The organism is Thiorhodococcus mannitoliphagus (assembly GCF_010915725.1).
GTDB classification, from domain to species: Bacteria; Pseudomonadota; Gammaproteobacteria; order Chromatiales; family Chromatiaceae; genus Thiorhodococcus; species Thiorhodococcus mannitoliphagus.
Window position 1 is genome coordinate 1 of record NZ_JAAIJR010000032.1, and the last position, 49833, is coordinate 49833.

General features: G+C 62.5%; 37 protein-coding genes. 21 read left to right on the top strand and 16 right to left on the bottom strand.

Going from position 1 to position 49833, the window contains the following annotated elements; genetic code table 11:
* Positions 1–342 precede the first annotated feature (342 nt).
* The 9 genes from G3480_RS09810 to G3480_RS09850 all read right to left on the bottom strand — a co-directional run bounded on the left by G3480_RS09810 (position 343) and on the right by G3480_RS09850 (position 12200).
* The gene (locus G3480_RS09810; protein WP_164653708.1) at positions 343–1560 is read right to left on the bottom strand and encodes a porin family protein; all 1218 of its coding nucleotides are present in this window, start codon (positions 1558–1560) and stop codon (positions 343–345) included.
* A gap of 358 nt (positions 1561–1918) precedes the next feature.
* Entirely contained in the window at positions 1919–2524 is a 606-nt protein-coding gene (locus tag G3480_RS09815; protein WP_164653709.1) for a polysaccharide biosynthesis/export family protein, read from the bottom strand.
* Between the two features lie 316 nt (positions 2525–2840).
* A complete protein-coding gene (locus G3480_RS09820) occupies positions 2841–3761 on the bottom strand; it encodes a 5'-nucleotidase (RefSeq protein ID WP_164653710.1) in 921 nt (306 codons plus the stop codon).
* Between the two features lie 74 nt (positions 3762–3835).
* Positions 3836–4366 carry a hypothetical protein gene (locus tag G3480_RS09825; protein WP_164653711.1) on the bottom strand — a complete coding sequence of 177 codons (531 nt, stop codon included), beginning with the start codon at positions 4364–4366 and terminating at the stop codon, positions 3836–3838.
* A 184-nt stretch (positions 4367–4550) separates the two neighbouring features.
* Positions 4551–5183 (bottom strand): nucleotide-binding protein, encoded by a 633-nt coding sequence (locus G3480_RS09830; RefSeq protein ID WP_164653712.1) that lies wholly within the window; start codon positions 5181–5183, stop codon positions 4551–4553.
* A 184-nt stretch (positions 5184–5367) separates the two neighbouring features.
* A complete protein-coding gene (locus G3480_RS09835) occupies positions 5368–6135 on the bottom strand; it encodes a hypothetical protein (RefSeq protein WP_164653713.1) in 768 nt (255 codons plus the stop codon).
* 118 nt (positions 6136–6253) lie between these two features.
* On the bottom strand, positions 6254–6955 hold the full coding sequence (locus G3480_RS09840) for a hypothetical protein (protein WP_164653714.1): 702 nt from the start codon (positions 6953–6955) through the stop codon (positions 6254–6256).
* A gap of 158 nt (positions 6956–7113) precedes the next feature.
* The gene (locus G3480_RS09845) at positions 7114–11007 is read right to left on the bottom strand and encodes an efflux RND transporter permease subunit (RefSeq protein ID WP_164653715.1); all 3894 of its coding nucleotides are present in this window, start codon (positions 11005–11007) and stop codon (positions 7114–7116) included.
* Positions 11008–11078: 71 nt separating this feature from the next.
* Entirely contained in the window at positions 11079–12200 is a 1122-nt protein-coding gene (locus tag G3480_RS09850) for an efflux RND transporter periplasmic adaptor subunit (RefSeq protein WP_420824617.1), read from the bottom strand.
* A gap of 645 nt (positions 12201–12845) precedes the next feature.
* Between G3480_RS09850 and G3480_RS09855 the strand changes: the two genes are divergently transcribed.
* From G3480_RS09855 to G3480_RS09885, 7 genes are all read left to right on the top strand, one after another.
* Positions 12846–14378, top strand: a complete 1533-nt coding sequence (locus G3480_RS09855) for a dynamin family protein (protein WP_164653717.1) — start codon at positions 12846–12848, stop codon at positions 14376–14378.
* Between the two features lie 179 nt (positions 14379–14557).
* Entirely contained in the window at positions 14558–15637 is a 1080-nt protein-coding gene (nadA, locus tag G3480_RS09860) for a quinolinate synthase NadA (protein WP_164653718.1), read from the top strand.
* A gap of 167 nt (positions 15638–15804) precedes the next feature.
* Complete coding sequence (locus G3480_RS09865; RefSeq protein ID WP_164653719.1) at positions 15805–16104, top strand: hypothetical protein; 300 nt, start codon at positions 15805–15807, stop codon at positions 16102–16104.
* A gap of 41 nt (positions 16105–16145) precedes the next feature.
* Entirely contained in the window at positions 16146–16901 is a 756-nt protein-coding gene (locus tag G3480_RS09870) for a protein-L-isoaspartate(D-aspartate) O-methyltransferase (RefSeq protein ID WP_240905730.1), read from the top strand.
* A gap of 44 nt (positions 16902–16945) precedes the next feature.
* The gene (locus G3480_RS09875) at positions 16946–19282 is read left to right on the top strand and encodes a tRNA(Met) cytidine acetyltransferase TmcA (RefSeq protein WP_164653720.1); all 2337 of its coding nucleotides are present in this window, start codon (positions 16946–16948) and stop codon (positions 19280–19282) included.
* A gap of 91 nt (positions 19283–19373) precedes the next feature.
* Positions 19374–20054 (top strand): YceH family protein, encoded by a 681-nt coding sequence (locus G3480_RS09880; RefSeq protein ID WP_164653721.1) that lies wholly within the window; start codon positions 19374–19376, stop codon positions 20052–20054.
* 268 nt (positions 20055–20322) lie between these two features.
* Positions 20323–23940: an EAL domain-containing protein gene (locus tag G3480_RS09885; RefSeq protein WP_164653722.1), complete on the top strand. Its 3618-nt coding sequence runs from the start codon at positions 20323–20325 to the stop codon at positions 23938–23940.
* A gap of 157 nt (positions 23941–24097) precedes the next feature.
* Here G3480_RS09885 and G3480_RS09890 read toward each other — a convergent pair whose 3' ends face one another.
* Together G3480_RS09890 and parE are read right to left on the bottom strand one after the other, a co-directional pair.
* Entirely contained in the window at positions 24098–25216 is a 1119-nt protein-coding gene (locus tag G3480_RS09890) for an FIST signal transduction protein (RefSeq protein ID WP_164653723.1), read from the bottom strand.
* A 335-nt stretch (positions 25217–25551) separates the two neighbouring features.
* A complete protein-coding gene (parE, locus tag G3480_RS09895; protein ID WP_164653724.1) occupies positions 25552–27438 on the bottom strand; it encodes a DNA topoisomerase IV subunit B in 1887 nt (628 codons plus the stop codon).
* Between the two features lie 122 nt (positions 27439–27560).
* Here parE and G3480_RS09900 point away from each other — a divergent pair, with 122 nt between their 5' ends.
* From G3480_RS09900 to cysZ, 5 genes are all read left to right on the top strand, one after another.
* Positions 27561–27800: an exodeoxyribonuclease VII small subunit gene (locus tag G3480_RS09900; RefSeq protein WP_164653725.1), complete on the top strand. Its 240-nt coding sequence runs from the start codon at positions 27561–27563 to the stop codon at positions 27798–27800.
* Positions 27797–28690: a (2E,6E)-farnesyl diphosphate synthase gene (gene ispA, locus G3480_RS09905; RefSeq protein WP_164653726.1), complete on the top strand. Its 894-nt coding sequence runs from the start codon at positions 27797–27799 to the stop codon at positions 28688–28690. The genes G3480_RS09900 and ispA overlap by 4 nt, the downstream gene beginning before the upstream one ends.
* A gap of 594 nt (positions 28691–29284) precedes the next feature.
* Positions 29285–30139 carry a GTP cyclohydrolase FolE2 gene (gene folE2 / locus G3480_RS09910; RefSeq protein ID WP_164653727.1) on the top strand — a complete coding sequence of 285 codons (855 nt, stop codon included), beginning with the start codon at positions 29285–29287 and terminating at the stop codon, positions 30137–30139.
* A 26-nt stretch (positions 30140–30165) separates the two neighbouring features.
* On the top strand, positions 30166–30906 hold the full coding sequence (locus tag G3480_RS09915) for an alpha/beta fold hydrolase (protein ID WP_164653743.1): 741 nt from the start codon (positions 30166–30168) through the stop codon (positions 30904–30906).
* 429 nt (positions 30907–31335) lie between these two features.
* Positions 31336–32571 carry a sulfate transporter CysZ gene (gene cysZ, locus G3480_RS09920; RefSeq protein ID WP_164653728.1) on the top strand — a complete coding sequence of 412 codons (1236 nt, stop codon included), beginning with the start codon at positions 31336–31338 and terminating at the stop codon, positions 32569–32571.
* Between the two features lie 253 nt (positions 32572–32824).
* On the opposite strand, the gene G3480_RS09925 is transcribed toward cysZ, so the two are convergent.
* Positions 32825–33547 carry a class I SAM-dependent methyltransferase gene (locus tag G3480_RS09925; protein ID WP_164653729.1) on the bottom strand — a complete coding sequence of 241 codons (723 nt, stop codon included), beginning with the start codon at positions 33545–33547 and terminating at the stop codon, positions 32825–32827.
* Positions 33548–34106: 559 nt separating this feature from the next.
* Here G3480_RS09925 and G3480_RS09930 point away from each other — a divergent pair.
* The 5 genes from G3480_RS09930 to G3480_RS09950 all read left to right on the top strand — a co-directional run bounded on the left by G3480_RS09930 (position 34107) and on the right by G3480_RS09950 (position 39792).
* On the top strand, positions 34107–34541 hold the full coding sequence (locus G3480_RS09930; protein WP_164653730.1) for a phosphate-starvation-inducible protein PsiE: 435 nt from the start codon (positions 34107–34109) through the stop codon (positions 34539–34541).
* Between the two features lie 297 nt (positions 34542–34838).
* Positions 34839–35312, top strand: a complete 474-nt coding sequence (locus G3480_RS09935) for a DUF29 domain-containing protein (RefSeq protein ID WP_164653731.1) — start codon at positions 34839–34841, stop codon at positions 35310–35312.
* A 383-nt stretch (positions 35313–35695) separates the two neighbouring features.
* Complete coding sequence (locus G3480_RS09940; protein ID WP_164653732.1) at positions 35696–36760, top strand: helix-turn-helix transcriptional regulator; 1065 nt, start codon at positions 35696–35698, stop codon at positions 36758–36760.
* Positions 36761–37292: 532 nt separating this feature from the next.
* Positions 37293–38093, top strand: coding sequence for a sulfite exporter TauE/SafE family protein (locus G3480_RS09945; protein ID WP_164653733.1), 801 nt, complete (start codon positions 37293–37295; stop codon positions 38091–38093).
* A gap of 421 nt (positions 38094–38514) precedes the next feature.
* Complete coding sequence (locus tag G3480_RS09950) at positions 38515–39792, top strand: TPM domain-containing protein (RefSeq protein ID WP_164653734.1); 1278 nt, start codon at positions 38515–38517, stop codon at positions 39790–39792.
* Between the two features lie 19 nt (positions 39793–39811).
* On the opposite strand, the gene G3480_RS09955 is transcribed toward G3480_RS09950, so the two are convergent.
* Positions 39812–40396 (bottom strand): hypothetical protein, encoded by a 585-nt coding sequence (locus tag G3480_RS09955; protein WP_164653735.1) that lies wholly within the window; start codon positions 40394–40396, stop codon positions 39812–39814.
* Positions 40397–40601: 205 nt separating this feature from the next.
* Positions 40602–42539 carry a transglycosylase SLT domain-containing protein gene (locus tag G3480_RS09960; protein ID WP_164653736.1) on the bottom strand — a complete coding sequence of 646 codons (1938 nt, stop codon included), beginning with the start codon at positions 42537–42539 and terminating at the stop codon, positions 40602–40604.
* A gap of 46 nt (positions 42540–42585) precedes the next feature.
* On the opposite strand from G3480_RS09960, the gene G3480_RS09965 reads away from it, so the two are divergent.
* The 4 genes from G3480_RS09965 to G3480_RS09980 all read left to right on the top strand — a co-directional run bounded on the left by G3480_RS09965 (position 42586) and on the right by G3480_RS09980 (position 45651).
* Positions 42586–42921 (top strand): hypothetical protein, encoded by a 336-nt coding sequence (locus G3480_RS09965; RefSeq protein ID WP_164653737.1) that lies wholly within the window; start codon positions 42586–42588, stop codon positions 42919–42921.
* Between the two features lie 309 nt (positions 42922–43230).
* Positions 43231–44016 carry an AmmeMemoRadiSam system protein B gene (gene amrB / locus G3480_RS09970; protein ID WP_164653738.1) on the top strand — a complete coding sequence of 262 codons (786 nt, stop codon included), beginning with the start codon at positions 43231–43233 and terminating at the stop codon, positions 44014–44016.
* On the top strand, positions 44003–44611 hold the full coding sequence (gene amrA / locus G3480_RS09975; RefSeq protein WP_338114108.1) for an AmmeMemoRadiSam system protein A: 609 nt from the start codon (positions 44003–44005) through the stop codon (positions 44609–44611). The genes amrB and amrA overlap by 14 nt, the downstream gene beginning before the upstream one ends.
* A gap of 14 nt (positions 44612–44625) precedes the next feature.
* Positions 44626–45651, top strand: coding sequence for an alpha/beta hydrolase (locus tag G3480_RS09980; RefSeq protein WP_240905731.1), 1026 nt, complete (start codon positions 44626–44628; stop codon positions 45649–45651).
* 16 nt (positions 45652–45667) lie between these two features.
* Here G3480_RS09980 and amrS read toward each other — a convergent pair whose 3' ends face one another.
* Entirely contained in the window at positions 45668–46756 is a 1089-nt protein-coding gene (amrS, locus tag G3480_RS09985) for an AmmeMemoRadiSam system radical SAM enzyme (RefSeq protein WP_164653740.1), read from the bottom strand.
* A 35-nt stretch (positions 46757–46791) separates the two neighbouring features.
* Entirely contained in the window at positions 46792–49599 is a 2808-nt protein-coding gene (locus tag G3480_RS09990) for a 1-acylglycerol-3-phosphate O-acyltransferase (RefSeq protein ID WP_164653741.1), read from the bottom strand.
* Between the last annotated feature and the right edge of the window lie 234 nt (positions 49600–49833).

The window sequence follows — 49833 nt, forward strand, 5'->3', positions numbered from 1 at the left end:
CATGCGTTTTCGTATTAAAGGAACCGGATCGTGAAACCGCGCCTGGTTGATCTCCGCTTTATCCTGCTCAGAAAATTGACAATGATACATAATATGAAATAGGCTCTTGACTTTTATAAATACCGGTTATAGCCATTTAATATAACTTCAGACAGAGATTGCTCTTGCCTCCGCACAACCAAAGCTTTGACTGTACAAGGATGCCTAGTTATCAAATAAGATGACTGCAAGCGATCGGCAATATAGTAATTATAAAAATCGCATTTTATTGCTATAGCGAGTATACCAAGAAATAAAGAACTCGCATTATTGACTCTTCAAGCACTATTGACTCTTCACGCACTATTGACTCTTCAAACTAGACCAGCGCGAGAGTGGGTCGCGAGGCATTGAATAGCGCAGACTGAGATAGACCGCATTTGAAGCCGCACCCTTTTCGCGATCATCGTATTTCTGCCAGCGATAGCGATAGCTCAAATCGACTGACAAAGCCTCAGTCAGTTTGTGGCGAAGCCTAGGGATGAGTGACAGGTAGTCACGGTCATAGCCAGAGGACTCACCATCAGGCGCTCTATTCCGATAGCCTCTCGCACTGAACAGAAAACTCCATCTTGGAGCAAGCTCATAGTCGATCGAAGCCTCCAATGCGGTCGTATCCAGCAAGGTTCCGCTACTGCTCGGCACAAGCGACCGATCGGCACCTAGCCGAAGCAGTCCTCGATCGAACGACTTCTTCAACTCCAGTTGGAAAAGCGGCCCGGAGTTCTCCGTTTCCTCAATTCCGAATAGAGTCGGCGTCTCTGCGTTCGTATTACGCAAACCAGCCAAAGTACTGAGCGACATGCTTTCAGAGAGCAAATAGTCGGCACCAATCTCGACACCGAGGCTATTCGATGCCGTATCAACTTGGTCCGCATCGTATTTCGCATAGCTAGCGCGCCCAAAGGTCGTCGCCCGCTCGCTCCAGGCATAGATCAGCGTCAGATCCGCAGTCGTGAAGCTATAGTTGAATAGCGGAATGAGTTCGACATCTTCATAGCTGACCTCTTGATAGCTCAGGCCAGCCCGCGCGTCCAGCCTAGAGGTCATCTTGTAACTCCAAGAGGGCCTAACCGAAACGCGTTCACGCCTCTTATTGACCTGCACCAGACCTGAGGTCGCGACCTCACTGGTCAAGGTCGAATCATAGTCGAAGCTCGCATCCAGCCCGAGACGACTTAGGCCCCACTGATATGCGCTGGTGAAACCCAGCGCTGCGTCCGTCTGATCGAGATCGGACGCCTCCGCGTAGCTGCGCGCAACAACCTCCCCACGCAGGCCGATCTCGGAGACCTCGGATCGACGACCGGCCTCGACTTCGGCGGTCGCGATCCCACTCGAAGAGCTGATGGGATCCACAACGCTCAAGCGCACATTGTCATCGTAACGGACTTCCAGCGAGGCCTGCGGCTCCAGGTACCATTGCTCGGCGTAGACCAGGGTCGACATCGGCATCAAGAAGCCGAGCATCGAGCACCAGCGCAGGCACCCCTTAGGAGTTACTACAGCATTCATTCCCATGACTGACTCGCCAATATCCTCTTGTTACGGCGCTAGCGCCTCCCTTAGCCTGGGCAACGCGAATGTCTTCTAGGCCCCTCACCGCGTCACCCAAACTGAACAATGGTCTCGCAAAGCCGACCCTGCCGAGACTGAAAGGAACTCGGCAGGCTGCTTTGCAAGCCGATTGGTCCCACGCGGCATGCGAGCGCTGCCTCCCTAGAATCCTTGAGGCCGCAAAATGCTTGCAGATGAGTCAAATTTCGATGAAGCGTCCGACCATACAAGGCCGTCGGCATGGGTATCGAACCGACGATAGCGATCCCGATTCCGATAGCGATCCCGATGGCATGACTCGTCGGTCTGAGGCGAAGCCTCGCTAGGGGACGACAATGACATCCCCGGCTTGGAGCTCGATGTTCTGCTCCAGTGCTTGGCCCCTATGCACCTTTTTGTAATCGAAAGGTATCGAGCGCTCCTTACCATCGACCTTCCGCAATATCTTGATCTCGCTCGCATCTGCAAAGGGGGTCAGCCCACCCGCCACCGCAAGCGCCTGCATGACCGTGACACCTCGCGTCACAAGGGGGAAGTCTCCGGGCTTGCTGACCCGACCGATGACATAGATGCGGTTTCCCGGTATCTCTTGAAGCGTCACGGTGACGACGGGATCGGAGATGTATTTCTTGAGCCGATCCCTCAAGGTGCCGGAGAGTTCACCAACCGTGAGTCCAGCAGCGTTCAAATCGCCCGCCAAGGGAAAGGAAATGCCGCCGTCTGGACGCACCAGGACAAGCTGCTCCAAGCCCGGCTCCTGCCAGACCGACACGGCGACAACGTCCCCCGGCCTCAGCCGGTAGCTTTCGGGAGCGACACCCTCGCCCATACCGACATTGGTCGTCGCGACTGGACTTGCGACAACCTCGGACTGCCCCGGATTGGCTTCGCCGCTGTCGACAAGATTCAAACTCTCACAGCCCGTCATGACTGACACCAGAAGCGCCAGAACCGCGACCAGGCTCAATCGAGTAAAGAAACACGACTCAAATCGACGTCCACGCTTGATCTCCGAACACATCGTCCATTTACCTCAATTCACCAGGGTCAAAGTTGTGGAATTACACCATCCAAGTCCGTCTTTTTCCAGGCTCGTCGATGAGTGCGGTTCAGCCACAGAATAACTTGTTGGGAGGCTGCACGACTGAGGTGTGCAGCGCGCGCTCAGGCGAAATTCGGTCTCGATCATCACCTTGGCCCGACCGCGCAGCCGATGGGAGCGGCGCCTCTCCCGCAGCGAGAGGCTAGAGGTTCGCGACACCATGAGGCACATGCCCAGTTGCAACGTGCAGGCGGGCGGCCTCGCAGTGGTGAGTTTGGTCATCGAAGAAGATGTCCGCATCGAATGCGGCGAGGAAGCGCGCCTTACTCAGCCCCCCAAGGAACAAGGCCTCGTCAATGCGGATACCCCAGGCTCGGAGCGTTCTGATGACGCGCTCGTGCGAAGGTGCGCCACGCGCTGTCACCAGCGCTGTGCGCAGCGGCGAGGCGTCGACCGGAAAGAGTGTCTGGAGCTGGTGGATTGCGGCCAGCAACCCCTTGAATGGGCCGTCGGGCAAGGGCTCGTGCGCCGCAGCCGATTCACGCTCATTGAAGACCGCAAGCCCCTGCTCACGGTAGAGTCGCTCGGCCTCGTCGGAGAAGAGCACGGCATCGCCATCGAAGGCGATCCGCAGTTGGTCGTCGTCATGCTCAGCAGCGGCGGCAGACGACGGCAGCACCGTCGCCGCCGCACAACCAGCGGCGAGAGCCAGACGAACGTCATCAGGATCCGCGGACAGAAAGAGGTGCGCCCCAAAGGCCGAGACGTAGCGGTAAGGACTCGTCCCACCGGTAAATGCGGCTCGCGAGATGTCCAGTCCATGATGGTGCGCCGAGGTGAGCACCCTGAGCCCGGTGTCCGAGCTGTTGCGCGACAGCAGGATGACCTCGACCCGCCCTCGGTCTCCAAGCGAGTCGTTCAGACTCATCAGCTTGCGGACAAGCGGGAAGGCAACGCCGGGCTCGAGGATCTCGGCCTCGTGCGCTACCTGATATTCGTAATAGGCCTGGACGCCCTCAGTCTCGAAGATGCGGTGGGACTCGGTCAAATCGAACAGGGCGCGGGAGGAGATGGCGACGATCAGCCGAACGGCCTGGGACGCTCCATTAATCTCGACGGACATATGATCTCAGCGGACATAAAGTGGCAGCCGACCCGGCCGTCTGCCCCGACGGCATCTGGCTTCGAGGTAAGCGGCTACCAAGGCATGAACCAGTTCATGAACTGCATGGGACGGCCAATGTTCTGATTCATCACGGCCATGTCATGCCGCATTGAGGATGTCGAAAGCGTCATATTCTGCATCGCGCGATCCATGTCCTGAATGCTCACCAACATCGGCTCTAAGGCATTGACGTCGCGGGCCATGGAATTGACGCTGACGGTCATGGTCCTGACGTTGGAACTCATTTGCGAAATGTTGTCAGAGATCGATTGCATGTTGCTCGCCATGACAGTCATGTTGGTATCCACGCTGATGGCGAGATAGTGGACGTCTTTGGCGAGACTGAAGACGAGATAAAACCCGTAGGCGGCAAGGATGATGAAGGCGAACAGGCTGGGGTAGACGATCAACTCCCAGCGCTTGGCGCTGGTCTCAAACGCCTGGGACAGGCGATCAATCGCATAGGCATTGACCTGTGAATCCGCAGCTTCGATGCTCGAAGAATCGTCCTCCGGGCGACCTCGAGGCGCTCCCCCAGAGGTCAGATTCTCATTGTCCGCCATGATCGTGTCTGCGTTTCATCGTTGGATTCGTCTGTCAGTACAGCTGGACGAAACGACCAAGCGACTGATGTTGCCTCGGAGCTTAACAGAATGGTCAAGCCGATCAAGAAAGTTGGACGCTATGGCATCGTCTGAGATCCAGGCAGCTGAAGTAAAGTTGGACGCCTTGCCGGCACCGCGTCGGTTAGCCAACGAGGTGGGGGTAGAGCGCCGCCGTAAGGGCCAGGAATTCACGTGCCGCCTTACCGCGAGGCTCCAGCTCGAACACGGCCAGCCCCTCACTGAAGGAGCGCCGAAAGACCGTCCGCTGACACAATCTCGGCTTGATGAATCTGAGAACCGGCAGTGACACCAGTGCCGCCGCGGCCTCGTTGGTTTCCTGAACCGCATGGTGCGTATCGCCACGGTTGATCAAACCGACGATCTCCGGCGGCGAATCCCGCTCGATCGCCGAGATCATCTTAATGAAGCGCTGCGTCGACCAGATATCGGCCTGAGAGGGCGGCACCGGCACGACGACGCGATCGCAGAGCGAGATGGCGTGCCTCAAGCTCTCCATATCGGCGGTGCCGACATCGACCAGGGTCTCATCGGCGTCCCGCAGCCTTTCCTGCGTCAAGGCAGCCTTGTCTTTCACTTCAAGAATCGGATTGAAGCGCTCCTCTTTGCGGACCTCAACGACATCCGTCAACGTAGCCTGCGGATCCGCATCGACGAGCAAGACCCGAGCCTCGGCCATCGCGAGCCAGACCGCCAGGTTGAACGTCAGGGTGCTCTTTCCCGAGCCGCCCTTGAGACTGGCAATGATCGTGATCATCTTGCGCTTTCCATCAAGTTGCGAATCGTCCCAAGTGCAGATCGCCGTGCCATGTCAGCAGCCCGATAATGGCGCGGCGCTCCCAGCGCGAAATTAGACACATTGCGCCAGCCGCCTGCCGGACCGGGCACTCAAAATCGATCCACGGCAGGCGAAGCGCCGGGGCGAGGCCGCGCGCCAATCGCTAGCGCTGCGGCGGCTGCTCCATCTTGGTGTAGTCCGCCGGCACTTGGAACAGGCCGTCGGGCTGACTTCCGATCTGGATATTGTCCAGCTCGCGCACAAAGCCACCGGGAAACTCCTCACGTACCGACAGCTTCAGCTCAGGGTCGTACCACTGGAAGGTCTGAACCGGCTGCTTGTCGGGCACAGTGGTCGTCATCTGCCACTTTTCCACAGATCGACCGCCGATGGTCTCCGAGCCCAGCATCGCCAACTCCATCGCTTGACCATTCGGCATCTGATACTTGAGCGGCAAGCCGCGCTCCACATCGATCCATTGCACCCCGGTTGCGCTCTGACCATCACGCTCAACCACCATTTCCCACTTGATCGCCGGCCGGCCAGCCACCTCTTCCTGCCCCACCTTGCGACAAGTGAGGCCAGGCACGCCTTCGCAGGGACTTGTTTCCGCTGAAGGCGGCGACATGGGAGCCTCAGTCTTCGAGTCCGCGGGAATGGGGCGCTCCATGTAACCCTTCTGCTCCGGAAAGAGAATCCACTCCATCCCCTTTTCCTGGTCAGTAATGCGGACCATCTCGAGACCTTGCTGCGACATTTCCACCCGCATGCGGTCATCACCGACGAACATCTTGCCCGTGGTCGACTCGCCATCAGGTCCTCGGCTGACCATGTCCGCCGAAAACTCCACACCGGCGATCTCCGCCTGCGCCGAAACCGTCAAGGCCGCGCCCAAAACAGCCGCCAACTGCAGTCGCTTATGGATTCTCATGCTAAGGATTCCCCTCGTGTCGTCTCTTTGTGGTGGATGTTCGCTTGGATTCTTCCATCTCGCTGGTGCCAATGAGGTGCATCCGGCGGCGCGGCGCCGCGACGCCACATCTGCAATCTTAACGGGATCGCCACGGGGAATATTGATTTGGCGGCGACCCAACCGCGCCAGACATGGAGTCGAAGAGATTCGGCGTCCACTGCGGCTCTTGTGGGAGATCCTGAGACTCCTCTTTCCAAGGCCGCCAATGTGTCTCGGACTCGACGGCCTGCTGCTCGTTCGGCGCCAGCGGCCGAAAGCGATATTGATCACCCCAAGGCGCGCCGCGCGACCTGGCCGCAGGCAGAGAGGGATCGCCACGGAACCGAAACCGGGAATCCTTTCGCTCAGGCTGATTGATCCCGCCATAGCTCGGCGTTCGGCTCAGATCCAGTTCGATCTCCGGACCCTGATTCGAGCCAAACCCCTGCTTCCCGAAAGCCTCCCTAGGATCACCATAGGCACCGCCTGACCAGTCCTGATAGCGGCTCGGGGCTGGCCGCTCAAAACCCGCCTCGTACGGCGATCTGGGCTGACCAAAGCGCCGCTCGGAAGACGCCCGCTCATCCGGCACCGAATAGAGGTCGCCTCGTCCATCCCGCCAGTCGGTCGCCTCCCCGCCGTAGCCACCTGACGCAAACGACCGGGCACTTGGGTCATAAGGCGCCTCTTCAGGCCCGAAGCGCCAGGTCTGGGCCGAATCATCCGGCGGACGCCAGCCAGCCTCACTGCCCCATTGGGCCTCTAGAGTCGACACCAGCACGCCATTGATCAAGAGCACCAGGCTTGCTTTGCCAAGCCAAGAGCACCGGCAAAACCTTGTGAACAGAGACTGGAGGGAGGTCGGCCGAACTCCGCGCATCAAAACACACCATCGCCGCCTCGGATGGGCCCCAGGCCTTTCAGCCAGACAAGGCGTGCCCTCAGAGGCGAAGCATCTCAGGACTCATCACTCCCTGTATCCGAGCCATCATCCACCCCCTTTAGGCGAATCCCCCTCCGCGCCGCCTTCTTCGCAGCAGGCTGCGACGATTGCGCGCGTGATGCACTCTCGCTCGACCTGACCGCCTTCTTCTTCGTGGCTGTCTTCTTGGTCGTCGTCTTCTTGGTGGTCGCCTTTTTCGACGCCGTCTTGCGCGTTGAAGGGGCTGGGGACTTCGCCGCCTGCGGGGCAGGCTCAACCTGGGGCGCCTCGGGCGGCTTGGAACTCTCTTGCGGACGCGCCTCCGCCACCGCCTGATTGGCCGACATCGCAACCGGCCGCTGACCCGTCTTGGCTGGTTTCTTGGTCTTCTTCAGCCCCTTCAGCAAGTCGAAGAGCAGCAGAAAGATCCCCCGCACGGCATAGAAGGACAGGACGAAGACTTCGACGACCATGCCCCACACACGGTAACCCAAACCGCTGGCCTTTTTCTCTGTAGCGCCCTTACTACCGGCTTCCTCCACCTCAAGCCGACAGGGAATATCCCCGCCCGCAGGCATGCCGGCCGCAGCGACCTTGCACATATCTTCCTTCGCGGCGACACAGCCGAGCGGGATAACGATCAGGGTCAGCATGGTCGAGACCAGCACACCGGAGAGCAGAGAGATCGCCATCCCTTGGAAAATCGGATCCGTGATGATGACGCTGGACCCGGCCACCAAGGCGAGCGCGGTAATCAGAATGGGGCGCGTCCGAATCTTGCAGGATCGAATCATCGACTCCGCAACGGGGACGCCCTTCTGGATCTCGTGAATGGCAAAGTCCACTAGCAGGATCGAATTACGGACGATGATGCCCGCGAGCGCGATCCAGCCGATCATCGAAGTCGCAGTAAACTCGCCGCCCATGCCAAGGGCGAACATGAATGCATGCGCGGGAATGATCCCCAGCAGCGTCAGCGGGATCGGGGCCATGATGACCAGGGGTATCCGGAAATTGCCGAACTCCCACACCACCAGGATGTAGATGAGCAGCAGGGCGACGATAAAGGCCGCACCCATGTCCCGGAAGGTCTCATAGGTCACGGTCCACTCGCCGCCCCACTCCCAGGCAAGCCTGTTGTCATCTGCCGGCGGTCCGAGCCAGTTGAAGGCATCGCTGAATCCGCCGCCCTCTGCGGGCCGCGACCCGTCCGGGGCGACATAGTCCTTTTCCGCCATCAAGTCCTGGATCTGGAACATGGCGTAGACAGGCGCCGCGAGCCGCCCACCAACATCCGACACCACGTACTCCACGGGGCGCAGATCCTTGTGGAAGATGATGTCTTCCTCAGGCGCGCGCTTGAACTCGCCAAGCTCACTGAGCGGCACCGTGTAGCCGAATGTCGATTGCACGGGCAGATCACCCAAGCGCTGGATCTGTGAGCGCTCGGCGAGCGGCACCTGCAACACAATTTGGATGGGCTCGTGGCCGCTTTGGCGTCCGGATTGCTGTTTGATGTCACCGAGCGGAGTGCCGCCCAGCGCCATCGAAAGATTGCGATTGATGGTGTCGACGGAAATACCGCGCCGAACGGCCTTCTCCGTATCGACGTTGAAGCGCCAATAGTCATAGGGATCGCGCAGATAGTTGTCGACGTCCCGCGCGCTCTCGGCCTCCTCGAAGATCTCGGTGACATCGCGCGCAAACTCGCGGCGCATCTCGGCGTTCGGCCCGTAGATCTCGGCAACCACGGACTGGAGCACGGGCGGACCTGGCGGCATCTCGACGACGGCGATGCGCGCGTCCTTGCTCTGCTCGAGGTCCTTCAGCAAGGCGCGCGCCTCAACGGCAATCTCATGACTGCTGCGAGCGCGCTCCGTCTTGTCCTTCAGTTGGACTTGCAACTCCGCCTGCCAGGGTTCGGAGCGCAGATAATAATGGCGCACCATGCCGTTGAAGTCGAAGGGGCGCGCGGTGCCCGCGTAGAGCTGAATGGCCGTGACCTCGTCGATGGTCTTGAGGCGCTCCGCCATGAGGTGGGCGAGATTAGCCGTCACCGGCAAGGCCGTGCCCTCGGGCATGTCGATGACGACCGAGAACTCCGGCTTGTTGTCGAGCGGCAGCATCTTGACCGCCACCCAATGGAAGTAGAAGAAGGAGCAGGTGAAGAGGAAAGTGCCCCAAAGCGCCAGCCGGAAGCGACGGCGCTTACGCGGATCCTCCATCAGCGGCGTCAGAATCCTCCGAAAGAAGCGCTCGAGACGCTCCGCGCCGCGATGCTCGCGCTTCTCGGCCGCATTCAAATAGCGCATGGAAGGGCGCAGAACCTTGGAGATCGCGAGGTAAGGCGTGAAGACGAAGGCGGCGAACAGCGAGATGAACATGGCGACGGAGCCGAGCTTTGGAATCGGCTCCATGTAGGGTCCCATCATCCCGCTGACAAAACCCATCGGCAACAGCGCGGCGATGACGGTGAAGGTCGCGAGGATGGTCGGATTGCCGACTTCACGCACCGCATCGACCGCTGTGTCATCGTCCGTCCGGCCCTCTTCGAGCCAGCGGCGATAGATGTTCTCCACCACCACGATGGCGTCGTCGACCAGGATGCCGATGGAGAAGATGAGCGCGAAGAGGCTCACCCGGTCAATGGTCATCCCCCAGATCCAGGCGACGAACACCGTCATGAAGAGCACGACCGGGATCACCAGCATGACGACCAGGGCTGGCTTGAGTGCGCGGAAGGCCACCAGCACCAGCACGAAGACGAAGAAGGTCGCCACGATCAGCTTGAAGATCAGCTCATCGACCTTGTCATCTGCGGTCTGGCCGTAGTTACGCGTGACACTGACCTCGACGTTCTCCGGGATGCGCGACCCGCGCAGCTCCGCGACCTGCTCGATGATCGCGTTCGCCACCGTGACGCCATTGGTCAGTTCCTTCTTGGCGACCGCGATGGTGACCGCGGGTCGCCCATCGGCACGCTCCTCGATCGCCGCGCCGGACCCCGTATAGTAGCTGACCATCTGGGAGGTATCCGCCTCCGGCCCCAAGGTCACGCGCGCCACGTCGTGCATGTAGACAGGCACGTCATTGTGGGTCCCGACCACGAGACGGCTGATGTCCTCCACGCCGGTGAGGAAGGCGCCGGTCGTCACGGAGAAGCGCGATCCGCTGACCTCGACACCACCCGCCGTCTGTTCGGCATTGGCCCCCTTGAGCGTCTGGGCGACCTGATCGAGGCTAATGCGGTAGCCGGCGAGTCGCTCGGGCGAAACGTCGATCGTGACCTGCTCACGCCGGCCGCCGACGACGAAGGCGTTGCCCGTGTTCTTGACTTGCTTGAGCGCCTGCAAGACGTCTTGCGCGAGCAGCCTCAGCTGCGCATCGTCGACATCGGGCACGCCGTCGCTATCCAGGTCTTTCGACCAGAGTGTCAGGGTGACGATAGGGACGTCGTCGATGCCTTTGCTCTTGACCAAAGGCGGCATGACCCCGGGCGGGATCTTGTCCATGTTCGAGGCGAGCTTGTCGTTGACCTTGACCAGCGAGGGGCCCATTTCCTCGCCAACCTCGAATTCGAGGGTGACAAGGCCCTGACCACGCTCCGAGGCGGAGTAGACATGCTTGATGCCGGGGATCTCGCTCATGATCCGTTCGAGCGGCTGTATTGCGAGATTGGCGACTTGCTGCGCGGAGGCCCCGGGATACTGCACCATGATGTCGATCATGGGCACGGAGATCTGCGGATCCTCCTGACGCGGCGTCAGGAAGAGACCCAAGAGCCCCATCATCAGCATCGCAAAGTAGAACAGCGGCGAAAGCGGGGAGCGAATGAAGATCTTGGCCGTACGGCCGGCAATCCCGAGATTCTCTTCACTCAGGGGAGGCGTCGGGTCGTTCTCAGCATTCGAGGGGAGGTCTTGGCTCATATCGGATCCAGATTTTTCAAGGCCTGCTCCAGAGCGCCGCAAAGGGCACATGACACGACCAGGAGGGCGCGCTAGCGGTCGGGGGAAACGCCCTTTGCCCATCCAGCGGTCACCCTCGGACCGGGATCGGAGAGTATCCGCTCGCCAGGCCTGAGCCCGCTCAGGACACTGATGAAGCCGCCATCGAGCGCCTCGCCCACCCGAATGAGGCGAAGCTGTGGCTCTCCGCTCTCGGTCAGCACGTAGACGCCAGGCAAGCTGCCGTTGTAGCGCACGGCGCTCTTCGGAATGACTGGGCTAGAACGCGCCGGGGCATTGAAGTCCGGGACCAAGACCTTCGCATACATGCCAGGCTCGGAAACCCCCTGCGGCAGATCGAACTTGATCTTGACCGTATGCCGTTGCGGGTCCGCCATCGGAAAGATCTGCGCGACTCTAATGGGTACGCGGCGGTTGGCGGGATCGATCTCCGCTTGCAGCATCTGCCCCTCGCGAAGTCCTGGTCTGAGCCGCGCGGGCACATCCACCTCGACCTGGAGATAGCCGACGTCGGCGTAGTTGAGGAGCGGTTGACCGGGCTGCACCGTGTCCCCCACCTCAACGAACTTCTTCACGATGACGCCATCGAAGGGCGCGATGCTGCGTGCATCGCGGATCTTGGAATCGAGCGCCTGAAGCTCAGCCTGGAGCCGCATCATGCCGCTTTGCGCCTCTTGGATCTGAACGCCGGAGGCGTAGACGTCCGCCGAGAACTCCGCGCCCCGATCACGCTCGCCAATGAAGCTCTCGACTGGGCGCGTGAACATTTGGTCGAAAAGGTTCGGCAACCCCATGCCGCCGGGGGCATTGCGCGAGCGTGGCGAATAGAGTTCGCGAGTATATTGAACGCCGGCATTACGCAGCTGAGCGTCTGCCGATGCCATCTGGGCCAGCATGGCACGGCGTTTGGCAACGAGTTCCTCGTCGCCAATGGCGACCAGTAGCTTGTCTTCGTCGAAAGCGTCACCCTCACGCCCGGCAAGGTAGGTCACCCGGCCTGGGAGCTGTGCGGCAAGCGTTACCTCTTTATAGGGGACCACAGTACCGCCAAGGGAGACCGTCGGGGCCCCCTGCGCCTGCTGGACAACGAAGGACTCACCCGCACCCGCTAGGGCAACCCCCGGCAGCGCCGCGGCGACGGCCAAGGCGAGCATGCACGCAGCAGAAGCGCTTTTCATCTTTGTTCCCATCGGATTACACACCAAACGCTATTCAATGGAGAACGTCGCCCGACAAGGTGGATCGCGCTCGGGTCGACTACTCGGACTGTTGGCATCCAAACTCAACTCAGAGACCATGCCAGCCCTTAGAGGCTGTCTGACTATTGCAATCGCCCGAGCTGTAGCGAATTCATTCGCCCTCCCGCCAGTGCCAAGGGCGACTGAAGTCGCCCCTACGAGCTTTGTTCAGATAGCCTCTTAAGTTGTTCACGTCACGAACGAGGTAAGGCGATGCGCGCATCCAGTGCTGCCGGATCGCACACACGCGAGATCCTTCAAAGGCGCATAACCCAGCAGCAAACCGCGCCATGCAGTAGTGCAGTATGCATTCAGCAAAGCTCGACATTCAAGCCGAGTCGCGCGCCGCATGGGCGCCAAGCCCGCAATTCCGCGCTGAAATTTTGGTCTGCAAGACAGTTGACTATCGTTCATCGTCGAGATCGGTGTAACATCGCGGTCCGCTGATGCCTAGGCTCTGACAGCCTGCGAGCACCCAGCCGATCATGATACCGGCGGATCCGCCAAGCCAGCCCTTGCCACCAGCGCGCGGACAGCCAAGAAAATCGAGGTTTCTACCCCATGACGTCTACGGCCGACGCCCTCCAGCAGCGTCTCAAGGATTTGGAATCACACCTAGAGCAGGAAAACCCCGTCCTCCTCAGCGCCGTGCAGAGCTTCCGTGCCGTTGACCGGGTTGCCTACCGCATGGCACTCCTCGAGCCAAACCAGTCGTTCGCTACCCAGATCCCCTGGTGGCCGCTGATCTCGGTTCTCGGAACCTTCTCAGCCGGCAAATCGACTTTCATCAATCACTATCTCGGCAGCAAGCTCCAACGGACCGGCAATCAAGCCGTCGACGACCGCTTCACGGTGATCGTCTACAGCCCGGAGGAAATGAGCCGCACCCTTCCAGGCGTTTCACTGGACTCCGATCCCCGCTTCCCCTTCTTTCGCATGTCGCAAGACATCGAGGAGGTCGCCCAAGGCGAAGGTAGCCGCATCGATGCCTATCTGCAGCTCAAGACCTGCAAGAGCGAGCTGCTGCGCGGCAAGATCGTCATCGACTCCCCGGGGTTCGACGCGGACGCCCAACGCACGGCCGTGCTGCGCATTACAGATCATATGATCGGTCTCTCCGACTTGGTGCTGGTCTTCTTCGACGCACGCCATCCCGAGCCTGGCGCCATGCGCGATACCCTTAAGCACCTCGTCTCGGACACCATCAAGCGCTCCGATTCCGGGAAGTTCCTCTACATCCTCAACCAGCTGGACACGGCGGCGGCGGAGGACAACCCGGAAGACGTCGTTGCCGCTTGGGTGCGAGCCATGGGCGAGGCCGGACTGACCGCGGGGCGCTTCTTCACCATTTACTGTCCTGCTGTATCGACCCAAATTGCCGATGAGCAGCGCCGTCAGCGCTTCGAGAAGAAGCGAGACGAAGACCTCGGGGAAATCTATCGGCGTATGGAGCAAGTCGAGGTCGAACGTGCTTACCGCATCATCGCCGCACTGCGAAAGTGCGCCACGGACTTTCATCGCACGACCATCCCGCTGCTGGAAGGGGCCCTGCAGCGCTGGCGCCGTCGCACGCTGATCGCTGAAACCCTCATCTTCAGCGCCGTCGCCATCGGCATCCTCGCGGGAAGCTTCCAGCTCGGTCAGTGGGAGGGGCTAAGCTATCACGCCGCCTGGCTGGATGTCGTTAAATCCATTTCCTGGGGCCTACACAGTCTCGGAGGCTTGGTCATTCTGCTCGTCCTCGCCATCCATTTCGGGGTACGCAAGGTCGCTGCCCTCAGCGTCATGCCTTGGCTGCGCAAGCAGGTTGACAAGGCCGAGCCGGCAGGCAATGTGCTGTCCTGCTTCAAGCAGAACACGGGGGTTTGGCGCACTGTCCTGCTCGGTCGACCATTCGGATGGAACGGCCAAGCGCGCGCAGAGATCGACGAAGTGCTGCAGGGCTGCGAGACCTACATCCAGACGCTCAATGAACGTTTCACCAACCCGAGAGGCATTAGCAACGGGATCTTGCAGCCCGCGAACCGGACCAGCTCGGCGGATACTCAGGATACTCAGGTCCCCAAGACCGATCTGGCATCCGAGACCAGCTGATCCCTCCTGCGGCGCTCGAGCGGCCATGATAGAGAGGAAAAGATGCGTTTCCCTGTATTTGGAAATGCACCCTCGCCCGTGCTGCCGATGCTCGCTTGGGGCTCGGCGCCCCAGAACGGCCGAGCCCCGCATTCAGCAGCGGGCGAGATTATCCGTCGATGATGATGCGGAGCACGACCATGGCAAAGTCGCCCCACGCGGGTCCCACTGAATCCGTCCCTCAGTCGCCAAGCGTGAAGGTGCCCCCGCATCCCCAGTGGCCGGCGCTCACCGCGGACGAGAAAGCTGCGCTCAAGGAACGCATCCGCGATCTGCTGACCGCCCAGAATGCCGTCCTGGTCGCGCACTACTACACGGACGCCGATCTACAAGCACTCGCCGAGGAGACGGGCGGCTATGTCGCGGATTCGCTTGAAATGGCGCGGTACGGGACGGAGAGCAGTGCCGACACACTCGTGGTCTGCGGCGTGCGCTTCATGGGCGAGACGGCCAAGATCCTCAACCCGGAAAAGCGCGTCCTCATGCCCGACCTCGGCGCGACCTGTTCGCTCGACGAGGGCTGTCCCGCCGCCGCCTTCACGGCCTTCTGCGACGCCCACCCGGATCACAGCGTCGTGGTCTACGCCAATACCAGCGCAGAGGTCAAGGCCAGGTCGGACTGGGTGGTGACATCGAGCATCGCCCTCCCCATCGTCGAGCACCTTGCCGCCAAGGGTGAGAAGATCCTCTGGGCACCGGACAAGCACCTCGGGCACTATGTTGAGCGCATGACCGGCGCCGACATGCTCCTATGGGACGGCGCCTGCGTGGTCCATGAGGAGTTCAAGTCGTTCGCGCTCGAGCGGGTGCGCAAGCTCCACCCGGACGCCGCCGTACTCGTCCATCCCGAGTCGCCCGACGAGGTCGTCGACCAGGCGGATGTCGTCGGCTCGACGACTCAGCTCATCAAGGCGGTCGCCGAGATGCCGAATCCGGAGTTCATCGTCGCTACGGACGCGGGCATCTTCTGGAAGATGCATCAGCTAGCGCCGCACAAGAAGTTGATTCCGGCACCCACGGCGGGCGAAGGCGCAACCTGCGAGAGCTGCGCACACTGCCCCTGGATGGCCATGAACGCACTGCAGAATCTGGAGAAGGTGCTGCAGACGGGAGACCAAGAGATTCAGATCGATCCTGGGGTGCGGGAGCGCGCCGTTCTACCCATCCAACGGATGCTCGACTTCGCCCGCGAGCGCGGTATCGGCAGGAAGCCTCGCTAGGCTCGAACGCAGGGCTGCTACCCTAGGAGCCTGTCCGACTTAGGCCTTAGAAAGCGTCCATCAACAACTTCCCCCCTTTCGCAAAGGGGGGCTAGGGGGGATTTCGGGCGGCATCGCTCGCATCGGGAAACAATTGATGGACACTTTCTTAGCTGCGGAGCTTCCTGATGTCTGACGAGGTCATTGGCCATTGCTGGAACTGCGGGCAAGCGCTCGGCAAACTGGATTACGGTCGTGAGACCAATTGCATCGGCTGCGGCAAGTCGACACGCTGCTGTCGTAATTGTCGTCACTACGCGCCTGGGCGACCCAACGCGTGCGTGGAGCCCATGGTCGAGCGGGTGCTCGACAAGACGGCTGCCAACTTCTGCGAACTGTTCGAGCCAACCAGCCCGGCCGCGGAACAGGGATCAGGCGCACCCAAGGCGGATTTGCTGCAACAAGCCGCCGAAGACCTCTTCAAGTAGGTCACTCGTGACGCATCTTTCGGCCAATGAGGCTCAGCCCCATGCCCCTGAGATCTCTCCCCGCCATGCGCAACCTTGGCATGCTGTCCGCTTGGATCGGCCTTGTGCTCGCCACCTCTGCCCTGGCCGCGGAGATGAGTGAGGAGCGCAAGCGACTCATTGGTCAAATCCAAGCCGAGGTCCTTGCGACCGCAGGCGAGCTTGGCTTCGCGCGCCTGAGTCCGGCAGTAGAGGCAGCGCTCCTGAAGGTCGAGCGCCATGCCTTCGTTCCAGCGCCCAGGCGAGACCTCGCCTATCTCAATTCGCCCCTGCCAATCGGCAGTGGTCAGACGATCTCGCAGCCATACATCGTGGCCATCATGAGCCAGCTGCTCGGCGTCGGGCCGGGGGACAAGGTCTTCGAGCTGGGAACGGGGTCCGGTTATCAGGCCGCGATCCTCGCCGCCATGGGCGTCGAGGTCTATACGGTCGAGATCGTCCCTGAGCTTGCCGAGCAGGCGTCCAAGACGCTGGCTTCGCTAGGCTACGACCGGGTCCATGTGCGCTCCGGCGACGGCTGGCAAGGTTGGCCCGAGGCAGCACCCTTCGACGGCATCATCGTCACTGCGGCGGCGCCGCGCATCCCGCAGCCATTGGTCGATCAACTGGCCGCCGACGGCCGTCTCGTCATCCCCATGGGTGCGCCGGACAGGATTCAGCAGCTTGCGCTCTTCTCCAAGGACGAGCACGGCGCCCTGGTCCGCGAGAATCTGCTGCCGGTCCGCTTCGTGCCCGTAACGGGCGCCATGGGGCAGTGACGCTAGACGCCGAGGAGCCCCGCCCGGACGGCGGATGGCGGTCCTTGAGGCCGGCCCAGCCACTCGAGGCTCTGAGATGGCGGCTGCGCGAGGCCCAGCGACAGCACCATCGACTTTGCGTCCTGGTCAGCGGAGCGCAAGACTGGAGCCAGGCGATCGCCCGCGAGCTTCTGGGCGCACTCCCCGAGTTCTGCCCGGTCTGGCTGACGAATCAGCCAGCCAAGATCGCAGGGACCCTCCCGCTCACGTCTGCCGCCAAGCTGCTGGGATCTGATGTCCAGCTCCTCGTCTATGACGCCCACAGTGGTTTCGACCCCGACGGACTCGGTGCCGCAAGCGGTGCCATCGTCGGCGGCGGGGTACTGATGCTGCTGACGCCCCCCCTCGAGCGCTGGCCGGCGCACCCGGATCCAGAGGCCGAACGTATCGCCGTCTGGCCCTATTCGGCGCAGGCGTTGACCGGGCGCTTCATCGCCAGGTTGGTCCGAGTGCTACGCGCCGATGACGCACTCCTTCATCTCGATCAGAACACTCATATCGATCCGAGCACCCATATCGATCCGAGCACCCATATCGATCCGAGCACCCATATCGATCAGAGCACCCATATCGATCAGAACACCGCTGACCCGCGCCATCGATGGGAGGACTCAGGCCCATCCCTGCTCAAGTTGCCGAGTCCAGAGCGCCCTGAACCCGCATCAATCGCCGGCAAGCGGCTGAGCACCCCCTGCACCCCCGATCAAGCGCAGGCGGTTGAGGCCGTGATCAAGACGGCCCGGGGTCGCGCCCGCCGCCCCCTGGTCATCAAGGCACACCGCGGGCGCGGCAAGAGTGCCGCCCTGGGGATCGCGGCCGGGCGACTGCTGCGCGGAAGCAGCAAGCACATCCTGGTGACAGCCCCCAGCCGGGCCGCCGTCGACAGCCTCTTCCGCCATGCGCATGCCGTCGTGGACAGCCTGGCCCCGCCCGACGCCGAGAACAGGAAGCGCCTCACCTTCGTGGCACCTGCGGACGCGGCGCGCGACAGGCCCCAGGCGGACCTCTTGCTGGTCGACGAGGCCGCCGGCATCCCGGCGCCGCTGCTGGAGACCTTGGTCGAGCACTATGGCCGCATCGTCTTCGCGACCACGGTCCATGGCTACGAGGGCACCGGACGGGGATTCGACCTCCGCTTTCGCCAGCACCTGGAGCGCGTCACCCCAGACTGGCGTGCGCTCGAGCTGGATCAGCCCGTCCGCTGGGCCAGAGACGACCCGCTGGAAGCCCTCATCTTTAGGGCGCTGCTGCTCGATGCCTCTCCCGCGCCAGCGGATCGAGTCGCTGCGACAACGGCGGACGCCTGCGACTGCATCGAACTCGACCGCGACGCCTTGGCCCAAGACGAAGCCATGCTGCGGCAGGTCTTCGGACTCCTGGTCCTGGCCCACTACCAGACCCGCCCCATGGATCTGCGCATGCTGCTCGACGGTCCCAATGTCCGGATCCTGATCTTGCGGCATCAGAACCAGGTCGTCGGAACCCTGCTCGCGGCGCTGGAAGGCAGCTTCGCGCAGCCAGAACTCCGCGATGCCATCTTCCGCGGACAACGGCGCCCGCGCGGTCATCTGCTGCCGCAGACGCTCTCGGCCCATGCCGGACTCGCCGATGCCACGGCCCACAGCTTTCTGCGCGTCATTCGCATCGCCATTCACCCAGCGGCCCAGGGTCGCGGTCTGGGCCGACGGCTCTTGGCCGCCATCCAACAGCGCGCTGCGGCGGAAGCAATCGATTGCGTGGGCGCGAGCTTCGGCGCAACGCCAGCGCTGATTCGGTTCTGGCACCGCTGCGGGCACCACCCTGTGCAGATTGGATGCAGCCGCAATGCCGCGAGTGGCGAGCACGCGGTCGTGGCCCTGCTTGGGACGACGCAAGCAGGCGCCTGCTTGGTGAAGCTGGCTCAGGCACGCCTCGCCTCCAGCCTGACCGCGCTCCTGGCCGGACCGCTGCGTACGCTCGACCCCAAACTCGCGGTGGCCATCGCCATACGGCTGCCCTCGCCTGACCGAGACCACCCTGATCGTCCAACCGCGGCCCAGCGCTATGAGCTAAGCTGTTTCGTTGATGGTCATCGCTCGCTCGAGGCCACGCTGCCGCTGCTCGCGGACCTCACGCGCAGGTATCTCGGTCGCGCCATCGACCAGGGGCATTTGGCGATGGATGGCGCCCAGCTCCTCCTTGCCGCGACGCGCCAGCTCCGTCCCCTCGGCGAACTCTCCCAACAGCTCGGTGGGATTGGTCGCAACGCGGTGATGACCCGTCTGCGCTCGGCGGCCAAGGGTCTCCAAAGCGCCGCCCGAGCAACCGAGCAACCGCTAGACGCGGACGCAGCGACTGTGTAAAACAAAGGGTGAGGCCAGGCAACAGCCAACCACGCCTTGGCCCCCGGATTGATCGTTCCACCACACTCTTCGCAGGAAACCGCTCAACCCGATGTCCAGCCAACACGAAACCGCCGCGCCAGAGCCCTTACTGACCCCCGTCGAGGCCCGCGTGATCGGCTGCCTCATGGAGAAGCAGCGCACGACACCAGATCAGTATCCCTTGACCCTCAACGGCTTGGTCAGCGCCTGCAATCAGAAGAGCGCGCGGCACCCAGTGATGAACCTTTCGCCAGGCGAGGTTGGACACGCCGTCGGACAGCTGCAGGGCAAGGGCCTGGTGCATGCCAGTTTTTCGGGAAGGACCGAACGCTACGATCACAAGCTCGTGGGGACCTTCTTCTTGAGCCGTGAGGAGCAAGCCATTCTCTGCGTGCTCATGCTGCGCGGCCCCCAGACCCAAGGCGAGCTGAGAACCAACTGCGCCCGCATGGCCGATCTACCCGGCCTCGAGGCGGTCACCAAGACGCTCCAAGCCCTCATGGACCGGGAGCACAGGCTGGTGATGGAGCTGCCGCGCTCGCCTGGCAAACGCGAGCAGCGATTCGCGCACCTGCTCTGCGGCGCACCGGACCTCAGCGATCTGGAGGCTCAAGCTCAAGCAGAGGGTGCCGTCTCCAGCAAGCAGGCGAGCCCGCGGATCGAGGCATTGGAGGCAGAAGTCGCCTCCCTGCGCGCCGAACTCGATCGCCTCTGGGAACTCACCGGGCTCGCGGACCGTCGTCAGCATTGAGGCGCACCAAATGCCAGGCCAAGACGTCGCCCGCAAGTCTTGCGGTCAATACAATGAACTGCTAGGACGCTCAGACATCACCACATCAGCAAGAGACTGATGGCCGAATGCACGCACGGAGAAAAAGGCCGCGCAAGCAAGAAGCGCGATCTCCTCAGCCGAGCAGCAACCCCGGCACGCCGTCGCCGTCCTCTGCTGGATGCCACGCCGCCAGGGCGCGGTCGACGCACCAGGACACCTCCCCTCGCCTGCCTTGAATATATTTGCCATGTCACAGCCTTCCAGCAATCCGATCCGCATCGGCGTCATGCCGCCACTCTCTGGATTAGGAGGACTCTACGGGCCCGAAATGTCCTGCGCGAGCCAGATCGCTTGCGATGAGATCAATGCCCTGGGCGGCGTCCTCGGCAAGAAACTGGAGCTCATCATCGCGGACGACGGTGGAATTCCGGAAACGGCCATCCACACCGCCCAGCGATTGCTCGACCTCGGCTGCGCGGCCCTGGTCGCAAATCTGCCTGCCAATACTCGCGCCGCCGTGGTCACCCAGATCACGGAGCCGCGCGAGAGACCCTATCTGAACTGCAGCTTCTACGAGGGTAGCCTCTACGGCCGCTCCTTCTTCTCCTTCGGGGCCCTACCCAACCAGCAGATCGAGCGCATGATCGGCCACATGGCGAAGGTCGTCGGCGCCAAGATGTTCTTCGTCGGCAGCGGCCAGGAATGGGAGCGCGTCGCCATGACCACGGCGGAGCAGCAACTGAGAGCGCAAGGCGGCGACGTGCTGGGCACGGAATCCGTTGGCACGGAATCCGAGCGGATCGACCAGGTCTTGGCGCGCATCCAATGCTCGGGAGCGGATATTCTCCTACCCTTCTTCGAGGGCGAAGCGCAGATCCGCTTTCTCAAACGCATCGCTCAACTAGGCCTCAAGCAGCATCTGTCCGTGGTCATGTGCAATTTCGACGAGGCCATCGCAGCCATGCTGCCCCCGGAGGTCCGCGAGGGGCTCTACGCCAGCGGCGCCTACTTCATGAGTGTCGAGACAGCCGTCAACGCGCGCTTTCTGAGCGCGCTCAAGGCGCTGGATGAGGTGGCAGCCACCTCGTGCGGCGGTAAGGCCGTGGTCACGAGCCACGGTGAAGCCGCCTATGTCGCCATTCACGCCTTCGCGCAAGCCGCAAAGGCCGCTGAGTCCCTGGACCCGCAGACCTTGGTCCGCTGCTTGGAGCAGGTCCAGATCGCGGCGCCGCAGGGCAACGTGCGCATGGACACGCTGACGCATCATGCCCATGTCAACAACTATCTGGCGCGCTGCAACTTCGACGGCAGTTTCCAGACGGTCAAGCACTTCGGCACGCGCCAGCCCGTGATCCCAGAGCGCTACCGCTATTGCCTGCCCTCGCTCGCCGGCATGGAGAGCAGCACGGCCGATAGCCAGACCCCAGCCGAGCAGGATCTCGCGATCGCGGTTGCCGGCATCGACACCGCGGGCAAGATCGAGTTCTTCAATCCAAGCTTCCAACGGCTCTGGAGGCTCCCAGAAGACGCGCCCTTGATTGGACTGGCCGTCAAGGATCTTTGGGATGATGAAGCACGCCTCGGGGAGATCCCTGCGACACTAGAGCGCGCCTCCGAATGGCGCGGAACGCTGACTGCGCGCCGCGCGGACGGCACGCTCAAACGACTGGCCGTGGTCGCCGAACCATTGCGACACATAGGTGGCGAGATCGCCGGATACACCCTCGCCTGCACCGACACTCGCGCACGCCTACCCCAGCCGGGAGACGCATCTCACCATGTCTTGGCGATGGCAGATGTCGCGATCCTCGCATCGGACGCCGACGGCGTCATCATTGAGGCAAACCGGCGCGCTAATCAGCTGTTCGGCTACCAACCAGCGGAACTGATCGGTCTCAGCCTGCATGCCTTGGTGCCCCCTCAATACCGCGAGCAGCACGCGCATCAGGTGAGCGGCTTCATGCGCGGCGCAGTGAGGGAGCGCCCGATGGGGATGCGCAACGAGGTCATGGGGCTGCGCAAGGACGGCAGCGCCTTCCCCGCGGAAGTGTCCATCTCCAAGATCCATGTCGGTGGCACATGGGTCTTGGTTGCGACCTTGAACGATATTACCGAGCGCAAGATCGCCGAGCACGAACTCATCTGGCACGCCTCGCACGATGCCCTCACGGGGTTGCCAAACCGAACGCTAATCTATGAGCAGTTGGCCCGTGCGCTGCTGCGCTCCAGGCGCCAAAGCCATGGCGTCGCACTGCTCTTCATCGACCTGGATGGCTTCAAGCTCATCAATGACACCCATGGCCATGCCACGGGAGACGATCTGCTCAAGACGATCGCCTGGAAGCTCTTGGATCAAGTTCGCCCGGGGGACACCGTAGGACGTCTCGGTGGGGACGAGTTCGTCATCCTCTGCGATCTGGTCGAGTCCCCAAGCGCTCTGACCACCTTGGCCAAGCGGCTCAATGAGATGCTGCGCATGCCCCTGGAGGTGCAAGGGCACCAGCTCTTCGCCACCGCCAGCATCGGCCTGGCCATGGGGCATGGCACGACACACAGCGCGGACGACCTGCTGCGCAACGCGGATGCGGCCATGTATAAGGCCAAGGAGCACGGCCGTGACGGCTGGCGTTTCTTCAACGAAGAGATCCAGCACCAAGTGCGTGAGCGCCTGGACATCACCAATGGACTCAGGCACGCCATCCAGCGCAACGAGTTGCAGGTACGCTTCCAGCCCATCCTGAGCACTGAGAGCGGAGTCATCCGCGGCGCGGAACTCCTGCTGCGTTGGTTCCCTCCGGAAGGCGAAATACCGCCGGCCCGATTCATCCCCATCGCCGAGATGACGGGCTCGATCATCCCAATCGGAAAATGGGTCTTCGAACAGGCCTGTGTCGCCGAGGCCGCCTGGCGCGCGCGCTACGCCGAGCAGGCCCCCTATGTCAGCGTCAATCTGTCTGCGCAGCAGCTCAACGACGAGACCCTGGTTCAGAGCGTGGAGGCAGCCCTCGAAGAGACGGGGGCCGATCCCAGCCGCATCCTGCTCGAACTCACCGAGACGTCTTTGATGAGCGACGTGGCCAAGAATCTCGGGGTCCTGCAACAGCTCGCGGATCTTGGCCTGCATGTCGCCGTGGACGACTTCGGCACCGGCTACTCATCCCTCTCCCAGCTCCTGCGGATGCCGGTCAGCACGCTCAAGATCGACCGCGAGTTCGTGGACGGAATCGAAAAGAGACAAGAGAGCAAGGCCATCGTCTCGGCGGTCAGCAGCATGGCGCGCGCCATGCAGCTCAAGGTCATCGCCGAAGGTGTGGAAAACGAGGATCAGTTTCGCTACTTGCGCGATATCGGCTGCGACTACGTCCAGGGCTTTCATTTCTATCGCCCGATGCCGTCCGCGCAGCTCGAGGCGCTGCTCGCGGAACAAAGCACAAGCAGATCCGCAGAGGCCGACGATGATCTTTACACCATGCTCTACGTCAGCGTCGCGACCGCGCCCATGAGCGACCAGGCACTCAGCGAATTGCTACAAAGCTCGCGCTCCAAAAACCGCGATCAGCGCATCACGGGCTTCTTGCTCTATCTCAACGGCTCCTTCATGCAGATCCTCGAAGGTAGTCGCCCGCAAGTCCAGCAGCTTGCCGAGTCGATCGCCAAGGACCCGCGCCATCATTCGATCCGCACGATCTACGAGGGACCCATCCATCGACGCACCTTCCTCGACTGGAGCATGGGGTTTCGCAACATGAGCCACCTGAAGCAGGGCTTCGACTTCAAGGCCTGGCACGCCCGTACCCTGAGCTTCGTCGAAATGTCGGAGGACCCGCAGCTTTGCTACAGCCTCATTGTGGCACTCGCCAGCTAAGGCGATGACCAGGAAGACCGGCTCCAGCCATCCGCTTCTTGGACAGGATGAACAGGATGCTTCAAGCTCCTGGTGGAGCTCTCCACGAGGTTCCGGACCACGGCAACGCATCGCGGGCAGCGCTGCCCCACAGGCTCATGCAATGTCAGGTCGCCGATCACAGGAAGAGCGTCAGCACCCCGGTGTAGCCATAGATCCGATCTTGCGAGATCTCGCCGTTCGCGTAGAACCCGATCAGCGGAAAATCACCCAGCGTCCTCTGGATCTGTTTGAGTTCCGCCGCATCCGGTCCGAAGAGGTTCACGCCGCGCCCCAGGCAGGACACGTAGATTCCACCGCGCGGCGGCCCTGATAGACGCCGCTTGATCGCCGCGAGCATGCGATCCAAGTCCTCCTCGGCCGTGCCGGCGTCACGCCGGCAGAAGACGATCTGCTGTCCCGCCTCGACCAACTCCGCAATCGCGAGCAGGCCATGACTGGGGTCGACGCCAACCAGATTGCGGACGATGTAATCACCCGTATCCGAGCCGCGAATCGGCAGGCCGGCGAAGACTTTTCCGGCCAAGCCCGGTAAGTCAGAGACAAGCTCCTCGCCGACATCTTCGCGCATGGCCTCCAGCGCCGAGCGATCATCGATTTCGATCAGGATGTTGCGTTGGCAGTCGGTGATGGCGCGGGTTGGGCCCATGGGCGAGCAGCCCTGCGTGAGCGCCGTGGTCATGGCAACCGAGTCCATGAAGAGCACCCCGGAGAGCGGATCCTGAGTGCTGCGATTGGCGATGCTTTGGCCCGCGCCCCGCGGACTGCCAAGCCCCCCGACCAGGAATCCCGTCGTGGTGCTCTGCGCCAGCGCGCGAACCAGGTCTTCGATCGCCTCATGGGCGGGATCGCCATGCACGAGCCCGATGAAAGGCTGCCGATCCGCGATCCAGCTGCCATTGACGACGTCGAACTGGGTCATATCGCCGTTCGGCACAGTGAAGACCCGGAAGGCGTCCTCCGCGAGTTCGGCAAGCATCAAGGCAACGGCGGGCTGCTCATAGTACTCGGCGCCGGTTGCACAGATCCCTCCTCCCAGGGTTCCAACCCATTGCTCGATGCCGGTCGAGGCGCGCACCAGACTCAGGAGATCCTCCAGGTCATCGGCAACGGCATCCGTCGCGTAGAGGATCCCGAGATTCGCCCGATCCGGCACCTGGCCAATCTGAGTGAGACAGTCGACCACCGCCTCGCGCCAATCGGCGCCAGCGGCATGACCATAGCGGAACTGGGACATCAGGATTCACTCCAGAGACTGGTGGCGGCCTGCCGGTTGGCGAGTTCGCGATGGGCGCGGCTGACTTGGCGTGCTAAGAAAGTGTCCATCAATTGTTTCCCGATGCGAGCGATGCCGCCCGAAATACCCCCTAGCCCCCCTTTGCGAAAGGGGGGAAGTTGTTGATGGACGCTTTCTAAGGCAATTGCTGTCAAAGCTCATCCCCGCTGAGGTATCCCGAGGCCCGCCTTGCCTGTCGCACCGGCGATCGCAGAGCCCGGCGATGCTCCCGCCGGCGCTCCTTGAAGGCAAACCTCGATGCGGCGCCAGCGGCGATGAGAGTTTCCGGCAATCGCCTAAACCTCGGCGAGATCGCCCTTGGCTTGCAGCCAGCTGCGGCGATCCGCCGCGCGCCGCTTCGCCAAGAGCATATCCAACAAGGTATCGCTCTGATCGTCAGGGTCAACCGTCAGCTGCACCAGCCGCCGCGTATCCGGATGAATGGTCGTCTCCCGCAGCTGGGCGGGATTCATCTCGCCAAGCCCCTTGAAACGCTGGACGTTGACCTTGCCCTTGATCTTCTCGGCCTTGATGCGGTCCAGGACGCCGCGCTTTTCGTCGTCATCGAGCGCATAGAAGACCTGTTTGCCGACGTCGATTCGATAAAGGGGCGGCATGGCGACATAGACGTGCCCCTGGGCAACGAGCGCGCGAAAATGCTTGAGAAAGAGCGCACACAGCAGGGTCGCGATATGGGCGCCGTCGGAGTCGGCATCCGCCAGGATGCAGACCTTGCCGAAACGCAGCCGGCCGAGATCGTCGTTCCCCGGGTCGACCCCAATCGCGACAGCGACATCGTGGACCTCCTGAGAGCCGAGCACCTCGGCGGAGTCGACCTCCCAGGTGTTCAGGATCTTGCCCCTTAGGGGTAGGATCGCCTGAAACTCGCGGTCGCGGGCCTGTTTGGCGGATCCTCCGGCGGAATCCCCCTCGACTAGGAACAACTCGCTGCGCTCAGGGTCAGTCGCGGTACAGTCCGCCAGCTTACCGGGCAGCGCCGGCCCCTGGGCCACCTTTTTGCGCGTGACCGTGCGGCCCGCGCGCAGCCGCGCCTGGGCCGCGCCGATGGCAAGCTCGGCGATACGCTCACCTGCCTCCACGTGCTGATTGAGCCACAGACTGAAGGAGTCCTTAACGACGCCGGAGACGAAGGCTGCACACTCGCGCGAAGACAGTCGCTCTTTGGTCTGGCCCGAGAACTGCGGATCCAGCATCTTGACGGACAGGATGTAGCTCAGCCGGCTCCAGACATCCTCGGGCGCGAGCTTGACCCCGCGCGGCAGCAGATTGCGGAATTCGCAGAACTCGCGCACCGCCTCGGTCAGCCCAGTACGCAGACCGTTGACATGCGTGCCGCCCTGGACGGTCGGAATGAGGTTGACGTAGCTCTCGGCGATGGGCTCGCCGCCGTCGGGCAGCCAAGCCAAGGCCCAGCTCGCCGCCTCATTGCTGCCCTCCAGATCACCCACAAAGGGCTCGGCGGGCAGGGTCTCGGCACCATTGAGCGACTGCGCCAGGTAGTCCTTGAGCCCCTCCTCGTAGAGCCAGGTCGTCTCGTCCCCCTTCGCCTCGTCACGGAAGCGCACCTCGAGACCCGGGCAGAGCACCGCCTTGGCGCGGAGCAGGTGCATCAAAGGCCGCACGGCGAACTTGGGCGTATCGAAATACTTGGGGTCGGGCCAGAACCGCAGCCGGGTGCCCGTGTTGGCGCGCCCGACCTTGCCGACCTCGGTCAGATCGGAGACCTTCGCGCCATCCTTGAACGCCATATTGTGCTCGATTCCGCCGCGCCTGACCCAAATCTCCAGGCGCATCGAGAGGGCGTTGACGACGGAGACACCGACACCGTGCAGACCACCGGAGAAGCGATAATTGTCGGAGTTGAACTTGCCGCCCGCGTGCAGCTTGGTCAGGATCACCTCGACGCCGGGCAATCCCTCTTGGGGATGAATGTCGACAGGCATGCCGCGGCCATCGTCGGTGACCTCCAGTGAACCATCCTGCAGGAGCGCCACCTCGATCCGCTTGGCATGGCCGGCAAGCGCCTCGTCGACGCTATTGTCGATCACCTCTTGGGCCAAGTGATTCGGCCGTGTCGTGTCTGTGTACATCCCCGGGCGCTTGCGCACCGGGTCAAGGCCCATGAGGACCTCGATCGCTGAAGCATCATAATTGCCGGTCATGGCCGTCGGGGTTTTCCTTGCAGAAGGGAGAATTGATAGGCGCGAGTGGCCACAACCGCCGTGCCGGTTTGACCACTCAAACGACCTACGGTACCGTACCTGGAAACTCTGATTCAAACCTTATGAAAGAGCCCGCCAACTCGCCAGAACCATCCTTCGAGCAAGCCCTCAGCGACCTGGAAGCCATTGTCGACGCCTTGGAGAAAGGCGACATGCCCCTCGAGGAATCGCTCGCGGCCTTCGAGCAAGGCGTTGGATTGACCCGTATCTGCCAGCAAGCGCTGGACAATGCCGAGCAGCGAGCCCGCATCCTGACCGACACCCGGCCCGAGGCCGAGCCTGAGCCCTTCGACCCCCAATGACCGAAAACAACTTTGACGCCTTTCGGACGCGCTGTCTCGCACGCATCGAGTCAACGCTCGACGAGATCTTGCCCCCGACCAGCGTGCAACCCTCGCGCCTACACGAGGCCATGCGCTACACCGTGCTCGCCTCTGGCAAGCGCATCCGCCCCCTGCTTGCCTACGCCGCCGGCGAGGCCATGGGCGTCGACAGCGCAGTGCTCGATCGTCCAGCCTGCGCGGTCGAACTCATCCATGCCTACTCGCTCATCCATGACGATCTGCCGGCAATGGACGACGACGACCTCAGACGCGGCCGGCCGACCTGCCATCGCGCCTTCGATGAGGCGACCGCGATCCTCGCCGGCGACGCGCTGCAAACACTGGCGTTCCAGGTCCTCGCCGAGGCCCCGGGGCTGTGCGCGGAGTCGCGCATCCGCATGGTCGAGACGCTGTCTCGCACAAGTGGCTCGCGCGGCATGGTCGGCGGCCAAGCCATGGATCTGGAGGCAGAGGGAACGCCCTTGGATGTGGCCATGCTGGAGAATATCCACATCCACAAGACCGGCGCGCTCATCCGCGCCTCAGTCCAGATGGGCATCAGGGCCCGGGGCGACGTTGTTCCAGACCACGCGGAACGCCTCGACCACTTCGCCAAGTGCCTTGGTCTCGCCTTCCAGATCAAGGACGACATCCTGGATGTCGAAGGCGATACGAGCGAGATCGGCAAAACAGCCGGCCGCGACCTCGAACTCGACAAGGCGACCTATCCCGCCATCGTCGGACTGGCCGAGGCGAAGGAGATGGCGAAGCGTCTCACCAAGGACGCACACACCAGCTTGGAGGTCTTCGGCGAGAGCGCGGACGCGCTCCGCTGGGTCGCCAAGGCTCTGCTTGAGCGCAAGCATTAGGCGATTGCCGAAAAATCTCCTACCAGTGCCTGACCGTCGATGCGACACGGAAGGCGGTGCGCGAGACAAGTCAGCGGGTATGCGCCTTGACAGAACTCACCTTTGTCGGCGTGGGCCGGATACGCGGCACAGGCGCTGGCTTCAGAGCTGGACAAAGCTCAGAAGCTGTCTGAAAAAACGGGTAGGGGCGAATTCATTCGCCCAACCGCCGGACCAAGGGCGAATGAATTCGCATCTTATATGTCTCGACCATGATTTCCAGACAGCCTCTCAGAGCACAGGCAACCTCCCTAAGATGCAAAGACAGCGCGCATTCCACCAGCGCCAGCACTGAGCGCGGCCGATTGTCGGTGCGCTCGCGCACCGCGCTGCTGGATCTTGCGGATCGAGTCCTTTGAATCTCGAGTTCTAGCAGCTCGCCAAGTACCGGGGGCCAAGCGCCTCCAAGGCTGGCAAGAGACACCTCGCTGACGCTGTCGTCGACCTGGCTTGCAAGGGCCCTCGCGCCCCACGCATCACCGCTTTTTCTAGTAGGCCTCCGACCCAACCTCTCTGGCGATGGCAGGCAGTATAGATCCATTGAGGAATTCATTTATGGAGCAATCGCTCGAGACCAACTGCAGTTCCCTGAAAACGCAGAGCGAGATCGCCGACGTTCAGGGAAGCACCGATACCCGGCGCATCGCCATCGACAAGGTGGGCATCAAGGACATCCGTCACCCCGTGCGTGTGCGCGAGCGGAGCGGCATGGAGCAGCACACGGTCGCAACCTTCAACATGTACGTCTATCTCCCGCACGACTTCAAGGGGACCCATATGTCCCGCTTCGTCCAGATCTTGAACAGTCATGAGCGTGAGATCAGCGTCCCGTCGTTCAAGGAAATGCTCGTGGAAATGTCCGAGCGCCTGGAGTCCAAGGCGGGCCATATCGAGATGCGTTTTCCCTTTTTCATCAACAAGAAGGCGCCTGTTTCCGGCGTGCAGAGTCTGCTCGACTATGACGTGACCTTCGTCGGCGAGATCCGCGACGGTGATCCGAGGCTGGAGATCAAGGTCGTGATCCCCGTCACCAGTCTCTGTCCCTGCTCGAAAGAGATCTCCTCCTACGGCGCCCACAATCAGCGCTCGCATGTCACCGTCCAGGTGCGGGCACAGGCATTCATCTGGCTCGAAGAGATCATCGAAATGGTGGAGCACGAGGCATCCTCCGAACTCTTCGGACTCCTGAAGCGACCCGACGAGAAGTTCGTCACCGAGCGCGCCTACGACAATCCAAAATTCGTCGAAGACATGGTGCGGGATGTCGCCAAGCGGCTCAACGCGGACGATCGCATCCTGGCCTACGTGGTCGAGGCCGAGAACTTCGAATCCATCCACAATCACTCGGCCTATGCCCTGATCGAGCGCGACAAGGAGCAGGAAGCGCTTGCCGCGGAGGCATCGCGCTGAACCAGGACCGGCCAGGCTGCCTGCTGCTGCACGGCTTCACCGGCGACAAGCAGGATTGGCTCGCCTGCCTGTCGGAGCGGTCGAATGACTGGCTCGCCATCGACCTCCCCGGACATGGAGAGGCCGAGGACCCCACCGGCGATTTCACATCGGTCGTCCGCGCGCTCTTGAGCGCGCTCCCGCCGAGCATCCACCAACTCGTGGGCTATTCATTGGGAGGCCGCATTGCCCTGGGGATGTTGGCGCAAGCGCCAATGCGCTTTAGCGGCGCCACCATTATTTCCGCGCATCCCGGTCTCACCGACCCGGCCCAGCGCGCCGCGCGCCTGAGGCAAGACGCGCGCTGGACCACCCTGTTGGAAACCCAGGGAATCGCCGCCTTCGTCGCAGCCTGGGAGTCCCAGGCGCTCTTCGCCACGCAGTCGCGGCTGGCGCCTCAGGTCCTCGCTCAACAACGCCGGCGGCGCCTGGGCCAGCGCGCATCCGGCTTGGCTGCAAGCCTCAGTGCTACGGGACTTGGCGTCATGCCCAGTACCTGGTCTGAGCTGCGCGCTTACCCGGGCTGCCTGCGCTGGATCGTCGGCGGCGCCGACGCCAAGTTCCTCGCCATCGCTCGCCAGGTCGTTGAGATGAGACCAGAGACAGCGCTGCATGTGCTCCCTGAGATCGGCCATAACCCCCTCCTGGAATGCCCGGCCGATCTCGCCGGGCTCTTGTGCGCAGCGCACGCCGAGTCAGTTCGGGTTCTGGATGGAGAATGCGGATAGCCAAGCGAGCGCTCGCCGCTGATCGGAGTCCCTGGTTGCAATCCTCGCTGAGTCCTTTGCCGACATTGCGACACGCCTTGCCTTCCCTTGCCTTCCCTTGCCTTCGATCGACGTGCACAATGGATGTCATCTTGCAATCTAGATTCAGGGTTTTTCCGGGAATATCCTGCGATATGATGACCATTTAGGCTCTAACTCAGCACTTGTGGCGAGCCGGCTTCGCCACACGGCGGTCGCACGCGAGACAGTCATGCTGATCAGCAGCTGCGCTGGTTATACTGACGGCCACGGCCATGACTTCACCTCTGACTCGATTCGTCCGAATTCCGCCCAACGGAAACAGTCCCGCAGCGCACCGCGGGTCCTTGGCTCAGGCACTCACGCGGGCATCCGAATAGATGCTCGCGGATAACCGCTTCATTTGGATCTATGCTCACCAAACCTTTCTCAGGCGCCGGGTATCTCCTGCAGGGCATCAAGCTCATCAGCCGACCGGGAATACGACGCTTCGTCGTGGTCCCGCTGCTGGTGAATATCTTTGTCTTCACTGCGGCAATCTACGCCGGTATCGCTCAATTCGACGGGCTGATAAGACTCCTCGACTCCAAGCTGCCGGCTTGGCTCGGCTGGCTGGATTGGCTGTTGTGGCCCGTCTTCGCCCTGCTGATGCTGGTGGTGGTGTTCTACACCTTCGGACTCGTCGCCAACCTAATCGCTTCACCCTTCAACAATCTGCTGGCGGAGAAGGTCGAGCTGATGCTCACGGGGCAGCCCCTGCAGCAGGAGAACGACTACCGACGACTGGTCGCCGAGCTGATCCCCACGCTGATCGACGAACTCAAGAAAATCCTCTATGCGGCGCTCCTAGCCATCCCCTTCCTCTTCCTCCTGCTGGTGCCAGTCGCCGGCCCCCTGCTCTGGTTTCTCTACACGGCCTGGATTCTCGCGGTGCAGTACAGCGACTACCCGATGGGCAATCACGGACTCAAGTTTCGCGAAATACGCCAACGGCTCGGCGAGCATCGCGCCCTGAGCCTTGGGTTCGGCGCTGCGTCCGCAGGCCTTGGCATGGTCCCCATCCTCAACTTCATACTCATGCCAAGCGCCGTGGCCGGGGCGACGGCCATGTGGCTGCGCGAGCTGAAGCCTGCGAGCAATTATCAGGGCCCTCATCAGTCCAGGGTCGCCACCCGCCATGTGCTGCTGACGGTCGACCATCTATCCGGCCGCATCAACGGCGAGATACTCGCCGGGCGATTGCAGGGGCAACCTCTCGAGCAAGTATCCACTGATGAGCTGCTCGCTCTGCTCACGACCTACTATCAGACAGACGCCGATTCGGCGGAGGCGCTCGAGGTCTATCTCAGTCAGGTGCGTGACTGTGTGTTCCAGCGACCACCGCCTCAACAGCGCTCCGAGACCACAGCCAGGCCCGAGCTAAGCGCGATGGACGGAATGGAGGCGCGCGCGATCCTGGGAATCAACCCGGAGGACGACGAAGACGCGATCCGCACGGCCCACCGACGCCTCATCCAGCGCCTCCATCCAGATCGCGGCGGATCCGACTATCTGGCATCCAAGGTCAACGAGGCCAAGGCGGTGCTCACGGGCTCAGAATCCCGGCGCTCTGCCGGTGAGCCCAGACGCGCATCGGGTCGAGCTTGAGCCGCGCCTGACCGCGCGGATCAAAGTGCTTAGAAAGCGTCCATCAACAACTTCCCCCCTTTCGCAAAGGGGGGCTAGGGGGGATTTCGGGCGGCATCGCTCGCATCGGAAAACAATTGATGGACACTTGCTTAGAAAGCGTCCATCAACAACTTCCCCCCTTTCACAAAGGGGGGCTAGGGGGGATTTCGGGCGGCATCGCTCGCATCGGGAAACAATTGATGGACACTTGCTTAGCACAGCGGCGACCGAGCTAAGGGATCCGGCGCAGCAGATCGACCCGATGCGGCTTCATGAAGCGCGCGCCCGCGGGCGTGAGATGCCGCTCAAATGCTGCGCGGACGCGCGCGATCTGCTCGGCGTCTAGATCATGTTCGGTATGGGTGACGTGGAGAAACCGGCCCGCGAAACTGTCCCAGTCCGGGTAGATCCCTTCGGCCTCGTAGAAGATCTCGTGCTCGAGCTTGAAAAGCACCGCGTCGACGGCGCGCCGCATGGCCTCGAAGGCGGCGATCCGCACCTCGCGCTCATCGTGAATGAGGCGCATCACCTCGTTGAACGGCCCCCAGTAGACGGGCTCCGAGACGTAGAGGGCACCACCGGGAACCAGCACGCGATGGATCTCCGCGAGTGCCTGATCCATGCGATCGACGGGGACATGGTGGAGTGACTTCAGCATCAAGGCCACGTCGTAGCTGGCGTCCAGCGCATCGATGGCCTCCGCGCCGCCAAGTCGAAACTCGACCTTGGGGAGGTCCTGGATGTCCAGATTCTTCGCATGCTGGATGCGATCCACCTCGGTCGCCGTGACCTGCGCCGCGCCCAACCGCTCGACAAGCTGCCGCGTCATCCAGGCGGCGCCGCAGCCAAGCTCAATGATGCGGCTTGCGTCGACGACGAGCAGCGCTTGCATCACATCCAGCTCGCCACAGCTGCGGTAGGCCTCGGGGTCGTTGATTTTGAATTGCACACTCATGATCGCAATGATCCTTCTTGAAGGAGTCAACCGCCAGGAGAAAGGCTCCGCCTGGCCGCTGGCGGCCGTGCGCGCCTTCTAGCATCATATCGGCAAGCAAAAGGAGAGGGCTCACTGGCTAGCCAAGCGCGCCAATGCATCGCCGACCCGTCATTCTAGCGAGGCTTCGCCTCAGACCGACGCGTCATGCCATCGGGATCGCTATCGTCGTCTCGATACCGATACCGATGGCCTTGGATGGTCGGACGTTTTATCGAAATTTGACTCATCTGCAAGCATTTTGCGCCCTCAAGGATTCTAGGGTACGGCAGCGCCGCGCTTCCTCATCATCCTCGCGCTGCTCGCCATCCTTGGCGGCTTGGCCTTTCTCAAGTACGACCAGATGCCGCAAGAGATCACGGCTGCGTCCCCACCCTGACCAGCCCCAGCGTCTCGATCGCCCGCGTGAGATCCGAGACGAGACCTGGCCGCCGAGCTTCAAGGCCGCGGGAAGGATCGAGGCGGTCCAGAGGACCCTGGTCGACAATCAAGTGACGATCACCCCCTAGGAGAGAATCAGATGCACTCAGCAACACCGCTCGACCGATGGCTGTCGATCGTCTTTCTCTACATCGAGAAGGCCGTGCTCGTCGGCGTCGGCGGCCTCGCACTCATCGGGATCGGCCAGCTCATCTATGGCATCTATCAACATGGCGAGGTCAGACTGGAAGACCTCCTACTCATGTTCATCTTCATCGAGATCATGGCGATGGCGAATGTCTACTTCCTCAGACGCAGCGTTCCATTCACTTATCCCATGTTCATCGCCGTCACCGCACTCTCCCGCCTCATTGTCCTTCAAGGCAAGAACATTGCCCCTGAGAACCTGATCTACGAAGGCGGCGCCATCCTACTGGTCAGTATCGCGATCCTCATCATCCGCTTCAGCCAGCGCTACAGCACCGATGCAACTGAGAAAGCGGAGCATCAAGAGGAGGATCGGCATCACGGCTAGGGACGGAAAGCATTGGGCGCTCTCGGATCTCGGGTAGTGCTTGATGAAATATTGATCTACGACTTAAGGCTCTTTGCACCGCAGCAGTATGGTCCAGCGCCCCCGTCATAGGCAGACTATCAGACACACCAGCGAGGAGAGCCGGATTCGATCCCATGAAGAACAGACACAACACCCAAGTGCGCAGCGGTTGATGGCGTCCTACTTGCCCCCTCCGCAAAAAGGGGAACCGATAGACTCGACTGCGTCGTCTTTAGAGCACCCCCTTTGCAACAGGGGTTTGGGAGGACTCCCATCATGACCGACCTCGCTACCCTCTACCAAACCGACTATGCCGCCTGGGCGCAACGCAACGCCGAACTCCTGCGTGAACGCCGCTTTGACGAACTCGACATCGCGCATCTGCTGGAGGAACTCAGCGACATGGGCAAGAGTGATCGTCGCGAACTCCACAGCCGCTTACTGGTATTACTCGCACATCTACTCAAATGGGAATACCCATATCAGACGTTGGCGGATCGCTGGCGCGAATTCGACGGACGCAGCTGGCGCTCGACCATCATCGAGCAACGCAAGCAGTTGGCCGATCTACTGAAGCAATCGCCCGGTCTGAAAGGCATACTCGCAGACACCATCGCGGCCACCTATCCTGACGCCATCGAACTCGCCTGCGACGAATCCGGCTTGCCGCCAGCGACCTTTCCTGAGCACTGTCCCTATACCGTCACTGAATTACTCGACAAAACCTTTTATCCGAACACGCAGCCTTAAGGTTCAGGACGCCAAGAGCGGTTTTCGCGCACCCCGAGTCATTGAAAGCTAACTCTTGATGCGATTGCCCTGCGTCCTTCTCGGGTCCGGCAATCGCCCTTCCATCGGCTCGACTGGCCAGGGTCTGTCACCCAGCGTACACTTTCGAATGCTACTCCCGCGCCCGGTCGAGCACGCCTGGCCCGGCAGTCACTCCACACCTATCCGCGTCGGCAATTCTGCGCGGGAAATTGCTCTTGTCTTCGCTCCTGAAAGCGAGGCAGAACAACGCGGAGATTTCTCTTCGCCTCCTCTCAAGCGCAATCAGATGAGCTGTCCATCGGATGAGCTGTTGTATAAGGCCAAGGACTATGAATGCCCTCCTGAATCCTCCCAAGCGAAGCATGCTTGATCTCGTCAACCCACTCTACGGGCTACGCGACCAAGACCTCGTTTCCAAAGAGTTCCTCGGCAATCTTCAGGGGGTCGCGCCTTTTGACGCTGCAGCGATCTTTCAGATCGATCAACACACCTACGAGATTGCTCAAGGGGTTTGCGCGGGCTCCGATGCCGGACTCATTGATGAATATCTGAAGAACCACGCCTCGGCCGATCTCTGCTCCTTGAGCCTGCGCTGCCCCACACGACTCAACGAAGCCGACTTGCTCTCCAGGCTGCTGACGCGCGACCCTCAAGCTGCGCCAGCGACACAGAATACGCGCAGTCGTTTTGGTTTCGAGCATGCACTGACAGTGGTTGCCGGCTGGCGTGGTCAGCCCATCGCGCTCTTGAGGCTGCACCGGCGGGCGGGCGCCAGCAATTTTTCCGACGAAGAAATCAGTCTCATCAACGGCATCGCACCGCATATCGCGATGTCGAGCGTCTTCAATAAACCAACAGACGCGCAGTCCATTGGCGTACAAAGGGGCCTGCTCGCACTGACCAGTGACAATCGGCTGATCTATGCCAACGATAGCGTCCAGGAGCTACTGGCCGAGCTTCCTGCGGCGACCATCCGTGCACTGGCTGAGTCCGGATCGGTCTGGCGCAATGACGATGAACGGGTGTTCAGGCTTCGCATTCTTGCGCTGAGCAGGCGCAGCCTGCTGAGCTGGATCGAGCTTGAGGCGAGCGCGCAATCCCATGCCCTGGAGCACTGCAACGCCGGTGCTGTCACGGTCATCGCGGTCGAACCCATCCAAAGGCGCCAAGCACTGGCGACACGCTTGGCTCGCAGCCGACTATCCAGGCGCGAAGTCGAAGTCGCGCTCTGCGTCATGCGCGGTCTCTCCAATGCCGACATCGCTGGGGAACTCGGCATCGACGAAAAGACGGTCAAGGATCATCTGCGCCGAGTCTATGGAAAGATCGACGTGCGCAGCCGGACCGCGATGATCTCCAAGGTTCTCGGTTTGGAGGCCGAGCTGATCCCGGTCGCGAGCGCCGTACCAAAAAGCACTTGTCAGTAGGTCGCAAAGGCAATTGATGCCTTGGTCATCAGTTGGCCCGGGTGGACGAGCGAGAGCGAAGTCCACCGAATCCCGCGTCGGCGTTGGTGGACTGCGCTGCGCTTGTCCACCCTACGGAAGACGACTCGCCGAAACCATGATCGACGCCGCGATTGAGTCCCACCCCGGCTTACCCTACCATCTGAAAACTTGGGCACCTCACCGTCACGCTGGTGATTGGCGCGCGCCCAAGCACATGATCCAGCACATGAATTGCTCGCGTCGGGCTTTGGCTCCGTGGACCCAGCGTCCGCACCGAGAGTTCGCCGCATGTATTTGGAAACGAGGCCGGCGACGATCTCTTCAGGGTCGCGTAAAATGGGGCACTCAGTGTTCCAAGCTGCGATGCAACGCCATGACCTTTACAAAGCAGTCAGACAGAGGCCCTCTGAGCGATTTGCACTTCGCGACCAGGATCTGCTCCTAGCGCGGCATCCTCCCATTTCGCTGCGCCCCCGGCGAGCAGCCCCCAGATTGACCTCCCAGCTCAACCATGTCGGTTCCTGAAGCCCTATCTTACTTACTGGTCGGGGGCCTTTCCGGGCTTCTAGCCGGCCTCTTCGGCGTCGGCGGCGGAGCTGTCATCGTCCCAGCCTTGATCTTGATCTTCACGCACATCCAACTGGCAACCGAGTGGATACCGCACCTCGCCATCGGAACATCGCTTGCGACCATCATTGGTACCGGAGCCGCATCGACACTCGCGCACCACCGTCGCAACGGGGTGCGCTGGGACCTCTTCGCCCAGCTCACGCCAGGCATTGTTCTCGGCGCCTTGGCTGGAGCCTCTCTGGTCGCTTTCATTCCCGACCTTTGGCTCAAGCGCCTCTTTGCTGCCTTCCTCGGATTCGTTGGACTCAAAATGCTGAGCAGTCGCTCGCCTATCCTTGAGACGCCACGCCCCATGCCCGGCCGCTTAGGTCTCGGGGGGGTTGGCGGGGCCATCGGCATGCTTTCCGCCCTTGTCGGCATCGGTGGCGGAACAATCACGGTCCCCTTCCTCAATAGCCGCGGGATCGACATGCGCAAGGCCGTTGGCACCTCGGCGGCATGTGGGCTGCCCATCGCCATCGCCGGCACCATCGGATTTGTGATCGCAGGCTGGGGGCGAATCGGGCAAACAGCCTTGGGTTCGGGCTTTGTCTACTGGCCGGCGGCAATCACCATCCTGGTCGCCAGCATGCCCGTAGCACCCCTGGGTGCGCGACTTGCCCATCAGCTTCCAGTGCCCGTGCTCAAACGCATCTTCGGTGGTCTGTTGATCCTAGTAGCCATAGAGCTTGGGCTAAGCTGAGGACATTTCGCGTCGAGCAGGGGCAGTTCGCGCTCAGCGCCTGCGTCACTGAGCTTGACCTAATCGGCGTCAGGGAATCAAACTCAAGGCCAGATTGCTTGTTCCCGGCTGTAAATCTTCAGGATGTGGATGCGCTGTCGCTCGCATTGAATTGAAGCAAGCGCCGGCATAGCGAGGTTGCCCTGCTCGCGGCGCCGTGCTCACGAACCCATGAGCAGGCTCCCAACAGGGGCAACACTAGACGCAGGCCCTGATCCGCAAGCAATAGGAGCCAAGAGAGCGTCGCGCCGAGCCGGCAAGGCGCCCATCAGCACCCGAGAGCCATGATGTTCGAGCCTGACCTTCCACTGCTCCCCTCCTCCAGGTTTCGCCGTGGCGCGAGACACACAACCAACCCAGCAAGAGACAAGCTGATTCGAACATGATCGCCGATCAAAGCTCGGGGATCCTCGCCAAGTCCCAAATCTTAGTTGCCGGATTGCTTCTGGCGGTTGCCTTGTTGAACCTCAGAGTCCTCCTGACCGGCTCTCCCGTGGTCGAGATTCAGCTCATCATGGACGAGGCGCACGCGCTCAGCGAGACCGAGTCGGCCTTTGTGGTCGACTACCATCACGCGCTTCAGGAAGATTACGGCATCGATTATCGCGTCATCACGACATCATCCCCAAAGCCCACCGACTCCATCGCGGGGCGCCGCTTCGCCGAGCTGAGTGATGAGAGCTTCAGTGAGTCTGGTAAGGGCCTGCTCCTCGTCGTCAACTCGCGCCGACAGGAGGTGAGTCTCGTGGTCGGCAGCGAGCTTGAAGCGATCTACGCGGCACCATTCGTAGCTTTGGTGGAAGGGGCTCAGATGACGCCGTTCTTCCGCGATGGCCGTGTCGGCGAAGGTGTGGTCGCGGCCAGTGAACTCATCGTCACACGGGCCCAGGAGGCGGCGAAGGACATCAACTTCAACGCCGACTCCGCCCAAGAGCCGGATGCAGCGACGGTGCAGATCGCCTCCCCCCCGCCGCCGGAAAGCGCCGAGGACATTACGCCCATGCCGGACGTCAGCTCGGAGGGCAACCCAATCGAAACCATCAATGCCTACATGCAAGCGATGGAGGAAGGCAACGCTCGGCCAGACCTGGACATCTACACAGGTGGATCTCAGGCAATGTTGAAGGATTGGGTCGTGACCAAGGCTCAGATGCGCAACGTGGCGCGGGAGCACCGACGCTGTTCGGGTGAGCGCTATCAGATTCAGGGTAAGCTGGCCGTCGTGCAGTACGACCCGGAGCCGGGGGTCTGCAATCCCTATCTACTGCGCCGTCAAGAAGGTCGGTGGCGGATCGATTTCGTGGGCATGCAGAAATATATCCGCTTCGACGACAACAACCACTGGAGCATACCCTGGGGCGCCGGTGAGTTCGCCTTTGCTTTCCCAGCGCTTCCCGAGCCTTTGGCGGCGGAAGACAGATGTCGCTGGTGCTTTACCTTCAGACAAGAGGACCTGATCATCCTATCGATCGACGCGGATTCCGTCGGGGAGAAGATGGGGCTCAAGGTAGGCGATAGAATCGTGGAACTCGACGGCGAGGAGCGCCCGACCATGGAGTGGGTATACAGCCACCTCTACACCGTCGAACGGGGCGCAATGGTTCGCTTCACCGTGCTGCGCGACGGCAAACGGATCAAGCTCGCGCATCCGGCGCCTTGATCCATTGCAGGAGGCGAATTTAACGCTCCCGGCTGAGGATCAAGCGGCGATAGAGAAAGACCTGGCCGCTCTCATTTCTCAGGACCAAACGGCCTTGGTCCAAGACATACTCGAAACCCTGAGTCATACCCTCTTGGGTGTCGTTGCTCAGCTCGACGCGGCTACCGGAGATCCGGATAGCGCCCTCGATATAACCTCTGCATTGCGAGTAGAGGCGATAGCGTCCGCCCTGAACAATCAAGACGCCACTCTGATTGTCCTCCCACACGCCTTCCAGCGACGACTGGCCCCAAGGGGCGCTCGCCGCCTGCCCTTGCACTCCTTGCAGCATCTGCTGACCCATCTGGGTCATTTGATCCATTGGCGAGCCGTCGGCGCCTGACGCCGGCGGCGTTGGGATCCCGCTCCCAGACCAAGCCCCCATGGGTGTCGGCAAGCCGGGCATCACGCCCGGCTTAGGGTACGCAGATGCGTCATAACCAGCCGCGCCAGCGAACCCCATGCTCTCCATCATTCGCGCGATGGCGCGCGCCATCGCCTCTGCAGGCGTCTCCGCCGCCACATTCCCGGCGACAGCGCCAAGGAAAACGAGCAGCAAGAACATGGCGCACAGCCTGAGTAAAACAGGAGATTGCCGGAAAAACATCCGTTGCATAGGGCCGGTCATCCGCATGAGGCCAGCCTGGAGTGCTCCGCAGCACGAGACCGAGCCCTGGCCGTTCAAATCTGATCGAAAGCGCAACTCATAAGAAGATGCCTGAAGACTAACCGGCAAGTTTAACAGAGGTCAGCCTCAGTTAGGTTCGGGATCAATCGCCACCGGCGACACTTGTCGAGGACTGCCCACCGAGTGCGTCGCGACCCAAGACGCCTGGAAGGATCTCGCTCAATCGAAAGGAATCGGCTCCGAGTCGGGCGGCGTAGATCATTCGATAGGTCAGCACGCGCTCGACGTACTGCCGCGTCTCGGCGAAGGGGATGCTGGCGATCCAAAGATCGACGTCCGTGCAGTGTTGCGGACGCCAGCGCGCGACGCGATGAGGGCCGGCGTTGTAGGCGGCTGTCGCCAAGGCCGCATGGCCGAAGCGATCACGCATCCACACCAAATACTCGGCGCCGAGCCTGATGCTGAGCTGCGGATCGAAGAGATCCCAGCGCGAGGGCCTAGACAGCCCTAACCCCGCAGCAACGTCCGCCGCCGTTTCCGGCATCAGTTGCATCAAACCAATGGCACCGGCAGAAGACGCGATGGTGCGCGCGAAGACGCTCTCCTGACGCAAGACAGCCATCACCCAATCGGTCCCGAGCCCTGCCTGCCAGGCGATCTCAGCTGCAAGCGCTTGGTGCTCCAGCGGAAATCTCAGCTCCAGGTCATCCCAATAGTCGGCCCTTGCGAGCGTAAAGACGGCCTGATCGTGCCAGCGAAAGGCATCGGCGACATAGGCCGCGGCCAGTAAGCCGCCGCGATCCAGATCCTTGCTCAGCGCACGCCACTCACGGCGTAGGTCGGTTTCGCGCCCAAGACGGTCGAGTTCGCGCATCCGGGCGAAGGCTGGCGTAGTGACGATCTCACGAATGCGCTCGGGCTCAGCCGGTGTCGGGGTGTGATCGAGCGCGTAGGCATGACCGACACGGTCCGCCGCCATGAAGCCCCAGAAGCTGCGCTGCAGGGCTGCCTCGGCATAGCTGCGCTCGGCTTCCTCGGTGTGACCAAGCCGCTCTTCCGCCCGTCCCAGCCAATAGAGCCAGCGATCACGCTTCGCCGTGCTGTCGGGCATCACCCGGATCCAAGCCGCCACCCAATCCCATGCCCCGAGCGCGATCGCCTTGCGCAGGCGTCGCTCCTGATCGGCCAGGTTGTCGGCACTTGGCACCAGCCCGTCCCAGACCGCGAGCCCAGCGTGATTGCCGGACGCCAAGAGTGCCTTGGCAACGGCGCTGTGAGCGCGCCCAGAGGCCTGCTCGGCAGACGCGATCTCATCTGCGTAGCGTCGCAACGCAAGCTCAGCCTGGGTAGCCGATCGGCCGGCGAGCCTGAGAATACCCTCCGCCAGGATGTGAGCACGCATCTGGTGAGGCCCGCTTGGAAAGGCCGTTTCGAGGATCCGCTCTGGATCGCGGCGCACCGCCATCCAAAGCGCGAACCAGGGCTTCTCCGCGTCCGGCAAGAATCCTTCGAGATAGCGCGCAAGGCCTAGACTATCTGCCTCCATGGCCAGACGCAGGCGCTCCCAAACGAGCTGCGTTGTCAGCCCCCCTGAGACGCGCCAGGCATCGAAGACCGGATCGCATGCGCTCGGGCGCGATCGACCCGACAGCCAGAGGCTCTCAACGTCCGCCAGGGCAAGCTCACCTCGGCCCGTCTCAATCAGGGCTCGACGATAGAAGCATTGCCGCTCGACCGAATCATCTGTCCGATAGACCCGGGCGTAGTCCGACCATCGCTCCGCGGCCGCCAGTCGCTTCAGGTAAGCGGGGCGCAAGCGCTCGGCCATGGGGGAGCCCGCATAGCGCATCAGGAAGTCCTCGACATGCTCATCCGCAGCCGCATCCAGGTCGCGCACGAGCACCTGGTACTCGAGGTAGGGAAAGAGCGGATAGTCCCGCAGTGCTGCGGGCAGGGACTCCAAAACCGCTGCGTCACCCCGCGCAACCGCGCGCTCGGCGGCCAGGAAATCCGCCCGCAGGTCTGCCCGTGCATCGCCGAGCCCACAAAGGCAGACGGCAGGCACCACAAGGTTTAGCATGCTCAATCGGAGCTTGAGCCAATTACACCTGATTTTCGGAGGGGTCATGAGAGCAGTCATTATGGCGCTGGTCTTCCTGTTGATCGGCATCGCGGTTGGAGGTGTTCTCGCAGTCGGATTCGGCGCCGGCATGGGTGCGGCCGGAGGATTGCTCATGGGTGCCCAGGCAGGGGTCTGTCTGGCCGCCGACACCGCCCGTTCCCAAGGGACACTGGACGCGGCGGCCCAAGATGAGATGATCGCGGCATCCGTCGCCAAGATACGCGCCAAGAGTAGCGCAGCGCCGCTCGATACGGGAATCGACTGGGTGAAGGACGCGGCAGGCTGTGCGAAGCTCTTGGAACCGTTCTCGCCGGAAGGGTTGGAGCAGAAAGCAGGCTGACAGCGTCTAATATGAAGCTAGGGAGGCTTCGCCTCAGGCCGACGAGTCATGCCATCGGGATCGCTATCGTCGGTTCGATCCCGATACCGATACCGATACCGATACCGATACCGACGGTCTTGGATGGTCGGAGGCTTCATCGAAATTTGACTCGTCTGCAAGCATTTTGCGCCCTCAAGGATTCTAGGGAGCCAAGCGAAGCCCCCATCACCAGGCCGTTACGGCACTTGCCGCATCGCCTGGTACAGATCGCAAGATCCAGCAATCACATCGCCCAAGGCTCGCATCAGCCGAAGCGGAGGTAGGCCAATGTCCCTCGTGAGAAGACCCGCTGTCGCAGACCGCTTCTATCCCGGCAACGCAGCGGCGCTCAGCCGCATGCTCGATGACTTCATGGCCGACGCCAAGCCCGCGCGGCAAAGCCCCAAGGCACTCATCGTCCCGCACGCCGGCTACCTCTACTCAGGTTCGATTGCGGCGAGCGCCTACGCGACGCTCGCCGATGCGCGTGACAGTATCACCAAGGTGGTGCTCTTGGGGCCTTCCCATCGGGTCCCATTGCGCGGCCTCGCAACCAGCCATGCCGATGCCTTCGAGACCCCGCTAGGACGGGTGATGCTGGACCGCGCCGCCATTGAGGTCGCCCTGACGCACCCCGCCGTTCGCACCATGGAAGAGGCCCATGCCTTCGAGCACAGCCTCGAGGTTCAGCTCCCCTTTCTACAGAAAGGGCTCAGCGATTTCTCGCTCGTCCCCTTCGTCGTCGGCGATGCCAATCCGGAGGACGTCGCAGCAGTGCTCGACCTGCTCTGGGGCGGTGAAGAGACACTCATCGTAACCAGCTCCGACCTCAGCCACTACCTAAGCTACGACAGGGCTAAGGAACTCGACACCGCCACCTCTCGCGCCATCGAGACGTTACGGCCGCAGGACATCGGCGAGCAGCAGGCCTGCGGCCGGATCCCGGTCAAGGGCCTGCTCGAGGCGGCGAGGCGACATGGACTGCGGGCCGAGACGCTCGACCTGCGCAACTCCGGCGAAACTGCTGGACCAAGAGACCAAGTTGTCGGGTATGGCGCCTATGGCTTCTACTGAGTCCTCCGGCAACTATGGCGCCGAGGAGCGCGCCATCATCCTGGACGTGGCGGCTGAAGCCATCGCCCAGGGTCTGGAACAGCGCTCGCCATGGGTGCCTGACACCTCGGATTATGCGGAGACACTGCGTCAACCCAGAGCCAGCTTCGTCACGCTCGAGATGGACGCGGACCTGCGGGGTTGCATCGGCGCCCTCGAGGCCTATCGCCCGCTGGTGCAGGATGTCGCTCACAATGCCTTCGCCGCGGCCTTCCAAGACCCCCGCTTCCCGCCACTCTCCTCGGCGGAATACCCGCGACTAACCATCAAGGTCTCCGTCCTGACGGCCCCAGAGCCACTGGCCTTCGCATCCGAGGCCGAACTGCTCCAGCAACTGCGTCCAGGCGCGGACGGGCTCATCCTCAAGGACGCGAGGCACAGGGGAACCTTCCTCCCAGCCGTTTGGGAGCAACTGCCAGATCCCATCGACTTCCTCGCGCATCTGAAGCGCAAGGCCGGGCTACCCATGGATTATTGGTCCAATGATCTCGAAGTGCTTCGCTACACCACGGAATCCTTCGCGCGACCGCCGCATTCGCAACGCGCGGCCCCCTGAAGCCGAGAGTTCAGATGAATGGCTGCCGCATCGATGCTCGCGCACCAACCCTGATGAAACGCCTACTCCTCGCAACCGCGCTCTTGACGGGCTGCGCGGCGCCTGAGATCGTCCCGCCCAATGAGCCCGACCGCGAGCCGACCCTCGCCCTGGATCACGCCATCATGTCGGACGGCTATCGTCTGCCGATCCGCCGCTGGGCCGGCTCCGAGACGCCGCAGGCCATCCTGCTCGGCCTCCACGGATTCAACGATTACAGCCGCGCCTTCGCCCCCCTTGCCGAAGAGCTGCAAGCCGCAGGCATCGCGACCTACGCCGCCGACCAGCGCGGCTTCGGCGCGACAGACAAGGCCGGGCGCTGGCACGGCAGCGAGCGCCTGGCCCAGGATCTGCGGGAGCTGGTGGCCTTGCTGCATGGCCGTTATCCGCGCACCCCTCTCTACATCGCTGGCGAGAGCATGGGCGGTGCCGTCGCCATGCTCGCCGCGGCCGATCCGCCGCTCGATGTCGCCGGTCTCATCCTCATCGCGCCCGCCGTATGGTCGCGCGACACCATGCCCTGGTATCAGCGCCTAGCCCTCCAGGCCGCCGTCCACACGGCGCCATGGCTCAAGCTGACGGGCGAAGGGGTCGACATCAGCCCAACCGACAACCCCGCCCTCCTCCGGGCCATGGCCGCGGATCCGCTGATCATCAAGGAGACGCGGATCGATGCGCTCTGGGGAGTCACTGAACTCATGGACGCGGCGCAACGCTCCGGCCTGGCGGAGCGCATGCCGATCCTGCTGCTCTATGGCGAGCGCGACGAGATCATTCCCAAGAAGGCATTCTGCCGACTGATTCGGCCGGCGCATCAAGCGCCGTCACAGCTGCGGCTCGTCCTTTACACGCGGGGCTGGCATATCCTGCCCCGCGACCTCCAAGGCCTGCGTGTCCGCCGAGACATCCTGGCCTGGCTCAGCGACCCGCGCGCGCCGCTCCCCTCGGGCGAAGAAACCGAGATCCAGGGTCAGAGGATCAAGCGCTTCTGCAAAGACTAATGCCGCCCCCATCGAGCTAGCCGAGCCCAACGCCGCTCACGGCCGTGCCGCAATCCGGGCAGGCCCCGTTGCGCACAACATTCGACATCAGCTGAAAGCCATAGCGACGGATCAGCAGCTTGCCGCAATGGTCGCAGTAGGTATTCTCGCCGTCCGCTCCATGCAGATTGCCCTTATAGATGTATCTCAGCCCGGCCGCTTGTCCGATCTCGGCCGCCCGCTTCAGGGTCGCGGCCGGCGTCGGCGGCACCTGGCTCATCTCATAGGCCCCATGAAAGCGCGAGATGTGCCAGGGGATGTCCGGCGAGATGGCGCAAATGAACTCGGCGATGTCCCGCAACTCCTCATCGGAGTCATTGACGCCCGGAATCACCAGAGTCGTGACCTCCAGCCAAACACCGAGTGCGTAGTAGCGGGCAATGGCATCGAGCACCGGCTGCAGCTTGACCCGGCTGAGGTGACTGTAGCTCGTCTGACGAAAGAACTTCAGATCGACATTGGCCGCGTCCAAGACGGCGGCGATCTCGCGCTGCGGCGCCTCGCTGATATAGCCGTTGCTGATGAAGACATTGGCCAGGCCGGCTTCCTTCGCCAGGCAGGCCGTTTCATAGGCTAGCTCATAGAAGATCGTGGGCTCCGTATAGGTGTAGGCGATGGAGCGCGCCCCAGACGCCAGCGCACCTTCTAGGATCTGCACCGGCGTGACCGGATCACCCGGCACCTCGTCCCCCAGGTCGGCCAAGCGCGGACAGAGCCTGGCGTCGTCCGGCGCATGGCCCGGCGCCTCAAGGTGCTTCGGAAATCGCTCCCGCCCCCACTGACTGATCTCCCAGTTCTGACAGAAGCTGCAGCGCAGATTGCAGCCGATGGTGGCGACCGAATAAGCGGCCGAGCCCGGGTAGAAGTGGAAGAGCGGTTTCTTTTCGATGGGATCCAGATGGCGCGAGATGACCCGGTCGGCCACCAGGGTGTAGAGCCTGCCGCCTGAGTTGTAGCGCACGGCGCAGACGCCGCGCGCGCCGTCGGCAATGACGCAGTCGTGCGGACAGAGACGACATTGGACGCGATCATTGTCGAGCCGATCATAGAAGCCTGCTTCTTTCATCTTCAGAATCCCCCGCAGCGCCTAGACCTTTCGCTTTAAGTATGGACCAAGCCCCCTGAGCTGCGGACTGCCAGCTCACCGGCAATGCGCTCGCGCGCCGCGTCTCGAAGCTCAGCCGCAGCTTGCCAGTCCGTGCCGCGCGGCTCGATCAGAGGCCCGATGACGACCTCGACCTTGCCGGGCTTGGGTCTGAAGCTGTCGCCCGGCATGATCTCGCGAGTCCCCTTGATGACCACGGGTAAGACCGGGGCGGACGCCTGCGCAGCGGCCGCGAATGCGCCCATGCGGAACGGCAGCAGTCCCGGCTGCTCGCGGAATGTCCCTTCCGGGAAGAAGGCCAAGCTGCGCCCCTGCGCCAGGGCCTCATTGAGTTGCCTGGACTCAGCTTGACTGCGGTGAAGGTCGAAGCGCTCGACGAAGAGCGTCCCCATGCGTGCCAGGAAACGCGCGACCAAGGGGTTCTCCATCAGCTCGCGTTTGGCGACGAAGGTCAGCGGACGCTCGATCGCCGCACTCAAGGCCAGGGCGTCCAGATAGCCCTGATGATTGGCGACCAGCACGAGCGCAGCCCCAGGCGGCGGCAGCTGCTCACGACCGGTCACCCGCAGGCGCATCCCTGTCAGCCCGCGCAGGAGGCGAATACCCATGCGAACCAGGGTCCAACGCCAACGCAGACGGGGCGTCAGCATCACCAGGATCCAAAATAGGGGCGCGATCAGATAGAAGATCAGCCAGGCGTAGCGCGCGTAGAGGCTGCCGGGCAGGCGGCGGATCAAGTGTCCAGTGCGCGTCGCGACGGCGGTCGCCCCCAGACGCAACACTTGCACCGCGGGCCTCGGAGGCCCCTGAAAGAGCTTGCCTTCCAGGTAGCACTCGCGCGTGTCGACGCGCCGCAGCTTGCCGCTCGAGGTCTTGAGCACGGCGCGCGGCGGGGCAAGGACGATCTCGTCCGGCGGCAAGCCCAGAACCTCGGTCGCACACTCACGCGCCCGCTCGACGAGCGCCGCGCGCCGCGCCGGATCGCGCTCCTTGGACTCGGCCACGATCACCAGCCGCTCGCTGCCCTGCTTGGGATCCTTGGCCGCGAAGGCAACGACACAGCCCTTGCGGATCCCGGGCAGCTCACCGAGGGCCTGCTCGACCTCGTAAGGATAGAGGTTGCGGCCGCCGCGGATGATGAGATCCTTGACGCGACCGGTGAGATGAATGTCACCGCCGGCGAGATAGGCGCGGTCCCCCGTCTCGTGCCAGCCATCGCGGATGAGCGCGGCGGTCGCCTCGGGGTTGCGGAAGTAGCCGCGGGTAGCGGATGGCCCCTGAAACTGGAGCAGGCCCTCATGGCGCTCCGGCAACGGCTCGCCTTGCGCATCCACGACGCGCACCTGGTAGCCGGGCAAGGGCCGACCGCAGGCGACGACCTCGGTCGCGTCCGCATCATCGCAGGCGACAGGCAGCGCATAGCCCGAGCTTGCGAAGCGCACCCGGTCGATGCAATCGATGCGCGGACCGCGATCCGGCGGCGGAAAGGCCAAGCCCACGGCCGCCTCGGCAAGGCCATAAACCGGCGTCAGTGCATCCGGCCGCAGCCCATGGGCCGCGAAGCGCTCACTGAAACGTCGCAGCGTCTCCGCGCTCACCGGCTCGGCGCCATTGAAGGCCCGGCGCCAGCTGCTCAGATCCAGACCCTCGAGCTGCGTCTCGGACAGTCGCGTCAGACAGAGCTCATAGGCAAAGTTCGGCGCGGCGGACAGGGTCCCACGATGCCGGTCGATCGCCTGCAGCCAACGCTTGGGGCGTGCCAAGAAGGCTAGCGGCGACATGCAAATCAGGGGAACCGCGAAATAGAGGCTCCCCAGCCAGGCCCCGATCAGGCCCATGTCGTGATAGAGCGGCAGCCAGCTGACGAAGACGTCATCCGGGGTGATCGCGATCGCCTCCCCCATGGCGCGAATATTCGCCAATAGATCAGCGTTTGAAAGCATGACGCCCTTGGGGTTTCCCGTGCTACCCGAGGTGTACTGGAGAAACGCCAGGTCATCTGGCCTCGGCTCTGCCCAAGCAGCGATCTCAGGCTCGTCCGAGAGGCCGTCCAGGGTCATGATGTCCTTAAGGGAGGCGACGTGCGCCCTGAGGATCTGCGCGACCGAGCGCGCCTCGGTCACGGTGATGAGCAGCACGACGCCGGCGTTCTCGAGAATCCGTGCATGCCGGCGCAGGTGGTCTTCGAGCTGCTGCGGCCGCGCCGGCGGATAGATGGGCACGGGGACACCGCCCGCGACCAAGATCCCGAAGAAGCTGAAGAAATAGTCGGGGCTCGTCGGCAGCATGACCGCAACGGTCTCACCCGGCTTCAGCCCCGCCTGGCGAAGACGCTCAGCAACACGCGCCGCACCGCAGGCCAAATCCGCATAGCTGATGGGATGGGCGCTATCCTCAGCGTCGTAGTAAGTGATGTGCGTGCGCGAGCCGTGACGATCGCGATGCCAGGCAAGGACATCCAGGAGCGTCGCGGCACCAGCAGGGGCTCCGCCGAGCGCGACGTCCGTCTCCACCCGAGGCGCCGAAGCGAGCGAAGGTCCGCCCCGCCCCGCCCCGAGCAAGGCGAGCAGATCGCGCGGCGTCGCCGCCAAGAGGGCCTCATCGGGCAGCCGCGCAGCCAATCCAGATTCGACCCTGGCGATCAGCTCGGAGCGACTCAGGCTATCCAGCCCGAGATCCGCTTCCAGACGCGTGTCCAGGCCGACCCCTTCGCGCGGTTCCTGGAGACGGGATTCGCGGGCGAAGGCACGCACAATATCCAGCAAGCGCGCGGAAGCATCAGCTGTTCGATCAGATTCGGTCATAAGTCTCGGATGCGCAATCGGCAGGTTCGGGGCGCGAGGACCATGCTGTTAGAAAGCATGCTCGCGGGGCTCGGCCAACTCAGCATAAACCCGGCGGCGAGGCGGCTCCAAGAGTCATCGCCTGAGCGTCAAAGCAAAATGATACCGGAGCGGTTGCCTAGGGTAATCCGGGCTGAAGCGTACCCGACGCGCTGACAGCCGGATGTATGAGGAGAAACGGCAGTCGAAATCATC

Coding starts and splice junctions, on each gene's coding strand:
- G3480_RS09810 (WP_164653708.1), bottom strand. CDS start 1,560: ATGGGAATGAATGCTGTAGTAACTCCTAAGGGGTGCCTGCGCTGGTGC.
- G3480_RS09815 (WP_164653709.1), bottom strand. CDS start 2,524: ATGACGGGCTGTGAGAGTTTGAATCTTGTCGACAGCGGCGAAGCCAAT.
- G3480_RS09820 (WP_164653710.1), bottom strand. CDS start 3,761: ATGTCCGTCGAGATTAATGGAGCGTCCCAGGCCGTTCGGCTGATCGTC.
- G3480_RS09825 (WP_164653711.1), bottom strand. CDS start 4,366: ATGGCGGACAATGAGAATCTGACCTCTGGGGGAGCGCCTCGAGGTCGC.
- G3480_RS09830 (WP_164653712.1), bottom strand. CDS start 5,183: ATGATCACGATCATTGCCAGTCTCAAGGGCGGCTCGGGAAAGAGCACC.
- G3480_RS09835 (WP_164653713.1), bottom strand. CDS start 6,135: ATGAGAATCCATAAGCGACTGCAGTTGGCGGCTGTTTTGGGCGCGGCC.
- G3480_RS09845 (WP_164653715.1), bottom strand. CDS start 11,007: ATGAGCCAAGACCTCCCCTCGAATGCTGAGAACGACCCGACGCCTCCC.
- G3480_RS09850 (WP_420824617.1), bottom strand. CDS start 12,200: ATGCTCGCCTTGGCCGTCGCCGCGGCGCTGCCGGGGGTTGCCCTAGCG.
- G3480_RS09855 (WP_164653717.1), top strand. CDS start 12,846: ATGACGTCTACGGCCGACGCCCTCCAGCAGCGTCTCAAGGATTTGGAA.
- nadA (WP_164653718.1), top strand. CDS start 14,558: ATGGCAAAGTCGCCCCACGCGGGTCCCACTGAATCCGTCCCTCAGTCG.
- G3480_RS09865 (WP_164653719.1), top strand. CDS start 15,805: ATGTCTGACGAGGTCATTGGCCATTGCTGGAACTGCGGGCAAGCGCTC.
- G3480_RS09870 (WP_240905730.1), top strand. CDS start 16,146: ATGCCCCTGAGATCTCTCCCCGCCATGCGCAACCTTGGCATGCTGTCC.
- G3480_RS09880 (WP_164653721.1), top strand. CDS start 19,374: ATGTCCAGCCAACACGAAACCGCCGCGCCAGAGCCCTTACTGACCCCC.
- G3480_RS09885 (WP_164653722.1), top strand. CDS start 20,323: ATGTCACAGCCTTCCAGCAATCCGATCCGCATCGGCGTCATGCCGCCA.
- G3480_RS09890 (WP_164653723.1), bottom strand. CDS start 25,216: ATGTCCCAGTTCCGCTATGGTCATGCCGCTGGCGCCGATTGGCGCGAG.
- parE (WP_164653724.1), bottom strand. CDS start 27,438: ATGACCGGCAATTATGATGCTTCAGCGATCGAGGTCCTCATGGGCCTT.
- G3480_RS09900 (WP_164653725.1), top strand. CDS start 27,561: ATGAAAGAGCCCGCCAACTCGCCAGAACCATCCTTCGAGCAAGCCCTC.
- ispA (WP_164653726.1), top strand. CDS start 27,797: ATGACCGAAAACAACTTTGACGCCTTTCGGACGCGCTGTCTCGCACGC.
- folE2 (WP_164653727.1), top strand. CDS start 29,285: ATGGAGCAATCGCTCGAGACCAACTGCAGTTCCCTGAAAACGCAGAGC.
- cysZ (WP_164653728.1), top strand. CDS start 31,336: ATGCTCACCAAACCTTTCTCAGGCGCCGGGTATCTCCTGCAGGGCATC.
- G3480_RS09925 (WP_164653729.1), bottom strand. CDS start 33,547: ATGAGTGTGCAATTCAAAATCAACGACCCCGAGGCCTACCGCAGCTGT.
- G3480_RS09930 (WP_164653730.1), top strand. CDS start 34,107: ATGCACTCAGCAACACCGCTCGACCGATGGCTGTCGATCGTCTTTCTC.
- G3480_RS09935 (WP_164653731.1), top strand. CDS start 34,839: ATGACCGACCTCGCTACCCTCTACCAAACCGACTATGCCGCCTGGGCG.
- G3480_RS09940 (WP_164653732.1), top strand. CDS start 35,696: ATGCTTGATCTCGTCAACCCACTCTACGGGCTACGCGACCAAGACCTC.
- G3480_RS09945 (WP_164653733.1), top strand. CDS start 37,293: ATGTCGGTTCCTGAAGCCCTATCTTACTTACTGGTCGGGGGCCTTTCC.
- G3480_RS09950 (WP_164653734.1), top strand. CDS start 38,515: ATGATCGCCGATCAAAGCTCGGGGATCCTCGCCAAGTCCCAAATCTTA.
- G3480_RS09955 (WP_164653735.1), bottom strand. CDS start 40,396: ATGTTCTTGCTGCTCGTTTTCCTTGGCGCTGTCGCCGGGAATGTGGCG.
- G3480_RS09960 (WP_164653736.1), bottom strand. CDS start 42,539: ATGCTAAACCTTGTGGTGCCTGCCGTCTGCCTTTGTGGGCTCGGCGAT.
- G3480_RS09965 (WP_164653737.1), top strand. CDS start 42,586: ATGAGAGCAGTCATTATGGCGCTGGTCTTCCTGTTGATCGGCATCGCG.
- amrB (WP_164653738.1), top strand. CDS start 43,231: ATGTCCCTCGTGAGAAGACCCGCTGTCGCAGACCGCTTCTATCCCGGC.
- amrA (WP_338114108.1), top strand. CDS start 44,003: ATGGCTTCTACTGAGTCCTCCGGCAACTATGGCGCCGAGGAGCGCGCC.
- G3480_RS09980 (WP_240905731.1), top strand. CDS start 44,626: ATGAATGGCTGCCGCATCGATGCTCGCGCACCAACCCTGATGAAACGC.
- amrS (WP_164653740.1), bottom strand. CDS start 46,756: ATGAAAGAAGCAGGCTTCTATGATCGGCTCGACAATGATCGCGTCCAA.
- G3480_RS09990 (WP_164653741.1), bottom strand. CDS start 49,599: ATGACCGAATCTGATCGAACAGCTGATGCTTCCGCGCGCTTGCTGGAT.